At 34.5% G+C, this 57,671-nt stretch carries 60 protein-coding genes, 2 riboswitches and 1 other annotated feature (2 of these 63 only partly in view); of the genes, 18 read left to right on the top strand and 42 right to left on the bottom strand.

Going from position 1 to position 57,671, the window contains the following annotated elements; genetic code table 11:
- From MKY29_RS09375 to MKY29_RS09365, 3 genes are all read left to right on the top strand, one after another.
- Nucleotides 1–1,578: the 3' portion of a glycoside hydrolase family 13 protein gene (locus tag MKY29_RS09375; protein ID WP_340879590.1), read on the top strand. The gene continues 168 nt to the left of window position 1, outside the view; 1,578 of the gene's 1,746 nt are visible here — the last part of the coding sequence; the start codon falls outside the window, past its left edge; it ends in the stop codon at nt 1,576–1,578.
- A gap of 558 nt (nt 1,579–2,136) precedes the next feature.
- Nucleotides 2,137–3,033, top strand: coding sequence for a hypothetical protein (locus MKY29_RS09370; protein WP_340879589.1), 897 nt, complete (start codon nt 2,137–2,139; stop codon nt 3,031–3,033).
- A gap of 54 nt (nt 3,034–3,087) precedes the next feature.
- A complete protein-coding gene (locus MKY29_RS09365) occupies nt 3,088–3,279 on the top strand; it encodes a hypothetical protein (RefSeq protein WP_340879588.1) in 192 nt (63 codons plus the stop codon).
- 16 nt (nt 3,280–3,295) lie between these two features.
- On the opposite strand, the gene MKY29_RS09360 is transcribed toward MKY29_RS09365, so the two are convergent.
- From MKY29_RS09360 to MKY29_RS09330, 7 genes are all read right to left on the bottom strand, one after another.
- On the bottom strand, nt 3,296–3,481 hold the full coding sequence (locus tag MKY29_RS09360; RefSeq protein ID WP_093494832.1) for a hypothetical protein: 186 nt from the start codon (nt 3,479–3,481) through the stop codon (nt 3,296–3,298).
- Between the two features lie 178 nt (nt 3,482–3,659).
- Complete coding sequence (locus MKY29_RS09355; protein WP_340879587.1) at nt 3,660–4,616, bottom strand: tyrosine recombinase XerC; 957 nt, start codon at nt 4,614–4,616, stop codon at nt 3,660–3,662.
- Between the two features lie 626 nt (nt 4,617–5,242).
- A complete protein-coding gene (locus tag MKY29_RS09350; protein WP_241599859.1) occupies nt 5,243–6,160 on the bottom strand; it encodes an aminoglycoside phosphotransferase family protein in 918 nt (305 codons plus the stop codon).
- A 247-nt stretch (nt 6,161–6,407) separates the two neighbouring features.
- Nucleotides 6,408–7,217, bottom strand: coding sequence for a YitT family protein (locus MKY29_RS09345; RefSeq protein ID WP_241599858.1), 810 nt, complete (start codon nt 7,215–7,217; stop codon nt 6,408–6,410).
- 140 nt (nt 7,218–7,357) lie between these two features.
- The gene (locus MKY29_RS09340; protein ID WP_093494826.1) at nt 7,358–8,167 is read right to left on the bottom strand and encodes a DUF4097 family beta strand repeat-containing protein; all 810 of its coding nucleotides are present in this window, start codon (nt 8,165–8,167) and stop codon (nt 7,358–7,360) included.
- A 224-nt stretch (nt 8,168–8,391) separates the two neighbouring features.
- A complete protein-coding gene (locus MKY29_RS09335) occupies nt 8,392–8,877 on the bottom strand; it encodes a tetratricopeptide repeat protein (RefSeq protein WP_340879586.1) in 486 nt (161 codons plus the stop codon).
- Nucleotides 8,878–9,115: 238 nt separating this feature from the next.
- Nucleotides 9,116–9,997 (bottom strand): GNAT family N-acetyltransferase, encoded by an 882-nt coding sequence (locus MKY29_RS09330; protein ID WP_340879585.1) that lies wholly within the window; start codon nt 9,995–9,997, stop codon nt 9,116–9,118.
- 176 nt (nt 9,998–10,173) lie between these two features.
- Between MKY29_RS09330 and MKY29_RS09325 the strand changes: the two genes are divergently transcribed.
- Both MKY29_RS09325 and MKY29_RS09320 read left to right on the top strand, forming a co-directional pair.
- A complete protein-coding gene (locus MKY29_RS09325) occupies nt 10,174–10,743 on the top strand; it encodes a TetR/AcrR family transcriptional regulator (protein WP_093494823.1) in 570 nt (189 codons plus the stop codon).
- A 66-nt stretch (nt 10,744–10,809) separates the two neighbouring features.
- A complete protein-coding gene (locus tag MKY29_RS09320) occupies nt 10,810–12,231 on the top strand; it encodes a DHA2 family efflux MFS transporter permease subunit (protein ID WP_340879584.1) in 1,422 nt (473 codons plus the stop codon).
- 87 nt (nt 12,232–12,318) lie between these two features.
- Here the strand turns inward: MKY29_RS09320 and MKY29_RS09315 are convergent, their stop codons facing one another.
- The 3 genes from MKY29_RS09315 to MKY29_RS09305 all read right to left on the bottom strand — a co-directional run bounded on the left by MKY29_RS09315 (nt 12,319) and on the right by MKY29_RS09305 (nt 14,052).
- Nucleotides 12,319–13,134, bottom strand: coding sequence for a DUF1835 domain-containing protein (locus MKY29_RS09315; protein WP_340879583.1), 816 nt, complete (start codon nt 13,132–13,134; stop codon nt 12,319–12,321).
- A gap of 90 nt (nt 13,135–13,224) precedes the next feature.
- Nucleotides 13,225–13,752, bottom strand: coding sequence for a GyrI-like domain-containing protein (locus MKY29_RS09310; protein WP_340879582.1), 528 nt, complete (start codon nt 13,750–13,752; stop codon nt 13,225–13,227).
- 42 nt (nt 13,753–13,794) lie between these two features.
- Nucleotides 13,795–14,052: a MerR family transcriptional regulator gene (locus MKY29_RS09305; protein ID WP_340879581.1), complete on the bottom strand. Its 258-nt coding sequence runs from the start codon at nt 14,050–14,052 to the stop codon at nt 13,795–13,797.
- Nucleotides 14,053–14,153: 101 nt separating this feature from the next.
- Between MKY29_RS09305 and MKY29_RS09300 the strand changes: the two genes are divergently transcribed.
- Together MKY29_RS09300 and MKY29_RS09295 are read left to right on the top strand one after the other, a co-directional pair.
- Nucleotides 14,154–14,627, top strand: a complete 474-nt coding sequence (locus MKY29_RS09300) for a GNAT family N-acetyltransferase (protein ID WP_093494818.1) — start codon at nt 14,154–14,156, stop codon at nt 14,625–14,627.
- Nucleotides 14,628–14,657: 30 nt separating this feature from the next.
- Entirely contained in the window at nt 14,658–16,022 is a 1,365-nt protein-coding gene (locus MKY29_RS09295; RefSeq protein ID WP_340879580.1) for an MATE family efflux transporter, read from the top strand.
- A 412-nt stretch (nt 16,023–16,434) separates the two neighbouring features.
- On the opposite strand, the gene trpA is transcribed toward MKY29_RS09295, so the two are convergent.
- The 5 genes from trpA to trpD are packed head-to-tail and all read right to left on the bottom strand — an operon-like array spanning nt 16,435 to nt 20,851.
- Nucleotides 16,435–17,220 (bottom strand): tryptophan synthase subunit alpha, encoded by a 786-nt coding sequence (trpA, locus tag MKY29_RS09290; RefSeq protein ID WP_340879579.1) that lies wholly within the window; start codon nt 17,218–17,220, stop codon nt 16,435–16,437.
- Complete coding sequence (trpB, locus tag MKY29_RS09285; RefSeq protein ID WP_241599847.1) at nt 17,213–18,418, bottom strand: tryptophan synthase subunit beta; 1,206 nt, start codon at nt 18,416–18,418, stop codon at nt 17,213–17,215. The genes trpA and trpB overlap by 8 nt, the downstream gene beginning before the upstream one ends.
- A complete protein-coding gene (locus tag MKY29_RS09280; RefSeq protein ID WP_093494814.1) occupies nt 18,418–19,035 on the bottom strand; it encodes a phosphoribosylanthranilate isomerase in 618 nt (205 codons plus the stop codon). The genes trpB and MKY29_RS09280 overlap by 1 nt, the downstream gene beginning before the upstream one ends.
- On the bottom strand, nt 19,032–19,823 hold the full coding sequence (gene trpC, locus MKY29_RS09275) for an indole-3-glycerol phosphate synthase TrpC (protein ID WP_340879578.1): 792 nt from the start codon (nt 19,821–19,823) through the stop codon (nt 19,032–19,034). Before trpC ends, MKY29_RS09280 begins: the two co-directional genes overlap by 4 nt.
- Nucleotides 19,820–20,851: an anthranilate phosphoribosyltransferase gene (gene trpD, locus MKY29_RS09270; RefSeq protein WP_093494812.1), complete on the bottom strand. Its 1,032-nt coding sequence runs from the start codon at nt 20,849–20,851 to the stop codon at nt 19,820–19,822. Before trpD ends, trpC begins: the two co-directional genes overlap by 4 nt.
- Before the next feature lie 79 nt (nt 20,852–20,930).
- Nucleotides 20,931–21,146, bottom strand: a binding site (T-box leader).
- Between the two features lie 190 nt (nt 21,147–21,336).
- Between trpD and MKY29_RS09265 the strand changes: the two genes are divergently transcribed.
- Nucleotides 21,337–21,567 (top strand): PepSY domain-containing protein, encoded by a 231-nt coding sequence (locus MKY29_RS09265; RefSeq protein ID WP_340879577.1) that lies wholly within the window; start codon nt 21,337–21,339, stop codon nt 21,565–21,567.
- 220 nt (nt 21,568–21,787) lie between these two features.
- Here MKY29_RS09265 and MKY29_RS22005 read toward each other — a convergent pair whose 3' ends face one another.
- From MKY29_RS22005 to MKY29_RS09250, 4 genes are all read right to left on the bottom strand, one after another.
- The gene (locus tag MKY29_RS22005) at nt 21,788–21,892 is read right to left on the bottom strand and encodes a putative holin-like toxin (RefSeq protein WP_402848510.1); all 105 of its coding nucleotides are present in this window, start codon (nt 21,890–21,892) and stop codon (nt 21,788–21,790) included.
- 354 nt (nt 21,893–22,246) lie between these two features.
- Nucleotides 22,247–22,837 (bottom strand): histidine phosphatase family protein, encoded by a 591-nt coding sequence (locus MKY29_RS09260; protein WP_340879576.1) that lies wholly within the window; start codon nt 22,835–22,837, stop codon nt 22,247–22,249.
- A 6-nt stretch (nt 22,838–22,843) separates the two neighbouring features.
- Nucleotides 22,844–23,227 (bottom strand): GrpB family protein, encoded by a 384-nt coding sequence (locus MKY29_RS09255; protein ID WP_340879575.1) that lies wholly within the window; start codon nt 23,225–23,227, stop codon nt 22,844–22,846.
- Between the two features lie 168 nt (nt 23,228–23,395).
- Nucleotides 23,396–23,908 (bottom strand): DUF1572 family protein, encoded by a 513-nt coding sequence (locus tag MKY29_RS09250; RefSeq protein WP_340879574.1) that lies wholly within the window; start codon nt 23,906–23,908, stop codon nt 23,396–23,398.
- Nucleotides 23,909–24,101: 193 nt separating this feature from the next.
- On the opposite strand from MKY29_RS09250, the gene MKY29_RS09245 reads away from it, so the two are divergent.
- On the top strand, nt 24,102–25,343 hold the full coding sequence (locus MKY29_RS09245; protein ID WP_340879573.1) for a hypothetical protein: 1,242 nt from the start codon (nt 24,102–24,104) through the stop codon (nt 25,341–25,343).
- Nucleotides 25,344–25,887: 544 nt separating this feature from the next.
- Entirely contained in the window at nt 25,888–27,402 is a 1,515-nt protein-coding gene (locus MKY29_RS09240; protein WP_340879572.1) for a LysM peptidoglycan-binding domain-containing protein, read from the top strand.
- Between the two features lie 173 nt (nt 27,403–27,575).
- Here the strand turns inward: MKY29_RS09240 and MKY29_RS09235 are convergent, their stop codons facing one another.
- From MKY29_RS09235 to MKY29_RS09195, 9 genes are all read right to left on the bottom strand, one after another.
- Nucleotides 27,576–27,806 (bottom strand): hypothetical protein, encoded by a 231-nt coding sequence (locus tag MKY29_RS09235; protein WP_241599840.1) that lies wholly within the window; start codon nt 27,804–27,806, stop codon nt 27,576–27,578.
- Between the two features lie 21 nt (nt 27,807–27,827).
- Nucleotides 27,828–28,736 (bottom strand): homoserine O-acetyltransferase MetA, encoded by a 909-nt coding sequence (gene metA / locus MKY29_RS09230; protein WP_241599839.1) that lies wholly within the window; start codon nt 28,734–28,736, stop codon nt 27,828–27,830.
- Between the two features lie 75 nt (nt 28,737–28,811).
- A riboswitch (SAM riboswitch) is annotated at nt 28,812–28,919 on the bottom strand.
- Between the two features lie 65 nt (nt 28,920–28,984).
- A complete protein-coding gene (locus tag MKY29_RS09225) occupies nt 28,985–30,991 on the bottom strand; it encodes a methyl-accepting chemotaxis protein (RefSeq protein ID WP_340879571.1) in 2,007 nt (668 codons plus the stop codon).
- A gap of 326 nt (nt 30,992–31,317) precedes the next feature.
- Nucleotides 31,318–33,177, bottom strand: a complete 1,860-nt coding sequence (gene abc-f, locus MKY29_RS09220; protein WP_445677871.1) for a ribosomal protection-like ABC-F family protein — start codon at nt 33,175–33,177, stop codon at nt 31,318–31,320.
- Nucleotides 33,178–33,296: 119 nt separating this feature from the next.
- A complete protein-coding gene (locus MKY29_RS09215) occupies nt 33,297–33,431 on the bottom strand; it encodes an RAxF-45 family protein (RefSeq protein WP_269915700.1) in 135 nt (44 codons plus the stop codon).
- Between the two features lie 59 nt (nt 33,432–33,490).
- Nucleotides 33,491–33,727, bottom strand: coding sequence for a hypothetical protein (locus MKY29_RS09210; protein WP_093494804.1), 237 nt, complete (start codon nt 33,725–33,727; stop codon nt 33,491–33,493).
- Between the two features lie 179 nt (nt 33,728–33,906).
- A complete protein-coding gene (locus MKY29_RS09205; protein ID WP_090561379.1) occupies nt 33,907–34,299 on the bottom strand; it encodes a sporulation protein in 393 nt (130 codons plus the stop codon).
- A gap of 5 nt (nt 34,300–34,304) precedes the next feature.
- Nucleotides 34,305–35,498, bottom strand: a complete 1,194-nt coding sequence (locus tag MKY29_RS09200; protein WP_093494803.1) for an AI-2E family transporter — start codon at nt 35,496–35,498, stop codon at nt 34,305–34,307.
- A 71-nt stretch (nt 35,499–35,569) separates the two neighbouring features.
- A complete protein-coding gene (locus MKY29_RS09195) occupies nt 35,570–36,511 on the bottom strand; it encodes an LCP family protein (protein WP_093494802.1) in 942 nt (313 codons plus the stop codon).
- A gap of 144 nt (nt 36,512–36,655) precedes the next feature.
- On the opposite strand from MKY29_RS09195, the gene msrA reads away from it, so the two are divergent.
- Together msrA and MKY29_RS09185 are read left to right on the top strand one after the other, a co-directional pair.
- Entirely contained in the window at nt 36,656–37,174 is a 519-nt protein-coding gene (gene msrA, locus MKY29_RS09190; RefSeq protein ID WP_340879569.1) for a peptide-methionine (S)-S-oxide reductase MsrA, read from the top strand.
- Between the two features lie 313 nt (nt 37,175–37,487).
- Nucleotides 37,488–39,089 carry an ABC-F family ATP-binding cassette domain-containing protein gene (locus MKY29_RS09185; protein WP_093494800.1) on the top strand — a complete coding sequence of 534 codons (1,602 nt, stop codon included), beginning with the start codon at nt 37,488–37,490 and terminating at the stop codon, nt 39,087–39,089.
- Between the two features lie 150 nt (nt 39,090–39,239).
- On the opposite strand, the gene MKY29_RS09180 is transcribed toward MKY29_RS09185, so the two are convergent.
- The 4 genes from MKY29_RS09180 to MKY29_RS09165 form a co-directional block, all read right to left on the bottom strand.
- Nucleotides 39,240–39,743, bottom strand: a complete 504-nt coding sequence (locus tag MKY29_RS09180; protein ID WP_093494799.1) for a YkvA family protein — start codon at nt 39,741–39,743, stop codon at nt 39,240–39,242.
- Between the two features lie 182 nt (nt 39,744–39,925).
- The gene (locus MKY29_RS09175) at nt 39,926–40,750 is read right to left on the bottom strand and encodes an STAS domain-containing protein (RefSeq protein ID WP_340879568.1); all 825 of its coding nucleotides are present in this window, start codon (nt 40,748–40,750) and stop codon (nt 39,926–39,928) included.
- A 148-nt stretch (nt 40,751–40,898) separates the two neighbouring features.
- Nucleotides 40,899–41,099 carry a cold-shock protein gene (locus MKY29_RS09170; protein ID WP_090561394.1) on the bottom strand — a complete coding sequence of 67 codons (201 nt, stop codon included), beginning with the start codon at nt 41,097–41,099 and terminating at the stop codon, nt 40,899–40,901.
- 178 nt (nt 41,100–41,277) lie between these two features.
- Nucleotides 41,278–41,565, bottom strand: coding sequence for a DUF1033 family protein (locus MKY29_RS09165; RefSeq protein ID WP_241599834.1), 288 nt, complete (start codon nt 41,563–41,565; stop codon nt 41,278–41,280).
- A gap of 154 nt (nt 41,566–41,719) precedes the next feature.
- Here MKY29_RS09165 and MKY29_RS09160 point away from each other — a divergent pair, with 154 nt between their 5' ends.
- From MKY29_RS09160 to MKY29_RS09150, 3 genes are all read left to right on the top strand, one after another.
- Nucleotides 41,720–42,001, top strand: a complete 282-nt coding sequence (locus MKY29_RS09160; RefSeq protein WP_093494797.1) for an acylphosphatase — start codon at nt 41,720–41,722, stop codon at nt 41,999–42,001.
- A gap of 218 nt (nt 42,002–42,219) precedes the next feature.
- Nucleotides 42,220–42,897 (top strand): 5-bromo-4-chloroindolyl phosphate hydrolysis family protein, encoded by a 678-nt coding sequence (locus tag MKY29_RS09155; RefSeq protein ID WP_340879567.1) that lies wholly within the window; start codon nt 42,220–42,222, stop codon nt 42,895–42,897.
- Nucleotides 42,869–44,056 (top strand): toxic anion resistance protein, encoded by a 1,188-nt coding sequence (locus MKY29_RS09150; RefSeq protein WP_093494795.1) that lies wholly within the window; start codon nt 42,869–42,871, stop codon nt 44,054–44,056. The genes MKY29_RS09155 and MKY29_RS09150 overlap by 29 nt, the downstream gene beginning before the upstream one ends.
- Before the next feature lie 106 nt (nt 44,057–44,162).
- Here MKY29_RS09150 and MKY29_RS09145 read toward each other — a convergent pair whose 3' ends face one another.
- The 6 genes from MKY29_RS09145 to MKY29_RS09120 all read right to left on the bottom strand — a co-directional run bounded on the left by MKY29_RS09145 (nt 44,163) and on the right by MKY29_RS09120 (nt 50,092).
- Nucleotides 44,163–44,735: a GNAT family N-acetyltransferase gene (locus tag MKY29_RS09145; RefSeq protein WP_093494794.1), complete on the bottom strand. Its 573-nt coding sequence runs from the start codon at nt 44,733–44,735 to the stop codon at nt 44,163–44,165.
- Between the two features lie 154 nt (nt 44,736–44,889).
- On the bottom strand, nt 44,890–46,773 hold the full coding sequence (locus MKY29_RS09140) for a vWA domain-containing protein (protein ID WP_340879566.1): 1,884 nt from the start codon (nt 46,771–46,773) through the stop codon (nt 44,890–44,892).
- Between the two features lie 9 nt (nt 46,774–46,782).
- Entirely contained in the window at nt 46,783–47,646 is an 864-nt protein-coding gene (locus MKY29_RS09135; protein ID WP_093494792.1) for an AAA family ATPase, read from the bottom strand.
- A 53-nt stretch (nt 47,647–47,699) separates the two neighbouring features.
- Nucleotides 47,700–47,897 (bottom strand): DUF6501 family protein, encoded by a 198-nt coding sequence (locus MKY29_RS09130; protein ID WP_241599830.1) that lies wholly within the window; start codon nt 47,895–47,897, stop codon nt 47,700–47,702.
- 78 nt (nt 47,898–47,975) lie between these two features.
- Complete coding sequence (locus MKY29_RS09125) at nt 47,976–48,197, bottom strand: transcriptional regulator (protein ID WP_093494790.1); 222 nt, start codon at nt 48,195–48,197, stop codon at nt 47,976–47,978.
- Between the two features lie 47 nt (nt 48,198–48,244).
- Nucleotides 48,245–50,092, bottom strand: coding sequence for a DNA ligase D (locus tag MKY29_RS09120; RefSeq protein WP_241599829.1), 1,848 nt, complete (start codon nt 50,090–50,092; stop codon nt 48,245–48,247).
- 113 nt (nt 50,093–50,205) lie between these two features.
- Here MKY29_RS09120 and ku point away from each other — a divergent pair, with 113 nt between their 5' ends.
- Complete coding sequence (ku, locus tag MKY29_RS09115; protein ID WP_093494788.1) at nt 50,206–51,033, top strand: non-homologous end joining protein Ku; 828 nt, start codon at nt 50,206–50,208, stop codon at nt 51,031–51,033.
- A 261-nt stretch (nt 51,034–51,294) separates the two neighbouring features.
- Here the strand turns inward: ku and MKY29_RS09110 are convergent, their stop codons facing one another.
- Nucleotides 51,295–51,441 (bottom strand): hypothetical protein, encoded by a 147-nt coding sequence (locus tag MKY29_RS09110; protein WP_340879565.1) that lies wholly within the window; start codon nt 51,439–51,441, stop codon nt 51,295–51,297.
- 493 nt (nt 51,442–51,934) lie between these two features.
- Nucleotides 51,935–52,033: riboswitch (guanidine-I (ykkC/yxkD leader) on the top strand.
- A 70-nt stretch (nt 52,034–52,103) separates the two neighbouring features.
- Between MKY29_RS09110 and MKY29_RS09105 the strand changes: the two genes are divergently transcribed.
- Complete coding sequence (locus tag MKY29_RS09105; protein WP_340879564.1) at nt 52,104–52,445, top strand: DMT family transporter; 342 nt, start codon at nt 52,104–52,106, stop codon at nt 52,443–52,445.
- Nucleotides 52,445–52,759, top strand: coding sequence for a DMT family transporter (locus tag MKY29_RS09100; RefSeq protein ID WP_093494785.1), 315 nt, complete (start codon nt 52,445–52,447; stop codon nt 52,757–52,759). The genes MKY29_RS09105 and MKY29_RS09100 overlap by 1 nt, the downstream gene beginning before the upstream one ends.
- Before the next feature lie 170 nt (nt 52,760–52,929).
- Here the strand turns inward: MKY29_RS09100 and MKY29_RS09095 are convergent, their stop codons facing one another.
- From MKY29_RS09095 to MKY29_RS09085, 3 genes are all read right to left on the bottom strand, one after another.
- Nucleotides 52,930–53,376 (bottom strand): GyrI-like domain-containing protein, encoded by a 447-nt coding sequence (locus tag MKY29_RS09095; protein WP_340879563.1) that lies wholly within the window; start codon nt 53,374–53,376, stop codon nt 52,930–52,932.
- Between the two features lie 241 nt (nt 53,377–53,617).
- The gene (gene odhB, locus MKY29_RS09090; RefSeq protein WP_340879562.1) at nt 53,618–54,850 is read right to left on the bottom strand and encodes a 2-oxoglutarate dehydrogenase complex dihydrolipoyllysine-residue succinyltransferase; all 1,233 of its coding nucleotides are present in this window, start codon (nt 54,848–54,850) and stop codon (nt 53,618–53,620) included.
- 29 nt (nt 54,851–54,879) lie between these two features.
- Nucleotides 54,880–57,671, bottom strand: the 3' portion of a protein-coding gene (locus MKY29_RS09085; protein WP_340879561.1) for a 2-oxoglutarate dehydrogenase E1 component. Its footprint extends 10 nt past the window's final position; only the last 2,792 of its 2,802 coding nucleotides appear in the window; the start codon falls outside the window, past its right edge; its stop codon occupies nt 54,880–54,882.

The raw sequence follows: 57,671 nt of genomic DNA, 5'->3' as shown, positions 1-57,671 counted from the left end.
ATGCCCATGAATTTAGTTGGAAATGATGGTCTCTTTGACTATTGGGAAACAGAAGCCTTTGTTGCAACTAATAGACTAAGATATGGCTTTAAATTGGGTTCATCTACTGAAGAGGTAATTTATACTGAAAAAGGATTTTATGACAGCATACCTGAAGATAGTGACTATTATTTTTGCTTTCCCTATTTACATGAAAATGAACTATTCCAAGCTCCAAAATGGGTAAAAGATACTGTTTGGTATCAAATATTCCCCGAACGCTTTGGTAATGGTGATCCTACCATTAATCCCGAGAACACAAAAAAATGGGGTAGCGAACCTCCCGCCGTGAATAATTTCTTTGGTGGTGATTTTGCTGGTGTTACAGCTCATTTGGATCATTTAACTGATATCGGTGTAAATGGTATTTATTTTACGCCAGTGTTTAAAGCACACTCAAATCATAAATACGATACCATTGACTATATGGAGCTAGATCCGCAGTTTGGCGATGCAGCGGCTTTAAAAGAGCTAATCACACAATGTCATAAGCGCGGCATTAAAGTGATGCTTGATGCCGTATTCAATCACAGTGGTTACTATTTCCCTCCTTTCCAAGATGTCCTGAAAAATGGTGAAAACTCAGTTTATAAGGATTGGTTCCACATCCACAACTTCCCGGTTGTTGGAGGAGATAAGCCTAATTACGAAGCTTTTGGATTTGTAGAATCTATGCCAAAGTTAAATACTGCTAATCCGGAGGTGAAAAAGTATCTGCTGGATGTAGGTGCCTATTGGATTGAGGAATTTGATATTGATGGATGGCGACTTGATGTTGCAAATGAAGTAGATCAGCCTTTCTGGCGTGAGTTTAGAAAAATAGTAAAAAAAGCAAAACCAGATGTATATATTCTTGGGGAAATATGGCATGACTCAATGCCATGGCTACGAGGAGATCAGTTTGACGCTGTAATGAATTATCCGTTTAAAACGAACGTACTGAATCTCTTAGCAAATAATAGTATTAATTCACAGCAATTCGTGGAGAACATGAGTAAGGTTTACTATAGCTACCCGAAAACTGTGTTTGATTATACATTTAATCTTGTAGGCAGTCATGATACGCCTAGAATTCTTACCGAATGTGGGGATAATATTAATAAAACGAAGCAGGTATTTACAATTCTCTTAACATTCATGGGCACTCCCTGCATTTATTACGGGGACGAAATAGGTCTCACAGGTGGTCAAGATCCTGGCTGCAGAAAATGCATGGACTGGAACGAAGATAATCATGAGCTGGAGCTTAAAAACCATATCCGCATTCTAAATACGCTTCGGAAAAAAGAAAAGTTGCTAGCTAATGAAGGTTTTGTAACATTCCTACATCCTACCGAACCTAATGGTATATTTGGGTATAAGAAATATACTGCTAATAAAACTATTTTAGTCTTACTTAATCCAAACTCTAGTAACCAAAAATTTTCGCTTGAGAAAAGCGAAAATTATAATATACTTTATAGTTCTAATATCGTAATAGAAGGTACTCAAGTTAACATAGATCCAGATGGATTTGGAATCATTGAATATAACGTATAACTATTCTTTCTAGGCAAGTACTTACACTTGCCTAGAAATATTTTAAATGTAATTTAGTTTACATAATAATATTATTGATTTTATTTGTTAATCAAATCCATCTCTTAAAATATTGATGACTTCACCACTAATCGATAGCCCCTATATAAATAATCGTTATATATTAAAACAAGTGAATCAGTTTCATAAAGAATATTTTATAGGTAAATCCGAACAACTTTGACAAAGCTTCAATCTCCTCGTCACTACGAAAACATATGCTCCTGCGGTTACTCGACGCAAAGACAGTGGTCAAACAAATTTCGACCACTGCCTTTTCTGCCTCGCTTTCAGCTCGCTCTGTTACCGCTGGAGTCGCCGCCTGCCTCTCCAATCAAAGAGATCGCTTTTTAAAAAAAGAATAATATATTGCGATATTAAGTAAACATTCGTATTTTTAAATGAAACAAGTATTCATGAATTTGACTCAAACTGAATACCAATACATATATTTTATTAATAATAGATGAAAGAAGCACCAATAAATGAAATGAAAAGGGGCTGACAGAATTACACCATATGAATATGAACAAAGAAAAAAGGACGTTCTTTCAATGGATAAATTTTTTAATTCCGTACTTTTATACAGCAGGAATCACACTTATAATATCGTGGATGATTGTTGCATCTATACTAATTGGTTTCCATACATGGAAAGATAATCCCCAGGCTTTTCTTCCACAGAATGAAAGCACAAACAATAGTGGTTCTACAATTAATACAGCAGAAACAGCGTTTTCAATAATTGTTAAGCCTTTCGTTGAATCCAATTTTAATCAAATCATTTTTCGAGGCCTTTTTTTGCTTTTCATATGGTTGCTTCTATTTCTTACTGTACCTGTTGCTTTTAAACGTTTAAAAAGATTCAAGTTTTTAAATCTTGAATTTGAAGTAGATAATATCGAGCAGGCTGCTATAGAAACTGTTGAGATCAGTGGAACTAAAGCAAGACTTATGGCATATTTTACTGGGGATGATGCTTCCGGAAGAACATTAGATTTTTTGACTCAATCTACAATAGACTTTAAAGAAGTACTTGAGTATTTCCTAGCTGAAACTCAACTAGGATACAAAAATCATCCGATCAATGGGGTCTTCACGTATGAAATATACAATGGTACTGCACCTGAAAAATTATATGAGTTAGTGGAGGAATCCAAAGAATCTGGGGAATCTGCAGTTTTTAACAAAATCAATGAAGAGAATTTGTGGAAGAAAAGCTATCTTGTGTATTATTTTGCTTTTAACCATAATGAATACATTACGGTAATAGAAAGTTATTCCTATTCCTTTGATATACTAGACAAGTATTTATTTGAGCTGCTTCATAAAACGATTAGTAAAAACCTGGAGAATATTGAGTATATGGTAGCTTTAACAGACACTGAAGAAGATACAAACAATGGTGATTACTGATCTTGACTATGTATTATAAAAAATCATATATCCTAGAAAAAAGGAGTCATGAATATGGTAAGTGCCAGAAATCCGATCAATACAGATGATGTTAGAGTGCGTGCAGCAGAAAAATTAAGTCGATTTAGTGCAAAACAAAAAGATAGAAAAGCTAACATAATTACAGGTGATATTGTTAAACCGATTTACCTTAGTAAATCAGAACCATTAGTAAAACGAATGACGTGTTTCCAAAAACATAATTAGTAAATACCCGCTTTCTTCAAAGCGGGTATTTTTTTTGGTGCTTTAAACTTTTGGAGTGTTTTTTGGCTATTTCTTGCATAATGGGTGAAGATCCAACCAAATCTGCTGCATGTTTTATAGGCAGTTTTCCTAGGTTTATTTCACTAATGCTTTTAAATTTTTCTCCCTTTAAATACCTTTTATAAATTTCTGTTATTTTCAAATTTTATTGCCCCCCTCTTCCACCAGCGAAACCGTATGCGTATATTGTAGTATATTCTCTTACTTCAAAAAGTTATAAATGAAAATGAAAATTATTCATATTTCGTCTTATTTCAGCAATTTTTCTACAAGTGAAACTAAATAATTCCACTGTATTTAGTTTACATAATAATATTATGTTAACCTAATTGGTTGAAAGGATTATTTTCTATTACTCTTTCAATTTCTTTATCTTCCACATGTGTATAAATTTGTGTAGTAGATACACTAGTATGACCTAAAATATGCTGTAGACTTCTAATGTCTGCACCACTTTTATACATAAGAGTTGCAGATGTATGTCTTAACTTGTGCGGAGTTAGTTTTTCTTTATTTAAACCAGAATCCTGGTTTATTTGTTTGATAATTTTTGCTACTGTTTGCCTTGTCAGTCTAGTTCCTTTTTGTGACAGGAATAGCGCTTGATTTGTAGATGCATCTTGAATGTATTGGCGTTCTTTTTCCATATATGTATGTAGAGAAACAGTACAAGCTCTGTTTAGAAAAACGGTACGTTCTTTATCTCCTTTACCTATCACATGCAATACATTATCCTGAATGGATGTAAGGTTTAAGCTGCAAAGCTCCGAAACACGAAGACCTAGATTTAATAAGAACATGATCATGCTATAATTTCGATAGTAATGATTACTTTTTTTTATTCCTGCAATAAATATTTCTGCCTCTTTTTGATCCATATAAATCGGCTTTTTCTTACCGATTTTCGGCGTTTCCAATTCATCCGCTGGATTATCGTCCAACATTCTTCTTTTCCCTTTCAAATATTTAAAAAAGGACTTAAGTGTTGCTGCCTTCCTAGCTCGTGAAGCAGCACAATTACTACGCTGTAATTCACAGTATTCCAAAAACAAATACATATCTTCTAGAGAGATTTCTCTTATAAAATCTATCGTTACATCTTTAATAGAAATTTCATCGATTTTTGATATATCTATATCATTTTCCACTGCTATTAGAAATCTCAAAAATAAAGTGATGTCATACTCATACTCTTTTCGTGTTCGTAAAGATTTCCCCTTTATAGTCGTTAAATAGACCAAAAAATCTTTTACTACTTTTGGTAATTCTTTTTGCATTGCTTCCACCTCTTCTACTCCCATTTTATCACAAATTAAGGTTCCCAAATATGTATTTGGGAACCTTATTGAATTTTATAGTGTTTTATCGTGAAAAATCCAATTTGGCGTTAATTTACTTCCAAATATTAGGGTGCTTCAAATTCGCATTGAGAGCCTTTTAATTTTGAGTTGATGAGTTGTTGTACGAAACTTACTTCTGTGGCCGCAAAACTCTATTATAATTAGACTGTTTAGTTAATTGGGAATTTGCACTCTAAATTTATAACTTAAAACACATCTTCATTATTCCCAGACAAATTTAAACTCCTACAGTTATATCGAATAATAACAAAACAATTCATTAAACCAAATATGGCGAACAATGCTACTAAAAGTCCCTAAGAAATTTTGGATACACAAAAGGACCGAATAACTTTGAAACATTATTCGGTCCTTTTGTGTTCGGTAAATACACACCGTATTTACAAACTTATATTTCGATTACTCTATTTTATTAGTAACTCCATCCTTTAAGTACAGCAATTAATAAAATCTCAGCATATAAAAAATTGAAAAATTCATGGTTAGCCATAAAACCCATAACTTCTGCACATATTCATCCTTTCAAATGCTGAAGCATCAAGTCAAGAATCTAATAAATTTGGACTTCTGAACTCTTCAAACCATTGTGCACATAAATATGTATTTTTCCAATCAGAATTATTATCATCTATTCCCCAACAAGCATATAAAATCGACATTGCAATTGCTGCTTTTAAAAGTCGATTTTTGTCCATTTGCATTTCATCACAAAGCAGGTTAACCCTCTGTTCTAGTACCTTTTTTGGATTTGGTTTATTAAACAATTGATTAATTAAGAATGAAGTTGTATCAAAATACGGATCGCCAGTTACTCCTTTTGGATCAATTGCTATCCAACCATGAGTATCCGAGTATAAAATATTTTCATGATGTAGATCACCATGTAGAAGCTCGCTGCCTTTTGAGGAATTAGTTATTTCAATAAAATAGGTTTTAGCAAGACAAATAAAATCATCTGAAATATGTCCTTGGTTAGTTGGATTTGTTGCCTGAAAACGATCTAGTGACTCCATCCAATTGCCTATAGATGGATGGTTTGCGTTTTTTTTCACTGATCGCCTGAGAGCACTCCAAACCTTCGCAAAGTGACTGATTGAATTTAGTTCTTCTACTTTTGTAAGCATCGTGCCAGGAAGTATATGCTCAAGTAACATTGCCCCGTTTTCAGCATCTGACTTGATTATTGCTGCACATCCTTTTCCCCCATAAGTTTCAAGTGTTCTTATTTCATTACTAAAATCGTAATTTGGAATACCGATTTTCAAAATGAACGGATTATCTTCCGCATCTTTTACTTTTACGACGTAATTATAAGATAGATTATCTACAGGGGCTACAAAGGTTAAGTTCCATTTTTTTATATAGTTTTGAACAATTGAATCCAACTCTTCTAGCCATTTTTCTCCAATGGCACCAAATGCACCGACTACTTTTTGACTGAACTGATCCGTGTACTCCATGATTTCCCCACCTTTAATCCTATGTATTCTCTCTATATCTACATTTTACATTAGACAACTGTATTTTGCAGGGGACGATCTAAAAATAATTATATGCTTTGTTTATAAAGGCTAATACAGTACCTTTTGCCGGTGGAAAAACTGGCATAATTTCTGTGGTTTCATACTTGTTTTCTTTGTAGTATGATGAAAGATATTTGAATATTAAAAAGCTGATGTCTAAATAAATTATGACATCAGCTTTTTTTTAGTTCTGAGCAAAGTGTCCATCGACTTCAACAGTTTCAACAATATTTATAAATGCATGCTCATCATGCTTTCTTACAATTTGTTTAATTTGCATTGTTTCGTATCGAGTAACGACCATCATTAAAATATGTTTTTTCTCCAATGTGTAGCCACCATATCCTTCTGTAACTGTCACACCACGATAAATACTTGCTAGTAACTCTTGACGGATGGGTTCCCCAGCAGTTGTAATTATTTGCATTGTTAGTTTTTCATGATTCGTGTAAAGTGTGTCAATCGCTTTTCCAGTCAGATAGATCGATAATAATGTATACAATGCAATTTCCCAGTTAAATACGGCTCCAGAAATAAGTACGATTACACTATTCATCCCAGTAAGTAAAAGACCAACACTAAAATTACTTGAGCGAGAAATAATAATAGCTATTATATCCATTCCACCAGAAGTTCCTGAGTATTTCATAATAAGACCTATTCCAAGGCCACCTATAGCTCCACCAAATATAGCAGATAGCAATATATTATCTGAAATAGACTCCGCTGGAATTATATATAGAAAAACAGATAACGATAGTACACATACAAGCGTATTTAGCGTAATTTCTTTTCCAAGCTTGTAATACCCTAATATTAATAAAGGTACGTTCATAATAAAGTTAAGTATACCTGTGTCAAAAGGAGTTATAATTCCTAATAAAATAGCTATACCACTTATTCCACTGCTTAAAATTTCATGAGGTACTAAGAATGCATTAAATGCAAAAGCTATTACAAAGGAGCCCACAATTACAATTAGGTTTTTCAACATGACTGCTCCTTTCTTCCATAAAAAAACTCGCCCATTAAGGACGAGTTTTTCTTCTACTAGAATTTTCTCTTCGCAAATGATATAAGAAATAATTTAACAAAGATTAACGCACTCGTCAATATATTGCTTGTATTTCTTTATTAATTTCCCTTTTTCAAAGAAATTATTCCATTATCAGTATTTATACTAATCTTATTCTCTCCATTACCAAAAACGGTCTTTTCATTCGAAGAACCAAATATATCGATTCTTCCATTATCTATTTCCGCTTGTATTGTTGCATTCTTAGGTTCAGATGTTGTACGAATATCAACAAGTCCATTATTCGTTTCTAAAGTAATTGATCGATCTAGATTATCGGTAACCATTGAAATTTGACCATTATCTGACTCCGCTTGTATATCTCCGGTCACATGATGAAGATCAATCTTCCCATTGTTTGTTTTTACATTGACCATCTTACTTTCCAAATCCTCTAATACGATTTTTCCGTTATTCGACTCAATTTCGATGTTTTCAAATTGTAGTTCCTGTACGAAAATTTGACCATTGCTAGTCTGCGTTGTCAGCTCATCGTATTTTTCATCTGGAACTGATACGATAATTTTGTTGCCGGAAAAACTGAATCCAAAGTCGAAGACATTAAATAGCTTCTTTTTCATTTCTACATGAAGAGTATCACCTTCCACGTATGCATTTAATTTATTGCTTGAGCTTTTTTTACTTATAAACTCAACTTTGCCGTTAGAAGCAGATGTTCGAACTACTTCAATAGCCGTGTTGTCCCCTGTAATATCTATCCGCGAGAACTCTTCCGCTAACTCAATTTTTTCTGTATTTTTGATAAACCCACCTGCAATATTCATCCCTACGTTTATAGCTGCTCCTAAAACTACAACTATTATTGCTATAATACCAATCTTTTTTAAACTCACTACTGTAACCTCCATTTGTTTACCTCTTACATTTCATTATAAAGAAATAAATACCATTTCCTATGGTCTTGAGATGGGAAATTCTCTAAGCCTTAAGATGTATATCATTTAGGGATAAATTGACAACTAAAGCTAAAATAAATCGTATACACTTAAGAATAATAGAATTATAAATACTCAATATCCTATGCAAAGAAGTATATAAACCGTTTATGTATAAATACTTGTCACTCTCTAGCTTAGTTCCAAACGTCATCAAGATGCTTAGAGTAAAATTTTAATGCTCTTTCATATTCAAGAATTTGTTTATCTTCAGTCGTTTCCAATAGTACCTCTAATAATAATTCGGTGGCATTTGAATGGTCGCTAAGATTGTATAAAGTGATGGCATAGAAAACTTGAATAGCTTTATTATTTGGAAATAGTTCGATTCCTCGTATGAATACTCTTTTCGATTTCTCATAATCACCGAGTGCTCTGTATGTGCTCCCCAATCCTATAATGGCCCCTTCCATTTCATCATTTGGGAGGCCGAGATCTATTGCTGTTTCATAGAATGCTACTGCTTTTGTCTCCTCACCTAAAATGTCGAAGCTCCAACCACATTGGTAGAGGATGCTTGCGTTACTCGGGTATTTCTCTACTAACTTTAACAAAAGTTCGTTTGATTCATTTTTCATGCCATTATTCCTCAAAATAATCGCTTCCTCTATTTCCTTAATCATAATTGAATATCCCTCTCTATTATGGTATTTGTTATTGAATGTAGAATACTAGAATGTAAGGAGTTAAATGATGGATTTATTATATTTGAACTTTTTTTCATTTTGTTGATTACTCGTATGACTTACGGAAGACGCAAGATGTATTATCAAACCTTTGATGATGCAATGTCCGGTATCGTGCCAAGTATTATGAGATACCAAGCATGAAAAGAGTTATGAAGAACTAACTTCGAACAGACTAATTCTTTTCTATTTTATATGCAATCATTGCATGTTTTATTTGAAATCCTGATGCCTTATAAAGAGCAATTGCAGTTTTGTTATTTGCCCCCACACTTAAAGTGATCTCTTCTATTTCTTCATATGAAAATAAATGATGAAGAGCAGCTTTCATTAACTTAGTTGCTATTCCTTGCCCTCGATACTCTGATGAAACAGCAATGTATTCAATTACTCCTTCTCCGTGAAGTGGGACAGCCTCTACGTACACATATCCCTTTACATCGTTATTGTCTTGGATGATGAATAATTGATTGTCTTCACTAATTCTCGAAAGGATTTGGTTACTACTATAATAAGTATTTGGAAAGGCTAGTTTATGAAGGGCACTAAAGGACGTATGAAAGGAATTTTCATAAGTTTGGATATGTAAATTTTGTCCTTCCTTGATACTATTTCTATCTATACTTAAAATAAGATGATTCCCATTTTCCTCTCCATTTTTACTTTCAATAAATTGCCTAACTAAAGTATTTTTTTCATTAACAAAAAACTGGTACTCGTTTAGTTTGAAAGGAATGGTATCCTCTAATTCTATCCATAAATCATTTGCCAACTGAGGATAGTCGTCCTCATTCTTTATAAAGGGACCCCATACCTCTGTACTTTTATTTTCTTCATCAATGTCAAATCCTAAAGCTCCAATTATGTTGTTCTCGGAATAGGCAACGACAAATGATTTCGTTATATCGATATCAGAGAAATCAGTTGTAAGAGTATCGTAAATCTCCTTTTTATATTGTCCGCAATAACCAATATGGTAGGAATCATCACTATTTAAAACCTCTAAGAAAAAAGCTAATTCCTCCAAATGCTTAGGGGGACTTATATAGGTTGTCATAGAAATCACCTTTTCTAAATATCTTTATCAGAACATTTTATCATTTAGATAATTGTAAAGATATACACATTTGGTAAAAAGAACTACACCTTTGATAAATAACTTTTGACAAAGGAAAAATTTATCTTTATATTATTCTAATAGACCGGTTGGTATAATTTATGAGGTGATTTAAAATGTCCGCTAAAAATAATTCCAAAGATATTCTTATTGAAACTGCTTCACGGCTATTTCGGATAAAAGGCTACTATGGAGTAGGACTTAAAGACATTCTTGAGGAAAGTGGAATTCCAAAAGGATCTCTTTATCATTACTTTCCACAGGGGAAGGAACAACTAGCGATTGCAGCGATTAATCATACTAAAGAAATTGTTGTAAATGAAATTCAAGCATTGTTTGATGAATTTGAAGATCCTATCAAAGCATTTCAAACACATTTGCAACATTTATCCGAAATCATTATAAAAAGTGATAACATAGGGTTCCCCATTGGAACTATTGCTGGTGAAACCTATTCAACAAGTGAACCAATCCGAATGGCTTGTCATTTAGCATTTGAAGAATGGCAAGCAATTTATAGGAAGAAATTACTTAAATGCGGATATGACAAAGCTCAGTCAAATGACTTGGCCCTTGCGGTAAATCTAATGATTGAGGGTGCTATTCTTTTATCTTTAACAAATAAGAGTAATAGACCGCTTGAAGTTGCCAAAGAGCAAATTACATTATTATTAAGAAAAGATTAATTTAAATTCTTCAGAAAATGTATTATATGGACGGTCTATGTAGTCATTAATTGGAGGAATTTGTTCATGATTGAAAAAGCAACACAACAAGAAAAACAAGTATTTAAAACAACCCCTATCTTAATTTCGTTTTTAATTGCAGGGTTTGTCGGATTATTTAGTGAGACAGCACTGAACATGGCACTAGGAGATTTAATAGTAATATTTGATATTAGTCCACCCTCAGTCCAATGGCTAACAACTGGTTACCTCTTAACATTAGGGATATTAGTACCTATTTCAGGATTTATCATGCAGTGGTTCACTACAAGACAATTATTTATAGCTTCTCTGCTATTTTCTATTATTGGAACACTTATTGCAGCACTTGCACCAAGCTTTACTGTATTAATGCTATCACGGGTTATACAAGCAGTAGGAACAGGATTACTACTACCATTAATGTTCAATACCATTTTACTCATTTTCCCTGTTCATAAAAGAGGAGCAACAATGGGAATCATGGGATTGGTGATTATGTTTGCACCAGCAATTGGGCCGACTATTTCTGGTCTTGTGCTTGAGAAACTTACTTGGCACTGGATTTTCTGGATTTGCTTACCATTCCTTCTGCTTGCTTTATTGTTTGGAATTAAATTCGTGCAAAATGTAACAACTGTAACGAAACCTAAAATAGACATACTTTCTATTATTTTATCAACTATTGGTTTTGGTGGAATTGTGTATGGCTTTAGTAGTGCAGGAGAAAAAGGTTGGGGTAGTACTATAGTTATTGTTACTATTATTGTCGGTCTTTTCGCACTGACTTTGTTCTCTATGAGACAATTCAAAATGGAAGTTCCAATGATTGACTTACGTGTTCTAAAATATCCAATGTTTACACTAGGCTTATTAAGTGTATTTATTACCTTTATGGTAATCATGTCCTCGATGATACTATTGCCTTTATACTTACAAACAGGACTTGCATTAGCAGCATTTACGGCTGGGCTCGTACTTTTACCAGGTGGGGTCCTAAATGGTTTTATGTCTCCTTTGACTGGGCGAATATTTGACAAATATGGTCCAAGAGGTCTTGTAGCACCTGGTTTCATCATCATGATTATTATGTTGTGGATGCTATCCAATATCACTGTTGATACTTCTATTATTATGGTAATTATTATGCACTCTGTTCTATTTATCGGGGTGTCTATGGTTATGATGCCAGCTCAGACAAATGGACTTAATCAGCTTCCAAGAAACCTGTATCCTGATGGAACTGCTTTGATGAATACATTACAGCAAGTATCTGGTGCGATTGGAACGGCTGTTGCAATTACAATTATGTCAACTTCTCAGAACGCTTATTTAAAAAACGCAACCAATTTAATGGATCCGGAAACAGTTAGTATGTCATTAACTGCTGGGGTTCAAGATGCGTTTATATTTGGCTTAATCCTAGCTATTATTGGATTAATCATGTCCTTATTTATCAAAAAGGCATAAAATCTAAAATACAACCCTATTCTATGAGTTCTCTACTCAGAATGGGGTTTATTTCTATGTTTTTGCTTAGATTGTTCGGTATTACAATTATTTAATATCTTTTATTTTATACATACGCATGGATTGAAGGTCTCCCTCATAAGACAACTGTCCTAAATGAATAAGAGAACGTACACGGTATTCTATCCATGCATCCGATACCACTTGCTCCGATAAACCAACCACTTCACCTATCACACGTGTTGCATTCAAAAATTCTGTATTTTTTCGTTCACTATGTAACTTCCCCACACATTCCATTATAAACGAATCATCTCTTGTTTCTAATTCATCGATGATTTCCCCTTGCTTCCAAGACCGAACAATGCTTGTACTCTGTAGCAGTTTTTCCCCCTCCTGTTCTAAAGTTCTAGTCAATCCATCTGAAATCTGAAAAATGGAAAATTCATGAAAATGAGCTAACTGCTCTGCATTACACTCCCCGGTATGACGAATTTCATTACGCAATTCCTTACGTTCTGTATAATCTCTCATTGCTTTGTAAGTATTTACAACATTAATTTCAACTTGTTTTTCTTTTAACAAATTACAGATGATGCGAAGACCAATTTGCTCTGTAGCATTTTCACAAGTCCAAATCGTTACTTGGTCACCATGCTTTATATCCGCCAATTTTTGTAATGACTGTTGATACATTGTTTGGTTATCTTCAAAATTACCCCATACTGTGTGGTATGAATTTTCCAACCAAGTAAAATAACTTTTAATACCGCTGTTTTCATAAACATTTCTAATTGGTCCGATAGAAAAGTCTATAGGGAAACCAATTATTTTGTGATTATGTTCACTTAAAGCGTGTTTTAAGCTACCAATCGCAGAATCTCCAAAAATGAGATGAATCACACGAACACTTCCGATTCTAAGTATATTTTTTCTTTTTGTTAAATTATTTGTACATGAAATATATGAAATATGAATTCATTTCTGCTCACATTAAATCTCTTCCACTTCTACCAAGATTTGAGTGACATAATTATCACTTCCACTTACAGTGATTTCATCTAGTATATATTCCTCGTACGAATAGCTTCCAAGCTTTATTTGATGTTTATCGATAAATTTCATGATTTCTTTATAAGTTTTAGAAATATTTTTATCGTTCCCAACATGATAAGCGACTACATATAATCCTTTTGGTTTCGTGTAAAATGATATATTTTTTACATCGACCTCTGTTTTCGTGTACAAGTAAGAATAATTGTCATAATCCTCTTTCATCAGCTTCGCCCTATTTACCATGGCACCAATTGGATAACCAATATCAAGTTCATTTTTGTATAAAAAATCAATGAAATGGGAGACAGATTTTAAGAAAGATCGATCAGAACAATCCAATATAGAGTCACTTAAAAATAATAACTCCTCTTCCTGTATCTCTAGACTGATTTGTTTAAAATCTAACTTTAGTGCATTTTCCGTTAGAGCTATCTTTGTATCGATTATCTTTTGTATTTGGTTCAAATTATTTATCTTTTTTTGGATTTCCAATGACTTCACTTTTAATTACTCAATCAATTCGTCAGGGGTCTTATTGTTCAAGAATAGTTTAATTTCCTTTAAAGGCATGTCCACCTCTTTGAGGAGTTCAATAACGTTAAAAACATCAAATTGATGATAGGAATAATATCGATAACCTTTTTCGTTTTTGATTTCTGGTGAAAGAAGCCCAATTTCATCATAATGAAATAAAGTCTGTTTTTTCACGTTACATAACTTTGCGAATTCACCTGTCGTAAAATATTTACGTAAATTCTCGCTCATTTACTAATTCCCCCTTGACTGTATGGTTACCGGATACTTTAGGATGTAACTATACCATTTAAAACTATCTATTTGTACTAAAAAGAAAGGATTTGATAGTCATGAATATTTCCATTCGTGACGTAGCGCAAGATAATGTTCAAGATATATTAAAGTTAAGTGTCGGAGAGTTACAAGCTTCTTTTATAGAAACAACTGAACAATGTTTAGCAGAAGCCCGTGAATGCACTATATATAAACCAGTGGGTCTCTATTCTGACGAGTGTTTAATCGGATTTGCAATGTATGGGTTTTTCTCTGAAGAAACAGACAATGGTCGAGTATGGTTGGATCGTTTTTTAATAGATTCCAGATACCAAGGTTTTGGTTATGGAACTATTATGCTGAATGCATTAATACAGAAACTAGTCAATGAATTTTCATGTACCCAAATATATTTAAGTGTATATGAAGAAAATAAATCTGCGATTCACTTATACCAAAAATTTGATTTTCATTTCAATGGTGAATTCGATCTAAAAAATGAAAGAATTATGGTGAAAAATATAACAAACTTAAACGGACAGCTAGAATAACTCTACTCTACAAAACAACAGGTGAATAATATGAATGAAACATTAAGAAATACCCCAACTAAAAAATTATTTCTAACGTATCTAATCCCTTCCTTACTCGGAATGCTATTAATGGCAGTCAATATTTTAGTCGACGGCATTTTTGTTAGTAATGGAATAAGTCCCGAAGCCCTTGCAGGTATTAATATAGCGGTTCCTATATTCTCAATTTTACTATCTATTTCGCTCTGGATTGGGATGGGGGGAGCAACACTATTTTCCATTTCACTTGGAGAAAGTAATATTAAAGAAGCACGCTCAATCTTTTCACAATCCTTTTTCCTAGCTGTTATCATTGTCGGTGTACTTGTCATACTAAGTTTATGGAAGCAAAAAGAAATCGCTTATTTGTTTGGTGCAAGTGATGAAATTTTCCCTTATGTAAAAGATTATCTTCATATCATTCTAGTGTTTGGTGTCGTTTATGTGATTGAAAATATATTAAGTATTTTTATACGAAATGATGGAAATCCAAAACTTGCTATGCTTGGACTGGCTACTACCTCAGTTCTTAACATTGTATTTAATTATTTATTTATTTTTGTAATGGAACTTGGTGTTGAAGGTGCTGCCTATGCAACTGTTATATCAACCGCTATTGGTTTAGTCGTTTTACTACTCCATTTCACTCGAAAAAATAGTATGTTGAAATTCACTAAATTTAAATTTGAGCTAAAGACAGTTATTGAGATATTAAAGATTGGCTTGCCAAGTTTTATAGTAGAAGGTTCTGTAGCGATGACAATTATTGCGTATAATGTTACGTTTATGCATTTTGTTGGAGCAGTTGGTGTTACTTCGTATGCAGTTGTGAATTATTTACATGCCGTTTTCATCATGCTATTTATTGGGATTGGGGCGGCACTTCAACCTATTGTTAGCTTTCACTACGGTGCGAAGTTATATGATCGTCTACAGCAATTCTTGAGATTAGGTGTGATAACAGGGATTTTATTCGGTGCTTGTATATTACTAGTCGGGTTGTTGTTCGGAGATGTGATTATTTCGTTATTTGGAGTTACCTCTGAAGAAGTGTTTACTTACACGAAGACAGGCATTTCCATGTTTTTCATTGGTTATTTATTTTTAGGTTTTAATTTAGTATACGCCGAATATTACCAAGCGATTAAGAAGATTAAACTTTCTTCTATTATAATCATTGCTAGAAGTATTGTGCTTTTTTTACCACTTTTATGGTTATTACCAACCTATGTAGGAAGTGATTACATTTGGCTTGCCTTCCCACTAGCAGAAGGAATTACAGCAATTGGTTTAGTAATTGCCAGATATACACTAAAAGCCCTAGCTCCGTTTAGAGATACCTCTGCAAAAGACATGCAAGGACTCAAATCATAACAAAGTATATATATAAAATGTCTCGTGAACACTGGCATCATTGGACTGGAAAGAATGATTAATACCGCTGGTTTCTGTTTAAGCGGACGCTTTCAGCGTGGGAGAGATGAGTCTTCACCGCAGGGAGTTGCCGTCATTCACTCCAATCAGTTTGCTGTATAGTACTCCCTACAATGGGTGTGCTCAGGACAGACAAAACCCATAAAATAATCAAAAAAATGATATTGATTTTGACGAATGTCAAACCAATATCATTTAAGATTCACGCGGTTATTATATAGCAAAACATCTGTCTAAACCCTTCTAAAACGATAGATACTTGATTATAAACTTAAAGGACCGGGAGCGTTTTTTGCCCGGTTTTTCTTCGTTTATAGTAAGAACAAAATCTAGTCAAGACATTAAATCCAACTTATTTAAGCACTTTCTTAGACGCTTCAATTAGCTCGTTTATTTTTTCTAATTCAGTTCGATGAAATGCCTCGACTATCGCGCTTCCCACAATTACACCATCTGCCAGGGAACCTACTGTTCTCACTTGTTCGAGAGTTGAAATTCCGAAGCCAGCGAGGATTGGAACCGGGCTAATATCTTTCAATTGCTTTAAGTGCTTTTCTAATTGATCATCAAATCTATCCCTTACCCCCGTAATTCCATTTACTGTTACCGCATAGATGAAGCCTTCACCAGCAGCAACTATCTTTTCCATACGTTCCGGTGAGCTAGTTAGAGAAACAAGTTGGACAAGTGCGACTTCTGTTTTTATAAGTAAACTCTTCAATAATTCACTTTCCTCTAACGGTACATCTGGAACGATTAATCCCGCAATACCTAATTTATCACATACTTCTGCAAACTTTTCCAGTCCGTAATTTATCAATGGATTATAATATGTCATTAGAACAAGTGGTACACTTACCTCTTTATAGAAGGTCTCTAGTTCCTGCAGGATTGATCGAAGTGTTATGCCATCTGCAAGTGCTCGTTCACCTGCTTTCTGGATGGTAGGTCCATCTGCAACAGGATCAGAAAATGGTATACCTAGTTCGATCGCAGTAACTCCTGCTGCTTGAAGAAATAATATTTTAGACTTTAATGTCTTTAGTCCACCATCACCTGCCATTATATAAGGAACAAATGCCTTATCACCATGAGCATTTACTGATTGTATAGCATTTAAAAGTTTCGCTTTAGCCATTGTCATTCACCCCTAACGCATCACGAACGGTTTGGACATCCTTATCCCCTCGGCCAGATAAACAAATAACTAAAATTTCTTCCCGAGACATTTCTTTAGCCAGCTCCGTAGCAAAATAAATAGCGTGGGCACTTTCAAGAGCCGGTATTATTCCTTCTTTTCTCGATAATAGCAGTAAACCTTCTAAGGCTTCAGAGTCTGTAACAGAAGTATATTTCACGCGACCAATATCATGTAAGTATGAATGCTCTGGACCTACTCCAGGATAATCTAAACCGGCGGAGATAGAATGTGCTTCTTGGATAAATCCATTGTCATCCTGCAAAATGTACATATAAGAACCATGTAGAACTCCTTCTTTTCCTCCGGTAACAGCGGCTGCGTGAAGTCCGGTTGAAATACCACTTCCCCCCGCCTCTACGCCGTACAAAGTAACAACCTCATCTTCCACAAAAGGGTGGAACATGCCAATTGCATTGCTACCACCACCAACACATGCCACTACTGCATCTGGTAATTTCCCAACTTTTTCTAAAATTTGCCGTCTCGTTTCTAACCCGATCACCCGCTGAAAATCACGAACAATTTTCGGGAATGGGTGTGGTCCAAGCGCAGAACCTAGTATATAATGCGTATCTTCTACATTTGAAACCCAATATCTTAATGCCTCATTGACTGCATCTTTTAATGTGGAGGATCCCTGATCCACAGAAACAACTTTTGCACCTAATAATTCCATTCGAAATACGTTAAGTTCCTGTCTCCGCACATCCTCTTTTCCCATGAAGACAACACATTCTAAATCAAACAATGCGCATACTGTTGCGGTTGCTACCCCGTGCTGACCAGCTCCAGTTTCTGCTACTATCTTCTTTTTCCCCATACGCTTGGCTAGCAGCGCCTGACCAATAGTATTATTTATCTTGTGGGCACCAGTATGGTTTAAATCTTCTCTTTTCAGATATATTTGAGCCCCTCCAAGTTCCTTTGTAAGTCTTTCTGCAAAATATAATGGTGTTTCACGACCAACATAATCTTTTAAATAGTAATTTACTTCATCTAAAAACATTGGATCACAAATAGCGTCCTCATAGGCATTTTCAAGCTCTATCAAAGCAGTCATTAATGTTTCTGGAACATACTGACCACCAAACCTACCATATCTACCAACTCTTTGTCCCTCTGTATAATTAACCATCATTCCCCACCCCTATCTTTTACAGCATGTATAAATCCTTGAATAAGTTCTTTATCTTTGATGCCATTTCGTTCTACTCCACTAGACACATCTACCATATAAGGATTTACTCTCTCAATAGCATCTTTTACATTGCTTGGCGTCAAACCACCTGCTAGAATAATTTTTTCAGTCGGTATATCATTGACCTCCATCAGCTGCCAGTCAAATACTTCTCCACTACCGCCCTGATAATCTGTACCAGGTGCATCAAACAAATAAAACTCTGTCTCGTACTTTTTCGCCTGAAGAACATCCTCTTCATTGTGAACCGATAATGCTTTGATTGAAGGTAGATTGTTTGTCAGTATAAATTCAGGAGTTTCCTGACCGTGATATTGTATATAATCAAGCGGAACCTCTTTGAGTGCATTTATTAGTTCCTCTTTTGTTGGATTTACAAAAACTCCTATCTTCAAAACCCTAGGAGGCACTTCTTTGGCTAGCTCGTGCGCTTTTGCAACAGTTACTTTCCTCTTACTTGGTGCAAAGACAAAACCAATCGCATCAACACCAGCATTAACGGCGATTTCCACATGTTCTTTCTCCATAAGCCCGCAAATTTTCACCTTCGTCATGAGGTAATTACCTCCCTTTTAACCTGTAAGCTTCGAACAGCATTTTCAATTTCTCCACTACGCATTAACGATTCCCCCACTAGCACTGCACTAGCACCATAGCTAGCTACTTTTATAGCATCAATGGAGTTCCAAATGCCGCTCTCACTAATGAGCACACGCTCTTCTTCAAACGGAAATATTGCTGCGATTTCCGCAGTTCTAGATAAATCTACTTGAAATGTTCTAAGATCCCGGTTATTAATTCCTATTAATTTCGCATCTAGCTGCAAAGCTCGATCTAGCTCTTCAGAATCATGAACTTCCATTAAAACTTCCAAATTCTTACTTACTGCATATTTATATAAACTATTAAGCAACCCCTGTTCTAGTGCAGCTACGATAAGTAAAACAACAGACGCTCCAGCATTCTTTGCATAGTCTATTTGGATTGGATGAATGATAAAGTCTTTACAAAGTATTGGGATATCTACGGTACGAGCAACTTCTGCTAAATCATCAAATGTTCCTTGAAAAAAAGGGGTATCGGTCAATACAGAAATACAAACAGCTCCTGCATCAACATATCGTGTTGCTTTTTCACCAGGATTGATTCCTTCTGCTATCAATCCTTTTGAAGGAGAAGCTCGCTTAATCTCGGAAATTACCTGTAACGTTTTAGATTGATAAAGTGCATCAAACAACGACGGTCTGACAATAATTTCAGCTTGATCTGAAACCGGTCGAAGAAGCATCTGCTCGATTTCCCCTTTTTTAGCATCCAATATCTTATCTAAAATTGTTGTCATAATACCACCTCATGTCTTACAGATTGTTGACTAAAAGTTATAGCTGCTTCCAGCTTTTCTAATGCTTTTCCTGAATGGATAGTATCTTTGGCCAACTTAACTCCTTCTTGAATCGAGCTAACAATTCCTGAGGCAAATAAACCAATACCACTATTAAAAAGAACTGTATCTAAATAGGGACTTGTTTCACCTTTGAGAACATTGTGCAGGATTTTGGCATTTGTGTGACTATCTCCTCCTTGTATTGCAGAAATAGGAGCAGAAGCTAAACCTACATCATTTGCTGTCAGCTTAAAGGGTATTAAATCACCGTGATCTACTAAGACTAATTGATTAACACCTGCCAGAGACGCTTCATCCATCCCTCCAGCACCACAAACAACTATGGCCCTTTTTCTGCCTAAAATTCTTAATACATCTGCATATTCCATTGTGAAGTCTGAGCGATTAATCCCAGTATATTGTGTCAGTAATCTAATAGGATTAGTTAACGGTCCAACTAGATTAAAAATAGTCGGTTTTCCAATCATTTTTCGGGCAATTCCAATTTTCTTTAGTTTGGGATGTACATTTGGTGCGTAAAGAAAAGTTAATCCCTCTCGTTTAAGTAATTCTATTGATGCTACTGGGCTAATTGAGGTATGAATCCCTAACGCCTCCAGTACATCGGTGCTTCCAGCCTTACTTGAAATTTTTCGATTTCCATGTTTTGCTACTGTAACTCCTGCTGCAGCTAACACAAAGGCCGAGGTAGTGCTAATATTAAAGCTATTCAAGCCATCACCACCTGTACCGCAATTGTCCATATATTCTCCAATAGGCTCATTCAAGTTAATAGCAAAGGACTTCATAACTGTTGCAAGTGCAGCAACTTCCATGGAAGTCTCACCCTTTTTGGAAAGTACACTTAGGAAATCTACAATATATTGTACTTCCGTATCTTCCGCAAACATCGCCTTCGAAGCTACAATCATTTCCTCATACAATAAATGTTCACTCTTCTCAACTTTTTCTATAAATTCTCTCATCTCAATCTCTCCTCTGCTCTGCTCGTATCTTGCAAAATAAAAAAAGTCCTCTTCCAAGGGATTTCAGAAAAATCCCTTGGAAGAGGACGGTATTGACCGCGTTGCCACCTCTAGTTGGAGTGTAATACTCCCGCTTAAGCTCCTGTAACGTAGGAAAACGTCTGCCTCTATAACACTTAATGTGTTTCGAGGAAGCTCTCATAAGTCCATTCACATCAGTAACAAATCAGTTTTCACCAACCACTGACTCTCTATATTGTCCACTAAAGCTACTATTCTTATTCAAACAATTTCTCAGCTATACTAAGCTATTCTCTGCTCATCTGTTCTTAGGCGACGCTACTTTTAGCGTCTTCTACCTATATCCGAACATAAAAGTTAACTATTATGATAGTGGGAATACTTTTAATTGTCAAATATTTTTTATCCTTTTACTCTTTAATTGCATAACTTAGGTTATAAGCAGACAAGGAGGATTTTTAACGGTGGTAAATCCAATATATGGTCAGCGGATTACTTTAGAACAAGCAATGAGTATTGCCTTACAGAGAATATCCGGGGAAATTGTACACGTTGACTTGGATATGGAAGATGGCATTTTAGTTTACGAAGTATTCATCATGTCGCCTAACAACCAGATTTTTGAAGTAGAAATCCATGCAAGAACAGGTAATATATTAAAAGTAGAACAAGAAAATGACATTGATTATGATTGAATAAACAAACATGTAACAAAAAAAGAAGCAGTGATATGATTGGGAACAACTACTCCGTTGATTCCCTTCAGGATAGTTGGTATAATAAAGGAAATACAGGTATACAATAAAATACCGACTGGATGTTAGTAGCACCCAATCGGTAAAATAGACTGATTCCCTTCAAGGGTGTCGGCAAAGTAGATTAAGTAATCCATCCGAGCGCTAACTCACAGGTGGATTACTTTTTTCGTGTCATTGAAAAAGTCAGCGTAATCAATGCAATGATCAGTGAAGAAAAACTGATCATAATTACGAGAGATTCAAATATCGTCAAAAGCAGCACCCCCTTCTGTAACTGTCATTAAACAGAAAGGAAAAAGTGAGGTCCACCCATGAGATCATCAATCTATATACTTAATTATACCACACATACGTTCTATTTTAGGCGTTTATCGTATGAAAAGTAAGTTATTTTTGTAACTCTCTATACTAATTTTAATATTCTGTAATTTGACATTCCAAAAAATCGAGTTAAAAATCTACATATAATCCATGGGTAACCCCTTTTTCCATTAGTTGTGTTATATCTTCCTCAAGAGATATTAATCTACTACAATATTCGACTATACCTGATCTAGCAAGTTACTACCAATTTGTTCAAGATCACACTTTAAAAGTTACTTTCTATTTCATATCGTTAAAAAGTAGTATTGCTGGCACTAGTTGTTCTCGATTCCATACACAATCTTTTGACCTCTATCAACTGCTGTTCATAAAAAGAGAGTTGGTAGATGTCAGGCATTTCAAGTTCCTTCCAAAAACTAAAATCATAGACAGGGTCAAAGTAATTCATTATTAAAACCATTAGATTTCCATGTGTCCCTATTGCGACATTTTGCCCTACATATTTCTCCAAAATCTCTTTTGTTGCGTGGACACCTCTAGCTTGAGCATTAAGATTAGATTCTCCACTCGGGTGTGAAAAATCAAAATCAGACCACACTTGAAGAATTGCTTCATTGAAATTTGCTACTGGCTGTTCAGATAAGATCCGTTCCTTTAAGGCATCAATAATTTCTATTTCTTGCTCTAAGTGGAGTGCAATTCCTTCAACTGTTTGAAACGCTCGCCTATAGGGACTCGATACAACAATGTCTATATCTTCTACTATTAATAAATCAGTTACTTCTTTGGCATCTATTAATCCCTGCTCCGACAACGGTCTACCTAACTCATCAGCTGAATAATTAGAGTGCGCATGCCGAACAAAATATAAATTTGTTATCATTTCTATTCACCCCTTATTAATTCGCTTATTAAATATTCTTTTTACAAATGGTTCTTTCAAATCTGTATACAAATTTATATTAATATCCTTTAGTTTTGCACTGTTTACTTTGATCATTCGGTATTCATCTCTAGCTTTAGCGTTGGAATTTAAATAATTATGAAAGAATAGTTGGTTTATCCATAATTCATTTTCATATTCAATCATATGAATGAAATGTGTTTTTATTTCATATGTACCATCTGTAAACATAGCAAGAACTATTTCACCCGGTCTTTCTACTCTCAGTCTTAGAAATCCAATATTTTGTAGGGCTTTAAATACAGACTTATCTATATTTGCAATATCATCTACTCCCACTAATATATCTATGATTGGCTTTGCAGACATGTTAGTTATGGCAGTACTTCCTATATGCTGAATTCGGTTTCTCCAAGTCTTGTAACAACAATAATTTGTTGCTTTACTCTGTTAAACTCTTTTTTCCATTCAGCTGTTTAAGGAAATAACTTCACTTCTTTTTTTTCTAATCCTAGCTCCAGTAGAAATCCTCCAATATTAACTTTGTTTTTTGGGAATAGATAATGTGGTCCATTTCTCTTCAGTAGTTGTTTGTTTGGCAATGTATATCACTTGACCAACATGGGAGGAAGTATGAGAAAGACTTCTTATAACAGCTTCCATTACAGTATGCGGCTCATTTCTAATATAAATGGTTTGGAGCAGATGTTCCGATTTAATAGTATCAAGAGCACTCAAAAACACCTGACACCCCTCCGACCAAATTTCCATCAATTCTTCACGAGTTTCAATTGTACTTTCAAATTCTTTGTCCCGATTTCTAGTAGTTTTTTCACCATCTGTCGTCAAAAAGTCTGTCCATCGTGAAACCAGATTTCCACTCAAATGCTTAATGATTACCTCTACACTATTGGAATGATTATTTGGTGCCCAAAATAGCTTATCTTCTTCCATCTGAACAACTGCTTTTTCTGTATCCTTCATCAAATCTAAAAACTTCTTCCTAACTACTCGCATAAAATCAATGTGTATAGAAGATATATCGTTCAAAATAATCCACTCCTTTTCTTTTTATTATAAAGTAAATATTCAGAAAAACTATATATATCCTTGAATATTCAATGAACATAAATTAGATGGCCTATTCATAATTTATCAATTTCCATATTATGCAATAGAGAAAGAGAATTTGTCTTTCTACTAATTCTAGTATTCATACTAGTAAAAGAAAGGAGGAAATTGAATGGTAGAAAAAATATTTATCAATAACACATTAGCAGCATTTCAAATTACACTCTTTGTTCGTGAAGGAGAATTCCCGTACAACCAGGATGGAACCGTAACATTTACACTAGAGCCTGGTGAAACAGAGAGTGTTACCTATGGTAGCGACACAAATATATTTTTAAATGGACTAACAATCTTTACAATTTATGAAGGTGATCTTTTCAGTTCAGTAAAATTTGTAACAGCTCAAATGAGTGAGTTAGACAATCTTCTTAATACAAATGACACAATAACTATTTCACAAGTACAAACAGATTATGTATTATCTGGTTCCAATATATTTCTGGACGCGGTTAATGATGCTCAAACATTAGCAGAAATAAGGGCAGCAATTGAAGATCCTAGTTTGGGGCTAAATTTAACAGCTTATAACGCTCTTTCTGAAGCTCAGAGAGATGAAGTAGCAGGAGTATTGCTAAATACTAGACCTGTTGGGGGTTACACTTCCATTGCAAGTGTCCAAGCATCCCTAGATGCAGCAATAAATGAGCTTGTTGATCCAAACAATATTTACGTAAGTGCAGGAGCAGTTGGAGGAGATGGGAGTATTGCAAATCCTTTTGGAACTATTACCGATGGAATTGCAGCTGTTAATCCTGGAGGAACCGTGCATATTTTAAGTGGCACATATCCAATCACTTCCCAAATTTTAGTTAACAAAATGGGAATAACCTTATTAGGAGAACCTGGAACAACTCTTCTTCTTCAAGCAGATATTATAGCCTTATTAATTACTGCAACTGATACTACAATTAACGGTCTAACAATAACTAGTGATATTCCATATGCAAAGGAATTCATCCAAATTGGTGGTACAAATACAAACTTATTAAATAATACGATATTTGGTCCACCACAAGCATTGCCAATGTCAAACTGGGTTGTAAACCGGGCAGTAGTATCACAAGGCGGGATAAACATTGTCGTTGAGGGAAATACGTTTTATTCATTACGAACCGGGATATACATTAATCCAAATGTAACTGGCGAGATAGATAATAATGTAGTATATAACACAAAAGGCGCTTTCTTAGTAGACAGAGCTTTCACTACTTTTGTGGGCAACTCATGGGGTATTCCAATGAATGAGTTTGATATAGTATTATTTGCCGGTACAACTTCCGGACCACCATATGATAATCTTCAAGCTCTTAGTGCAGCTAATAATAATGCAACCATATCTGACCAACGTAGTTAATATATAGGAAAAAGTAAAAACCAACTTATTTGGAAGTTGGCTTTCAGACTGTAGAGAAACTCAATTTTTGGTGCATAGAGTTGTATACTAAAATCTGCAAGGACCACCACTTCGCTTTCCGTGGGCTTGGCTTCAGCCTCCTCGTCACGGTGAAAACATATGCTCCTGCGGTTACTCGTCGCAAAGACATTGGTCAAGTTGTTCCAACAGGAGTCTTCGTGGTGGTCCTTGCCTTATAAACAACTCCTTAAAGGTTTCCACTATAAATACTTTTATTTAGATAAAGCAACCTCTTTAAAGATATTTATTATTACTCATAGCAGTTTATAAAAATACTTTTGTCTTCAAGCTGAAAGCCAACTTATTTGGAAGTTGGCTTTTTTTGTGGGCATTTCACAGATTCCGCATGTTAATAAGCATTTCTTATTGTCGCCCATTTTGTATTGGTGAACTTACCACAAAGTACCTGTATCTATTAATTTATAAACATAGTAATATATGAAAGTTATAATACTACTTTCAAACTAGAGGAGAATGGGTTTAAGTGAAAAAAGTACTTCCTATTTTTATTATATTTGTCTTATTTCTAAGCTCTCACCCTATACAAAGTACAGCCACTGGTAGTTCACTTACAGTGGGGACTGTTCAAATAGATAACGTTAGCGTATTAAGTTTACCAAAACAAGGTTCGACTGTTATCACCACTTTAAAAAAAGGAGAAGAATTCCCTGTCCTATCTACTGCATCAGGAGACTCATCTACCGTTATAGTGCATACTGTAAGTCCTGGAAATACATTATGGAAAATTTCAAACCAATACGGGATTCCACTTAGTGCACTTCAAGAGACAAATAAGCTATCTTCAGCAGAAATTCGAATTGGACAGAAATTAATAATTCCACAAACACATACACTATATACTGTTATAAATGGTGATACTTTATGGAAGATTTCTGAAAAATTCAATGTAACTATAAATGATTTAACTAAGTTGAACAGACTACAATCTTCAAACCTAATTGTCGGTCAAAAATTAAACATTCCCGATTATTACGTACAAATTCAGTTGTTGGGTGGTAAAAAAGGCTGGGTTAATAAATCACTTTTAAAACAAACGAACCAGCAACGAATCGTAATGGGATGGAAGTATAACGGAAGTTCGCAAAATTATTCACAACAATTGAAGCACTCTAATTTAAATGTGGTGTCACCAAGATGGTATACTTTAAATAACACAGGTAATTTTGTTTTAATTACAGCTGACACAAATTATCTGAAAGATGCACATAACAAAGGCAAGAAAGTTTGGCCCCTAATTGGAAATAAATTCGACCCAGTTTTAACTGACTTGGTATTAAGTAATCCTGAAAAACGCAAAAAATTAGTGTCAACGCTTAAAAATTCTTTAGTTCAAACAAAAAGCGATGGAATAAATGTGGACTTTGAAAACATCGATCCGAAAAACAAGCAAGATTTTATCCGCTTCGTAACCGAACTTAAAAACGCTCTTCATCCACACGGAATTAAAGTATCTGTAGACGTTACTCGCGAAAACAAGGATCCTTTTTGGTCTGGCAGTATAGACCGTTATGCGTTAGGTCAGGTTGCTGACTATATCATTATGATGGGGTATGATGAGCATTGGGGAGGTAGTCCAATAGCGGGGTCTGTAGCTTCTATGCCATGGGTTCAAGAAGGTATTGAACTGTTACTGGAAGACGTACCATCTCACAAGATTATCTTGGCGGTACCTTTCTACACAAGAGAATGGATTACTAATTTAACGACAAAAAAAGTGAAAAGTATCGACCGTACAATGGGTGAGGTTGAACAAATTATCTCTTCAAAAAATCTTATAAAAGTTTGGGATCAAAATACCCAGCAAAATTATGTGGAATTTACTGCAAACGGGGATAAGCACCAAATATGGGTAGAGGATAAACAATCTATCAAACTTCGTATAGACCTTGCTAACCAATTTAACTTAGGTGGAGCAGCTGCTTGGTATATCGGCTCTGAAACACCTGATATTTGGAATATACACCATTTCAACAAATAAATGGAGTGTGAAACCCTAAAATTTAATAACAATTTTCAACCTGAGTCTATATTTAGATGAACTCAGGTTGTTTTAATTTTCCACTAAAAGTAAAAGCACCCAGTCTTTCTCTAAATTACGAGTTGACTGGAACCTTACCCTCTCATCTTCAATCCTGAATCTTATTTTTCAGATTAGGTAGTCACCCATACTTTATATATATTTAATCCATCCTGCTGAGTATTGACTCTAAATGTGTCTATCGAAGCTAATCTAAAAGCAAGAGAATAAGCAATTTTGTAGTCTGAGGTTATATATCCATCGTAAATTCTTCCGTAAATTTCATTTGCTAAAGAATCGGCCCAAACATCGGCTTCATACAATGTTTCAAAAATTATTTCTTCTCTTTTCCACCTAATATTCATAGCTACACCAACTTTGTAAAGTTATTCCCATTCATAAGGTGTTTCTTGGTAAACATAATAATTCAACCAATTGGAAAATAGCAAATGTGTATGTGACCGCCATGAGTTCATTGGCTTTTGTGATGGATCATTGTTTGGAAAATAATTTTCTGGAACATCAATCTCCACACCTTTTGATATATCTCTTTGGTATTCATCTGCAAGTGTTGTTGCATCATACTCTAAGTGACCAGTAATCATAATATGCTTTTTATCTTTAGATATTACTAGGAAAACACCTGCATCTTCCGAATTGGAAAGCAATATCAGTCGAGGGTCTTGTTTAATCTCGTCGTATAACACAGCCGTGTAACGAGATACAGGTGCATAAAATTCATCATTAAATCCTCGTACTAATTGAATGGTTGGATCGGATAACCGATGACTAAATACACCAAAACATTTTTTGGGTAGGTCGAATTTACCAATACTATAATGATGATAAAGCGCTGCCTGCGCTCCCCAACAAATATGAAGAACAGAGGTCACATGCGTTTTGGACCATTCCATTATTTCAGTCATTTCAGGCCAATAATTAACATCCTCGAATGGTAAATGCTCAATTGGAGCACCTGTAATAATCATTCCATCAAATTTTCTGTGTTTGATATCCTCAAAAGTCGTATAGAAAGTATCTAAATGAGTTTTACTAACATTTTTGGAATCATGTGTTGCCATATGTAAAAAAGTCACATTTACTTGGAGTGATGTATTCCCTAATAATCGTAACAATTGAAGTTCGGTTTTCTCCTTTTCAGGCATAAGATTCAAAATAATTATGTTTAATGGACGTATATCTTGAGTTATTGCTCGATCGGTATCCATGATAAATATTTTCTCTTTTTTAAGAAGTTCAGCTGCTGGTAATTGTTTAGGTATATTTATCGGCAAAATAGTACTCCCCCTTAAATTTAAAAACCCTCTTTTCCTTTATATAAGAAAAGAGGGTGAACGTTTTGCTCTCGATTCTTATCTTTCAAGAAATTATATCTTGTAGGAGTTAGCACCTTTCTGATAAATCAGAGGTTGCTGAAGCTTCAACGGGCCATGTCCCTCTGCTTCTCTTGATAAGAGTTATTAAATTATAATGTTCTTTATTAAAGAATATTAACATGTGTTTTCCAATAATTCAACTTCTTTTAAACTTTGAAACGATTTACTGCTTCCGCAAGTTTATCACTAAGCTCTGTTAAGGTCTCGGATGCTGCAGCAACCGACTGAATCGCTCGTAACTGCTCATCAGAAGACGCACTCACTTCTTCACAGGCTGCTGCAGTTTGTTCTGAAGTTGCAGCCATCACTTGAATAGTATCTACTACCTGATCTTTATAGTTGGAAACCTGTTCAATTTCTGCTGAAACTGCATCAATAGATGTTTGTAAACTATTCATCAATATTGATATTTCACTAAATGTTAACTCAGTATCAGTTACAACAGAACCTTGTTCGCGGAATGTTTTGATGGTGTCTGTCATTTGCTCCCCTACAATATGGGATTCACTTTGTAGCTCCGTAATAGTTTGTTTTACTTCCTCTGTGGCTTTAGCAGATTGTTCTGCAAGCTTTCGCACCTCATCCGCAACGACCGCAAAGCCCTTTCCATGCTCACCTGCACGGGCCGCTTCAATACTTGCATTCAGTGCGAGGAGATTCGTTTGTGATGAGATTTCCATAATGGTTTCCATAACACTGCCAATCGCTTTTACTCTAACTTCTAAAGTTGTAAACAATGTAGACATGGAGGTAAGATTAGACTCCCAGTTTTGGAAAGAAGTTTTCAATTCACTCATTTGGTTTTGACCATTTGTATTCATTAAATTTGCTTTAGTAGCTATATCAGTCATCGTTATTGATTTTTCGTTAATGAGATTGATTTGCTCGCTTAAGTGCACGGAACTCTCTGTTACTTCACCAGCATCTTCTGCTGATTTAGATGCACCTTCTGCAATTTCACTAACAGCTAATGACACTTGTTCCGCAGAAGCATTTGTTTCTTCAGCTACAGCACTTAAATTTTCAGAATTTGACTGCACGTTATTTGCGGACTCTTTTACAACCTGAATAATTTCATTCATACTGCTAGACATTTTGTTGAAGTTTGTAGCAAGTTGACCAATTTCGTCCTTAGACCCTATATTCGCTTGTACAGTTAAATCTCCATCAGCAATAGAATCCATTAATTTTTTTAGTTGGCCGATTGGTTTTAAAATAGCGCTAATCATGAAATATAATACGATAAATATGATTGCCTCAATGGCTAAAACAATTATTATTATCATTGTACGTATACTGTCTGCTGTTTCGTTTATCTTATTTTCCTCATAAACAGCTCCTATTTTCCAATCCAATTCTGGTAAAGTTGTAAATACAGTAATTGTATTAGTACTCTCCGTTCCGTCAGTCACATTTCCACTTTCCAAGGAACTAGATAGCATTTTTTTAACTGATGAATTCTCAGATATGTTTTCACCAAATAAAGTGGGATGAACTATAGCATTACCATCTGCATCCACAATAATTGGATAACCTTCATAACCTAACTCATTGTTTGCTAACGTTTCTGTTAATTTGGATAATAGAATATCAATGGCTAATACACCAACCACTTGGCCATCTCTAATAACAGCTTTTGCACCAGAAATTGCATATTCTCCAGTAGAAGCATCTACAAAAGGTTTAGACCAGCTGAAACTGTCTTTATTTGAAACTGCATTTAAATACCATTCCCTTGAAGTAGGATCAAAATCTGCTCCTAGGTCTGCTTCTGGGATAATTTCAATCGATTTATCAGGTAAAGCTATGTAGACTGAAGCTACAGCGTCATATAATGAAACAAATTCATTAAATTTAGTATCTAATTGTTTCTCTAATTTCTTGGCTAAAACTCCATCAGTTGCTTTAGCACTATTATGAAAATCTACAATATCATTTGAAGTTGATAATTGAATAAGCCCTTTTTCATATGTAGCTAAATAATTCTGAATTGATGTTGACATTTCTTGAACTATAACTTGGCTTTGATCAATTAAGTCTTTTTCCATCTTTTTACTAATAGTGTTCGTACTAATGGTTATTAATGGTGCCATACTTACAATAATTAGAGCCATAACAGCAATAATTATTTTCCACTTTATAGATTTACGCATTACTCATCTTCCTTCTCTATGTATTGAATATGCTCCGATATGAATATTCCATATATAAGTATATTTATACTATTATATCGGCACAATGAGAGAATATTAATGCATGAAAAATAACTTACTCTTCAAAAAAACAAATTTCGGTGAAATACCTTCTTATTTACCTTTCTATCATATTTTCTGCAGATGATGATTTCAAACATATTATTAATGAAAATAAAGGAACTAAAAATAAATCTTCCAATTTGAGATACCTGACTTGAAATCTCACAAAAGAGACCACCTTCTTAAAAGGTGGTCATAATCATTATAAGTAATTCTAATACTTCCTAACCAATCCATTCCTCCAATAAGATTTCAAGTTGTTCTTCTTTTGCTTGAATAGATTCGATAAGCTTTTCATAAATTCCCCAATCAGTTTCTATTTTTGCATTTTCTTTTAAATATGAAATTTCACTTTCCAAACAAGAAATTTCTTCATCGATTGTTCGCTCTTTTACACGTTCCCTTGTTGGTTGTTTAGTTTTAGTCTTTTTCTCTGAAACATCTTCTACTTCTCGCTTAGAATACATTTCCTCCCATTTTGTTCTAGCCCACTCATATGGTCCTTCAAATGTAGTGAGCTGGGCTTTTTCTAACCAGACAGTTTTAGGAAATAATTTATTTAAAAAATACCGATCATGTGATACGGCCAATATAGTTCCATCAAAATCAGCTAAAGCATCTTCAAGTACTTCTCTAGACTCAATATCTAAATGGTTCGTCGGTTCATCAAGAATTAGGAGATTAATATCCTGATGCATGAGCTGTGCTAACCGAAGTCTCATGCGCTCACCACCGCTTAAATCACCTATTCGCTTAAATACATCTGGTCCATAGAACATAAATTTTGCGAGAATATGTCGTGCATCTCCCTCGACCACATTTAACTCACTTCGAAATACATCAATTAGCCTAGACTTCGGATCCTGAATTTCATAATGCTGCGACAAATAACCTGCCCGGACATTACTACCTAACCGAGCTTCTCCATTGTCAATAGGTATCTCTCCACGCAGAAGATTTAATATAGTGGATTTACCAGAACCGTTTCGACCTACTATCGCAACTCGGTCCTTCCAGTATAGATTTAGCTGTGCATTTTCTAGCAATGCTTTATCTCCAAATGATTTATATACATTTTTCATCATAACTACTTCTTTTCCACTTCTAGAAGCAAATTCAAAGGAAAGCTCCATCTTTTTCGGGTCGATTAAAGGTTTTCTAACTTTTACCATTCTCTCTAGTGCCCTTTCCATATTACGTGCCTGACGAAATAACTTTGGATTTGGTGGAACCGCTTCATTTGCCCATTGTCTAAGTCGTCTTATTGCATCCTTCATTTTTTTGATCTTTTTCTGTTGTTCCTCATACTCCTGGAACTCACGCATTAATCTAGCTTCTTTCTCTAAAATAAAGGAAGAATAATCTCCATGATAAAGAGAAAGCTCACCTTCTTCTAAATCTGCAATTTTGTTTACGACCTGGTCTAAGAAATATCTGTCATGCGAAATGATTACAACAGTCCCTGAATAGTTAACCAAATATTGTTCCAACCACTCAACTGCAAATAAATCTAAATGATTCGTCGGTTCATCCAACAATAATATATCTGGATTTGACAGTAAAATTTTCCCAAGCATTATTTTTGTTTGTTCGCCACCACTTAAACTAGCAAATGATTGGTTTACGAATTGGTTCAACTGAAGTCCCTGCACTACTTTTTCAATTTCAGACTCCATTGTATAACCGCCTAAAAGTGTAAATTGTTCTTGTACTTCTCCGTATTGCTGTAGCAGGTGCTCCATCCCTTCTGAATTTAAGGTTGTCATTTGTTGCTCCATCTGAATCATTTTCTTTTGTAACTCCGTAATCTTTTGAAAAGCATAATGGAGGACATCAAGACCTGTAATATCTTCTGAAAAAGTAGGTATTTGAGCCAAATAACCAATGGATACACCTTTCTTAAAGTTGATATATCCTTCGTCAGGTTTTTCATTTCCTGCTAACAATTTGAACAATGTAGTTTTACCGCTACCGTTACGACCAACAATGGCTAACCTGTCTCCCGTTTTAATATCAAGAGATATGTTTTCGAAAATCGTATTTCCTCCAAGCATTTTTGTTATATTTTGTATTGTACATATCATTATGATCGCTTCCCTTCAATTCTTTATGAGCTAAGAAGCGCCTTTTTTTCGCAACAAAAAAAGACTGTCTAAAAAGCACAGTCTTCTCGCTACCATTTAGGATCCGAAAGAATGACTTCTTAGCTATGAACATTACTTTGAAATTGTCTAAAAATGGACAGACCTGTCCCGTTGTTAGCAATTTCATGAGTAATTGCACAAGAAGTGGATAAAAATTCCAACATAAAAAATTGTGCATTCATAGCGTTTTTCATTCTTTCTTCACCTCCGTTCGAATTAGTTAAATAAATAATAGCATAATTATTCAAACAATTCAATCGTTATTTTCATTTGGTTTTTCAAAAGATGGATCATTTATGGATTCGTCCACTTTAGGAATACCTACATCATTTTCTTCATTAACTTCTTCATTACCTGTATTTGGAATTTCTTGATCTTGGTTGTCTATTTGCGTCTCAGGGTTAGCTGGTTGATTGGAATTCCTTTGAAATCCACAGGCAGTTAGTATGAAACAAGAAATAATAAGTATCGAAAACATTCGTTTAAACATTGTTAGTTTCCTCCTAATTTAACATTAGAATGCACAACCTTCGTAACTTTATACTATAAAATTTATTCAACTATCTTTTCATGGTTTAACTTTTAGTTTAATTAAATTGATGATGTTTTTTTGCCAAGTAGATTCTCTTATAAAAAAAGAGCTCTAGCACGAGGCTAGAGCTTCATAAATCATTCTTCAATATCAAAATAAATTTCATCTTCGTCGTTATATTCAGAACCATTTTCGAATAATACTGTTGTTCTTAAAATTAGTCTTGTTACTTCCTCATTACTATCTGGAATCCATCTTTCATCTGGCATAATTTCAAAAGGTATCATTTGCATGTCCTTAGATGCAGCTGCTCCTACTAATTCAATTGAGTGCTTCGATACAATTTTAGGTGATTCACCATTTGTCAGTTTAAATACCTCTAATTTGATATTTTCTACCGATTCATCGTGTACCCCTTCTATATAAATCGTGCCCGACAGATTAATACCATGTTCAATATAAGGGTGATCGACAATCGTGTCTATCTTTATAGATTTTACTTCTATGGAAGATTCAAATTTCTTCGCCATTATTCTCAGTCCACCTTGTGATTTGTATACTCATAGTGATTTTCTATTACTGGTTCAAACTTATTATAACGCTTTTTAAACAATGTATAAAAGTGTGAAACGATTACTTTCAAAATTGCATATCCTGGAATTCCTAATATTACTCCTGGAACACCAAATAATGCACCTGATGTAATAAGAACAAAGATAATTGTAATTGGGTGAACATGTAATGATTTACCCATAATTTGTGGTGATATAAACTTCCCTTCTATTAACTGGACAATCGTCCAAACTATCGCCAACCCTACTAGCATAAGTGGTGATTTTACTAGGGCTATAATAGCAGCAGGAGTAATAGCTATCACTGGACCTAAATAAGGTACTACACTTGTAACCATCGCTATGACTCCAAGTAGAAGTGCATACGGCATACCGATAATTGTAAATCCAATAGAAATCATTATTCCAATACACATTGATACTAGTATTTGTCCTTGAATATAAGAACTAATTTGTCTATCTATACCTGTAAATACAGATTGTAAATCATCTCTCATTCTTGGAGGAAACAACTTCAGAACAAAGTGGGGTAACTTCTCGCCGTCCTTTAAAAGATAAAAAACGATAAAAGGTACAGTTACTATAGCTAAAACAAAACTAGTTAATACACCAACAATCGATGAAATCCCAGTTATAATACCGGTTACAGTATCTTGTACAAACTCTCCTATTTCAGCTGGAAGACCATTTAATACTGAAGTAACATCATTCTCAATTTGTAAATAATATTCCTGAAAAATAGATGTTCGTAAAAATTCATCTAAGTCATTGAAGAGCTGAATAAAGTAAGTAGGTAATTCTTCCACTAATTTAAAGACTTGACCCTTTAAAAAAGGAAATACTAGAAACACTAGTAATGTTATTAATCCGATTAATACTAAGAAAATAATAAGTATGCCCCATACTCGTTTAATTTTTATTTTTTCTAATAAACGTAGTATTGGTCGTAATAAGTAATACACAATAACTGCTAAGATTATAGGTAAGATTACATTACCCAGAAATACCGTCAAAGGTACAAATATAAAAGAAATCTCATCATAAATCATAATAACAAGACCGATCATCAGTAAAAGAACCAATGAAAAGATAGTATTACGTCCACCTAAAAATTTTATGTATCTAGTAGAAAAAAAAGAAGGTTTTTCTGGCTCCACTTCTATCAAACTTCCTTTCTATATATATTTATTTTACGGAGGAAAAATAAATATGGCAATCTTAAAGCAAGTTATTTTTCTAAAAACTCTGTAATTGCATTTTTGTTCTTCTCTTCGTCGAGTACAATGACTGACCCAGCATGACTATAGCGCTTAAATGAATATGTTCCTTCCACTGGAATTGTCATTTTTTCCATTTCTAACTTACCACTTACTAGTGCATCTAATACTCGTTTTGTTTTGTCAGAGCGTGAATAATCTGTTTGGATATATCCCTCTGTTGCGCCAATGAATTTAGGTAAATTTGGTATATTTTCTATGGATAATAGCTCATCTTTTAAGATTTCCATTACCAACTGTTGTCTTCCAACTCGTCCAAAGTCTCCTTCAGCATCCGAACGAAAACGAGCATAACCGAGCAATTCTTGTCCATTTAAGTTCTGTTGCCCCTTGGTTAATGTAACACCAATTTTCTCTGACATGTCCTTCTCTACATTAACTGGAACTCCATTCGGTGCAATTATGTCAACAAGGGATTCAAAGCTACTAAAATCGATTAATGCATAGTGATGAATTGGTAAATCGAACATCTCTTGCATAGTATCTTTCAATAACTGTACTTTCCCTAAATAGAAAGCTGTATTTAATTTATAGGATTTATTCCCAGGGATATCGGCATATATATCACGCATGAAAGAGATTACCTTAACATCATTATTTTGCTTATCCCAAGAAAAAATCATCATAGTATCTGTACGAGCTTTGTCTTCCCCTCTGGAATCTACACCTAAAACCAAGATGTTTTCTCGTTCACCTTGCTTAAGTACATCTCCTTTAAAGTCCATTGGTTCTTTTTTATCTGTGTCAGCTAATTTATAACCGCTAGAATATTGTGTAAATGTATAAATACCTACTCCTACAGCCAAAAATAATAAAATAACAAAAAGCATACGTCCTATTCTTGGACGTCTTTTTCTTCTACGTCTTCTAGTTTGTTGTAATTCTTCTTCCATCTTGAAATCTCCCCTTTATACCCTAATAATAACGTATTTCAGTTAAGAAAAGTTTCAGATTTTTGTACTACTACTAAACAAGTGGTAAAATCTATTTTACATAAGACAATACATCAATTAGTGAGAATAATAGGAGGAAAGATCATGGTAGAAATAGCAACTTTCGCAGGCGGATGTTTTTGGTGCATGGTAAAACCATTTGACACTTGGGACGGAATACATAAGGTAACTTCAGGATATATGGGTGGTCATCTTGATAACCCTACATACGAAGACGTAAAAAAAGGAGATTCTGGTCATCTAGAAGTGGTAGAAATACAATTTGATCCAAGCATCTTCTCCTACAAAAAGCTATTAGAAATATTTTGGCAACAAATTGATCCTACCGATGATGGCGGTCAGTTCCAAGATCGAGGAGAAAGATATCGCACTGCTATATTTATTCATTCAGATGAACAACGAGAGCTTGCGGAGCAATCGAAAGAACAACTTGCAGCAAGTGGGAAGTTCTCTAAACCTATTGTTACCGAAATTCGTGATGCTAAAACATTTTATGAGGCAGAAGAGTATCATCAAGACTATTATAAGAAAAGCCCAACTCACTATAAAGAGGATCGTGCACAATCAGGTCGAGATGAGTTTATAGAAAAAAATTGGAAATAGAATTTTAGATCTACACCAACGAAAGTACCTCCAAAATTTTGGAAGACATCGGTTAATAAAGAAGAAATAAAATTTAGACGAAAACCACTTCAAAATTGAAGTGGTTTTCATCATTGTCTTGCAGTCCTTTATTCTCGTTAGATGAAAAGTTGGATAAGGGAGACACCCCAGTCCGCTCATAAACAGATAAAACCTGTTAAATAGAGGCTTAAAGCCAGAATATTTGTCCTAACCCTCATTAACAAAGGGATTCTGTATTTTGTTTATATTTCATGTTATAATAAGTTCATTGTGAATTTTAGGAGGTACTAGCATGATTGCAGTAAGTAACGTAAGTCTTCGTTTTGGTGATCGTAAATTGTTCGAAGACGTAAATATAAAGTTTACACCAGGAAACTGTTATGGTTTGATTGGTGCAAATGGAGCTGGAAAGTCAACATTTATCAAAATCTTGTCTGGTGAAATTGAACCGCAAGAAGGTAATGTTATTATGAATCCAGATGAACGTTTAGCTATTTTAAAACAAAATCACTTCGAATACGAAGAACACACTGTTTTAGAGACAGTTATGATGGGGCATAAACGTTTATATGAAGTAATGAATGAAAAAAATGCTATCTATATGAAAGAAGACTTTTCAGATGAAGATGGTATGCGTGCAGCCGAATTAGAGGGTGAATTTGCTGATTTAAATGGATGGGAAGCTGAATCAGAAGCAGCAATACTCTTACAAGGTCTTGGTATTCCTGATGACATGCACCAAAAGAAAATGGCTGACTTAACTGGTTCAGAAAAGGTAAAAGTTCTACTATCTCAAGCGCTTTTTGGCAAACCAGATGTACTTTTACTAGATGAGCCTACTAACCATTTAGATATTAAAGCTATCCAATGGCTAGAAGACTTCCTCATTAACTTTGAAAATACTGTAATTGTTGTATCCCATGACCGTCATTTCTTGAACAAAGTATGTACACATATTGCGGATTTAGATTTCAGTAAAATTCAAGTTTACGTAGGAAACTATGATTTCTGGTATGAATCGAGTCAATTAGCTTCTAAATTAGCTTCAGATCAAAATAGTAAAAAAGAAGAAAAAATCAAAGAACTACAGGCATTTATTGCTCGATTTAGTGCCAATGCTTCTAAATCCAAACAAGCAACATCTCGTAAGAAAATGCTAGACAAAATAGAACTAGATGATATTAGACCATCATCTCGTAAATATCCATATGTAAATTTCGCGATGAAACGTGAAATCGGTAATGATGTATTACAAGTTCAAGATTTAGGTCATTCAACAGAAGACAAAAAACTATTCTCTAATTTAAGCTTCACTATGAATAAAGAAGACAAAATTATTCTTTTAGGTGATGAATTAGCGAAGTCAGCTATATTACGTATCTTAGCTGAAGAAGAAGAACCAAAAGAAGGATCAATACGTTGGGGTATTACTACAACACGTGCCTACTTCCCGCTTGATAACGCAAAATACTTTGAAGGTAGTGAGCCTTCATTAGTAGACTGGTTACGCCAATATTCTCCAGATGATGAAAGCGAAACATTCCTTCGAGGATTCCTTGGCCGTATGCTTTTCTCAGGTGAAGAAGTAAAGAAAAAGCCTTCTGTTCTTTCTGGTGGAGAAAAAGTACGTTGTATGCTTTCAAAAATGATGCTTTCGGAATCGAATGTATTATTACTAGATGAACCAACGAACCACTTAGATCTTGAATCTATTCAAGCATTGAATAATGGACTTACATTATTCAAGGGTGCTATGATATTCACATCACATGACCATCAATTCATCCAAACAATTGCAAATCGCGTAATCGAAATTCGTGATGACGGATCTATCTTAGATAAACAATTGACTTACGATGAATTCTTAGAGTGGAAAGAAACACAAAACTTATAAGATAGATGAAATAAAGAGTACAGGATTGTGACATTGTGTCATGATCCTGTACTCTTTTTTTGTAATACTTTCGTTCTATCTTAGTTAATCTCTTCTGGTATGTTGTTATAACAATTATGAAAGTAATCAAAGTAAAATTTTTTGAAAGGATTAATTTTTAACTAATCTGTCCTTTTTTGAAGTCTTAATAAATCTACCGAGTAATGACCTTGTTGGTAATTTACCTAGTAATGAATCACTTGTTTCTGAGATATTCTTCAGGACGTTCAATAATTTATCGTCCCCTGCCCAATGTTCTTCAATCACTTCTGGTTTAAATTTATTTAATAACATGTTGACTACAAAAGTAGCTACAATTATATCGTCTATAAACCCACCTGGTCCAACTAATCCTTCAGGTAATACATCTAAAGGAGTGATGAAATACAAAATCCCACTACCAACGAGTGTTTTACTTTTGGCATCTAATCGTTCATCAAACATCGACTTCACTAATAAATGAAATAAATCCGGCGCAAACAGAAGATATGGAGTAAACTTCCCTGCTTTCCCCGATTTACTTTCTACATAATCTGTGATCTTAGAACGTAATTTTATATAGAAGTCTTGCTGCTCCTCATAAGTTGGTAGCTCTTTCTTGAGTTCTACATTCATCGCCATATCCCCTTTCTCTTTTCACTATACCAAAAAAAAGACAATTTGAAACATTATAAGCATTTCTTAAACTACTCAAAAATTTTATACAAGGGCTAAGAGAACTTATAAGTTAGGAAATAGATAACTCCGAAAAATTATTAAAAGGTGATTCGTATCTATTTTTACGAACCACCTATTCTTTACTTAATTAAGTATTGGTTTAATGCTTGTTGCAGAGTTGCATAGGTTTTTGTTTCTTGATCAAACTTAATACCTAATTGAATCATTTGTCTAACAACATCCGGTCTTAAACCAGTAATAACTGTATCACAGCCCATCATCGAAGTACCATAAATAATTTTCATTAAATGATCTATTACCTCTATTTCCATTTTCGATATTCCCGATAAATCCATTATTAATGTTTGAATGTGTAAACGACCAATCTCGTTTAGTATTTTTCCCTCCATTATATTTGTTCTATAAGTATCCACTGATCCGATTAAAGGTAAGATACATATAGTTGGCGTAATCGGTATTATCGGAACCGAAAGCGCTTCCACTTCTTTTCGTTGTGAGGAAATAAGGGCATCTTTATATGTTGAGTAGTTAATAAAGAATTCATTTAAAAAGTAATCTATTTGATTATTAATTTGTTTTTCTAACTCAAAAAAGTCGTCGATAGCAATTAGTTGTACTTCATTGCTATATTTTTGAATAAAAGCCCACATCGTTCTCCTAATCGCTTGAATCCACTCCAACTTAAACGATAATGTTAAGGAAAATGTAGCCCATGCAATACCCTCTTGCCTTGAAAATGCACTAAGTTTATCCTGCTCATTTCCATCAATAATAAGATGAATAAGATTATGAGCATTATTGATCAGATCGATATCTCCAACTTTTAATATATCATCGATTTTCTCTCTAACATTCACAGCTTGGTTCAATAAATACTCTTCAAAATTTTGTTTGTTTGCCTGCAAATATTCTTTCAATTTATGATCAAGTAATGCCTCATCCAAAATTATTCCCCCTATGAAATAATAAACTAAGCTCTTTATACCCTCGGTGAAAATAATTAAACCTACTAATATTTAATCTATCTGAGTATGTATAAAACTATAAAATGTGAAAAAGAAGCACACCCTAACGGTGTACTTCTCTGTACTCTTATAGTTTTGTAACGTTTGCAGCTTGAGGTCCGCGGTTACCTTCAACTACTTCAAATTCAACTTTTTGTCCTTCTTCAAGTGATTTGAAGCCTTCTCCTTGAATTGCTGAGAAGTGTACGAATACGTCGTTTTCACCCTCTACTTCGATAAAACCAAAACCTTTTTCTGCGTTAAACCATTTAACTGTGCCTTGTTTCATTCTATTACCTCCAAAAAATTAATCAATACGTGAAAAAAATTCACATATTCCATGAAGTACCGATCTCACATCGATCACTTCATAGGATATGTGAATAATTAATACGGTATTTTTCACTTAAATTGTTAATTAAATTATATCAGTTGCTAGAATTTAGTCAATGAATATTTTCGCAATTCTAAATAGTTTGTTGCGTTTCATTCCATATTAGTCCATGGTATATTTGTAAATCATCGTCACAAGAATCACAAAAACATACCTCTTTTTCTGACCAAAAAGCCCAGTATTTCTCATCCTTATTTGTTTCTTTTGGAAACATCTCCCGCAATTCCACGAGTTTACTATCTAAAAAGGATTTTGCCTCTGCTTCATTTTCAAAAACATGCTTTTCTACGATATACTGTTCCCAACCTTCAAAAAGCCACCAGGGCTCGTAGTCTGCCTTCATGTAAATTACTTCATACATTTTCATCGCCTCTAACATTTTTTATTAACTCATATTTTACTTCTCCAATATAAAATGTCTACTTAAACGGCTTAGGAATTTATAAATTGAAAATTCCTACTTTTTCAGTTAAGTTATAGATACCATTATTATTTACAAGTTAGGAGACTTAGTTATGAAAAAGCGAGCTTTTATTCAAATGCACGGGGATGTGGATGGAGTAGGTTTTCGATTTCTAGTGAAACAAAAAGCTCAATCACTTGGATTAAAAGGTAGCTGCAAACAGACAAACGACAAACTTATCGTTATTGATATAGAAGGCGATTCAGAACAGTTAGAAGAGTTTTTAGAATATATTCAAAAAGGTGTTTCACCTTTATCTCAAACAAATGCATTTAGTATTGAATTCTATGATGATTTAAAAGGTTATACCACAATGGAGTCAGATATCGTTTAAATCTTTATGTTAATGAAACCTTCTTCTGGTTGAATCGTATATAATAGTATAGAAAAAGTGAAACTTCAATCGATGGGGTTTTTCAAACCCACTGATTGTCAGTTGAGCCATTCAGGCTTTTACGGGCAGTTCTCTCCCACTAATGCTTGGTACTTTGGCCCAAAACTTTAAGTGGGATAATTATTGCCCGTTAATACGGGATAAAAGGAGGTAACATCATGAGTGAAGTAATTCAAACCTTCATACGCCATTGCTTAAATATACCGATCATGATAACTTCTTGGTTTGTTTTCTTTTTTTCAATCGAAAGTGGATTTTTTTGGAGTTCCGCTTTAGCTATAGGTGTATATATTGTCACTAATTTTGCGATAAAGAAAATACAACAAAGAAGAATTATGAAAAAACATCAAATGACCCTTTCTGAGTATTTCCATATCCAACAGCAATTAAAAGAAGCAAATAAAAAGATAAAAGCGCTAAATAGTCAATATTTGAAGGTACGTTCTATTAGTTCGTTTAAACAATTATTTGAGATGAATCGATTAGCGAAACGAATTATATCACTTGTTAAATCTAATCCGAAGAAATTTTATAAGGCAGAAAATTTCTTTTATGCACATTTAGATTCGGCTGTAGAACTAACCTCAAAATATACGCTACTAGTTTCACAACCGGTGAAAAACAAGGATATGAAGTTAGCATTACAAGATACAAGAGATACATTAGAATCAATTAGTACAGTCATGGAAGATGATTTAAACAATGTACTTGCCTCTGATGTAGAGCACCTTAAGATGGAATTAGACTTTGCAAAATTATCCGTTAAAACAAAGGAAAAACCTTTATATTTAGAAGGAGAATCAGAAGATGAGCGAAAAGTTATCGAATACAAGTGAAGATATATTAATGGACGAATTATTATCTAGTCCATTTAATTTGGATACTACTAAAACACAAGCAGCTTCTACAGAAACAGAAGCTACTCCAACTAAATTGATAGATCGATTAACAGAAGCGGAACAACAAAAGGCTCGACAATTAGCAGAGCAGATTCCTGCTGGTGACTATGAAGCCATTCTAACTTATGGTGCTAATGCACAGTCGGAGCTTACACGGTTTTCTCACCAAATGTTAGATCATGTTCAAAAGAAGGATATAGGGCCTGTTGGAGATATTTTAAGTGATTTAATGAAAAAATTATCTGAGATTAATCCAGAGGAGCTATCCACCGAGAAAAAGTCGGGTATTAAAAAATTGTTTAGTCGTGTCAATCGCTCCGTTCAAGAACTAATGACTAAGTATCAGAAACTTAGTACACAAGTAGACCGTATTGGTATTCAATTGGAGCATTCCAAACGGGGACTTGTTGAGGATGTTCAAATGCTCAATAAACTCTACGATCAAAATAAAACTTATTTCCAGGCATTAAACGTCTACATTGCTGCAGCAGAATTAAAGCGAGATGATATAGTAAACGTCACTATTCCAGAGTTAAGGCGTAAAGCAGAGCTATCTAATGATCAAATGGCATTTCAAGAAGTAAATGACATGGCTCAATTTGTAGACCGATTAGAAAAGAGAGTTTATGATTTGCAGTTATCTCGACAAATAACAATTCAAAGTGCACCACAAATACGTATGATCCAACAAACAAACCAAACACTTGCCGAAAAAATACAGTCATCTATTATGACATCTATCCCACTTTGGAAAAATCAAATCGCTATAGCTTTAACTTTAAATCGGCAGCAAAAAGCTGTTGCTGCACAAAAACAAGTAACTCAAACAACGAATGACCTATTACTTAAAAACTCTGAGATGCTAAAAGTTAATAGCATTGAAACCGCAAAAGAAAATGAACGAGGTATTGTAGAAATCGATACATTGAAAAAAACTCAGGAAAACTTATTACAAACAATTGAAGAAACTATGCGTATACAAGCAGATGGACGCGTAAAACGTAAAGCGGCAGAAATAGAAATTGGTCGTATGGAAGAAGAATTGAAACAACGTCTTCTTCTTATAGCTGACCAGTCTAAAAACCGCTCTTCCTAATATATGAAGCGCCGTTGATTTGATAACACATATACCACAAATAAAAAGAATTCATTTTAAAATCATCTTGATTTTAAATGAATTCTTTTTTATGTCGCAATAATCTTCAGAATGACTTTAACATGTTTTTCTTACTCTCTTCATTAAAAACTATTACTTCATGGGAAGCATCATAGGAATCACCATAAAAATCCTCATCTTTATACGTGTGGATATTTTCGTACGTCCATTTCATTGCTTCATAAATTGCATACTCATCTTCATCTGATGGCGACCAATATAAAATTTCCAAAATAGTATTTTCACCTGTTGCAAGAGAACGTCTTGAATAACCAATACGGGTAGCATGTTTGAATTCTTCACGTGCATAAAATCTTAGACGTTTTTCTGAATCCGAATCTTCGTAGTTAATAGGCTCTACTTCCAATAGAATTACCTTATTTTTTTCTTTTAATTGATTCAATAATTTCCGTCCAAGGCCTTCTCCCCGAGCTTCCTTAGAAACAAATAAATAATCCACAAAGACAAAGTTCTCAAATTCAACGTACATTAATACATGCTTTGGCCCCTCATCTTTTATATAAACATTTCCCTTTTCAGCTAAAAGTGTTTCCATATGATCTCTTGATTTCATCTCATCGACCGGAAAGTATTGATTGAGCTTTTCATACCAATTCATTCGGAACATTTCTCCTTCCAAAATTGTATTTTGCTCGGTTTTTTTATTTTTTTAGAGAAACAAAATTGCCGAGAAAAATCCTCGATTATATTTATTCCCTATTTTCCGGGTCATAAACATACTAAGCTCTCTCTAACAGTAATTCACTATTTTCTTAGGAACCTTGCACAACAAGATGGAGCATTTTGCGTAGTAATCTAAGTGTTTCCTCGGAAAACTTTTCTAAGGAAGAAGCAGTTGCTGATTTCTTGCCAAAAATTAAGCGAAACAAATTCAATTGCTCCTCTGTAGCCTCATGATCATTTAAAAATAGATGTAAAACGTTTATACCAAGCTGCTCTTGCTCTAACACTGCTTCTGCGGTATCCATAATACCATTCTGGGCATAACCAAATGCAGAGGGTTCCCCATCCGAAAATACAAGCAGGAACTTATGATTCTCTGCTCTATTCTCTAATCGTTTCCCCAGCCATCTTATTGCAAAGCCATCTCTGTTATCTTCATGGGCAATCATGGAAAGAATGTCTAAACCGTTATCCATTTGACCATCCTCTAACTTATGAATCCATTCAAATGCGTTTGGTTGGGAAGTTTCCGTTGCTTCATAGGCATCTTCATAATGAAGTACAATTTCATGCGTAATTTTCAGCTCTCTTAATACATCATGAAAAAGTAAAACTGCCTTTTTAGTTTCATCCATTTTGTCTTGCATAGAAGCAGATCCGTCTACTAACAAACCAAATACGGCATTTAACTGGATACTCGGAGCATCTTTTTTATAAAAAGGTTTAGGTCTTTCATCTGTCCAAAGAGGCGTCAATTTTGTAGATAATCTCCCTTTTGTAAGGTTTGTACGCTTATCTATTCGCTTTTGATCTAAACGTTTTTTCATTTCTTGCACAAAAGCCTTTAGAAATGGTGCATGCTCCTGACGATACTTGTATAGTAGATTCTTATTGTCAGAAGCGTCAGTGATTGCAATACGCTGTTCCTTATAAACGACGTTTATATGTTCTTTACCGAAAGACTTACCAGCTTTTTTCAAATCACTGGATTGATCATTAGAGGATTGATCCACCTGTCCTACCTTACTATTTCCGCTAGATTGGCCTTTACCAGTCATCGTAATCTCATGACCTTCTTGTCCTTCCTCAGCCTCAATGGCTTGTTCTGCTTTTCCATCTCTTCCATGCTCAAGTTCATATTGAAGGTGGACTCCATTCTCCTGCTCATTTTCCCGATGCCAAGATCTAAATATCTCTTCAATCGTATCTTTCTTATCTTCTTCACCGAGTTCAGCGTTTTTTACGCCTCTATGATAATGAAAATCCTTTGGTGGTAAACTGGTGTAAGAAATAATTGCGTAATATTGCAGTAAGCTATCCTCTTTCACATATTCGTTTAAAAGAAAATACAGCTGAAAAACTAAATCAATAGACTGCTGAGTTGTTTTAGATTCATATACTTTTTGAATAATATTATTTGCTAGCTTAAACGAATCTGGTCCTTGTACATACATCGTGCCCTCATATAGGGAAATATATAAATAACTGATAAAAGCATCTGCTAAGAAACCTTTCTGTATATTTACACGTAGCTGCTGTTTATGAAAATCCAAATATGTTTTTATGCGAGTTTTAAATGTTTTTTGCGTACCAACTCTTTTTTCCTGAACCACTTCAACCAGTCGAAATTCTTCTATACAAAATAATAACTGATCCATGAATTTTGATAGTTCAGTTGGTTTTTCTTCTAGAAAATCCTGCCATATTAGCACATCAAAAAACTTCCAAAATCCTTCTGACATCAGAAAAATATCGGACAATCTACCTTCATGCATCACTTGTTCATCCCGATGTCTCCAAAACACACTTATAGAAATAGTTTGATCCACAGGTTGAAATTCGATTAGTTTTCGTTCATTTATTGCTAATAACGTATTTTTTGTTAAAGCTTTTGCAACATTTTCATAATGCATTAGCTGTCTTGCATCAATAGTTTCATTATTGAACTGTATAAACCTGTCAACTGAATCCATTTATTTCCCTCACTTTATCCAAGAAGAAGCCAATGCTAACACAAGTTGTTTTTCTTGGTCATCCTCTAGCTTTTCAGCGATAGCATAAGTTATAGCCCTTATTGGATCCATATATAACGCCAATTCTGTTGCATATAGCAAACTTCTAATAGATGCCGCTTCCTCTGAAAGCAAGCCTTGTTTTACTTGTTCCATCAAATCATCTGCTAGGTTTAACATAAGAGTATGTAATGTCTTCGGTGCTGTTGGGAACATCTCCTGCCATAGTTTTTCAAGATGCTCACCAGAAATATAAGGAACGGAAAAGGTTACGAAACGATTTTTTAGTGCTTCATTCATGGGTGTTGTGCCGATATAACCTTCATTGATCGCAGAAATCACCGAAAAATCAGGATGTGCCTTTATAACTTCTCCAGTAAAAGGGTTTGTTAGCATGCGTCTATAATCGAGCACACTATGCAATATAGGAAGAGTCTCTGATTTAGCCATATTGATCTCATCGATATATAAAATATGTCCTTTTTTCATCGCTTCAACTACAGGACCATCAACAAAATCAATTTCACTCACACCATCATTAGTTACGATTGTTTTAAATCCTAGTAAAGCCTCCGCATCTAAATCCACCGAACAGTTTATACTTTGGATCGGCTGAGTAAAGAAGGCTGAAACTGTTTCAGCAAGCTTTGTTTTACCTGCACCGGTTGGACCTTTTAGCAAAACTGGCTTTTTTAAAGAAACAGCGATAAGCACGTCCTCTAGTAAATGTTCTTCTGGCGAAAGATATCCACCAGCTCCAATAAGTGCTCTGTCTTGTTCAATATGTACTCTATTTAATCTCTTCTGTTGTTCTACCTTTACGATGTCTACCATATTCTACTCTTGTCTCCTTATGAAAAAAAACCGATGAGTTCACATCGGTTTTTTTATTGAAAATATTCTTTGTAGTAGCCGCCAACTTTTCCTGAGTTGTCAATAACAAATATAAATTCATCTGTTTCATTTTTAACTTCATATGTTTTTCCAACGGTAAGTACATTACTCACAAGAAATTTTTTAGCATCTGTATGAGAACACGTCACTGTTTTGATAGTTGGCTTTGTAGCCCAATTAGTATGTATCATATAACCACTTCCTTTATAACTAGTATACGGTTCAGGAGAACTTTTTTCAATTAATCATTGAACGAAAAGAGGAGAAAATTATATAGTTCCTCTTTCCGGTTTTATTATGGGAACAATTGCTAGCACATTATCAATTCTAAATGTTCGTTTCGCATGCTGTTTAAAACAGTATGCATGGAATAAATCTCCTTGTACTTTTAATAACCTAATTTTACGCTTACTTATTTCACCAACTTTTGAGATATACATCATATCGACAATCCAACCGCGATTTAAATATTTAACCAAATCATTTCCCACAATTGTTCCCTCCTTTTTACAGTGTATGCGAACGTACGTTTTTTCATCTACGATTTCTGCTTATTTTTTACAAGTTCTTTTAATTGGTTTAATACAATCGCAAATCTTTCATTTTCCGTTTCCACTCGGAAATTTTGAAAAGGATTTCCTTCATATTTTATACGATCTAACACATGTGGAATCAAAAATTCATCTGGTCTCAAGGACTCTCTAACCTCCTCCCATTTCAATGGAGTCGCAATAAGTCCCAAATTATTCCCTCTTGGTGAAAATGGAGAAATGATAGTTTTTCCTTCTTTATGTTGAACATAATCCAAATACAATTTATTCCCACGGTTCTTTTTCAACCTTTCAGTAGTGAACCATTTTGGTTCCTGCTCCACTAAAAACTCTGATATAAACTTAGTGAAAATACCAGTTTCTTCATATGAAAAACTATCCTCCTCTAGTGGAACATATATCTGAATTCCTTTTCCACCAGAGGTTTTCACATAGGATTTAAGCTGAAATTGATCAAATATAACTTTCATCTGTTGAGCAGCTTCCACTGCTAATGAGAACTCATGAACCGAGGGTGGATCCAAGTCAAATACAATCTCTGTAGGATTAGTCGTATTTACAGTTTGAAAAGGAACATGAAATTCTAATGCAAGCTGGTTTCCTAACCAAAGTAAGGTATCTAAATCATTACATAAAATATATTTAATATCTTCTATTTGCTTTGTCATAACAAAATCCGGAACATAATCTGGACTATTTTTCTGATAGAAGCTTTCACCTGCTACACCATGCGGAAAACGAATTACAGTAAGAAGCCTATCCTTTAAAAAAGGTAAAATATATGGCGATATGCGTTGTAGATATAAAAGGTAATCATCTTTTAGTATTCCCGCATCTGGCCATATAGGTTTATCAGGATGTGTTATTTTAGTAGATGATGGTAAAGGATATAACTGCTTTTGCATTTGTTGCCAATTACAATCCTGTATAGGTTTATTCAGATTAAACGAATGGAATCTTGGTTCTCTTAACTTTTTACCATCAAAATCAATACAGGCAATTTCTATGCAAATAGACGGTTCTAACTCCCAAATATTATTGGATAGTTTTGTTCCATTCGTTTGAAATAATTCTGTTAAGGTACTTAACTCCATTTCGGATAGTCCGTGACGAAACGTAGCGATTTCAACTAATGAGTCCTCTTGATAAAGTGCACCATGAAAAAATCCATTATTTTTATCGTACTTAGTTAAAATGACACTAATAAATCTCCAGTTTTTAATTTTCAACCATTTTTTAGTGCGTTCCGCGCTATTCCATGTACTGCTTTTTTGTTTAGCGATTAAGCCTTCCCCATTATTTGAGACTATTGTATTCCACAATAATGTATTTTCCTCATAAACATCAATCATCTGTAGCTTATTTATATCTTGATAATTTATAGATATAGGCAACTGAACTTTGTTAAACAGTCGACCCATCTGTTGCTTTCGCTTTATCAATGAAAGTTTAGTTAAATCCTTACCTTTATATTTGAGTAAATCAAACACAATATAATGACAAGCAAATATTTCTGCATTATTCTTAATGGTCTCGAAATTTTGCATTCTTCCTCTAGTTTGCACCTTTGAAAAGTCACTTTGAAAGTTATTTATTAAACATACTATTTCCCCATCCATTGTTAGTGGTAAAAAAGATTTGATTTTATTATAAATTTCATTACAGAATTTAATAATCTCTGGAAACATATCGTTTAGCAATTTTCCGTTTCTGCTTTTAAGTAAAGGCTCATTATCCCATTCCAAAATGCATCGAAATCCATCATATTTCGCTTCGTACAGCCAATCATTTCCTACAGGAATTTCTGTCGAAGCTGTTAAAAGCATGGGCATCATTTATATTCCTACCTCCACAGTTTTTTCTTAGTTTTCATATTTAATCTACTTTTGATACATAAAAGACGTTAAAGATTGCATAGTAAGAAGAAAATGAAAAAGTGGTGAGCATAATGCATACAGTATGGAAAGGAAGTATCAGCTTTGGTTTAGTTAATATCCCCATTAAGCTACATGCAGCAACAGAAAATAAGGATATTAAATTACGTCAACTCCACAAGGATTGCCATACCCCAATTAGCTATGAAAAGGTTTGTGAAGGCTGCAAACAAGAAGTGAAGAATGAGGATATCGTCAAGGCATATGAATACTCTAAAAACAAATTTGTAATTTTAGATGCAGAGGAATTGGAAAAACTGAAAAAAGAAAATGAGGATAAGGCTGTAGAAATAATTGACTTCGTAAAATTAGAAGAAATAGACCCTATTTACTTTGAACGAAGTTATTTTATGGCTCCTGATAGTGGTGGTGGAAAAGCATATTCACTTTTAAGAGAAGCACTCCATGAATCGGGTAAAATTGGTGTAGCTAAAATTATGATTCGTTCGAAAGAGCAACTAGCAATCGTACGAGTATACAAGGAAACTTTAATCATGGAAACAATACATTTTCCCGATGAAGTCCGTAATACTGCAGATGTACCTAATATTCCCTCTGAACAAACTGTAGTAAAAAAAGAACTGGATACAGCACTAATGCTTGTAGAACAATTGACCACAGTGTTTGAACCGGAAAAATACACAGATGAATACAGAACTGCTTTGATGGAGCTAATAGAAGAGAAAAAGGCTGGAAATAATGTAGTAATGACAAGCGAAAAACAAACAGAATTACCTTCAAATGTGACAGATCTTATGTCTGCACTACAAGCTTCTCTTGACAATACAAAAAAGAAAAAACCTACAACAAGAAAAAGAGCTCCGAAAGCTAAAACCTCTTGATGAATCTGAGGACCTTTGTACAGAATTTTTTTATATATTTTTAAATAGAATTCAAAAACGCAAAAATGCTTAAATTAGCATTCTTGCGTTTTCAACTTTCTATGTTGTAAGTTAAGAATCGACAGCTAAATAGTTGTACTTTTTGATTAATCACAAATGGGCATCATAATAAGTGTCGCTTCATGTAAACAAACTCTTGCAATAATATGTTAGAATTTTTCTATAGCTTTAGTGCAATCAGATCATCAGACCTTGTTTCTTTTATACTAAGAATTCAATTCCATGTTCTAGATTTGTAGTATAGAGAAGTGTATTGGTAAAACCATACATCGTATTATGTTCAACTACAAGATATTCATCAAGATGAATAGTACCGAATAATTTTTTCCATTTGAGTTTCTTTTCCATCTTTTTTGTCTCTTCATTGTCTCTATCCTTTTTGATTGTGTACAACTCGTATCGTTATTGAACTAAACCGGCTCGTTTGAATAGGGGAATACTTTCTTAATTTCATACTAATATTAACATAATTATCCAGCACAAGATTATTAAGGGAAACCCATTCCTACATTCATTAACAATTTAAATACAACTGTATGCAACGTTTAGAAATACTCTTTAAGTATCTAAAATAAAAGGGAATTTCCCTGATTAAAATGACGATATGAAGATATCCGTGATAGTTACTCTTGTCGTTAAAGATACATAAGTCCTAAGTTAATTTCTTTTTTAGTAATAGGTAATATTAGAGATAATGGTTGGCTACATAATAATCCTTCAATTGATATTCTCAACTTTTCTTCATAAAATAAATAAGGGTTGTTTTGGGGACATATATGCTATTGTTAAATTTAATTGACTTAATTTTAAAAGTGTGTATAATACAAGGTAATTGCATAGGTAAAATGTTTTCTAGGGTTCCGCTACAGTCAATGTTGGTCTGGTCCGAGAGAAAACTCACGGCTATGCTGTGTCACGGAAGGATAAAAGCCTGGGAGAAACTGTTTTTACAGTTATCTCTTAGGCTTTTTTTCTTTTTTGAGAAACTATAAAATTGGAGGTGTATTTTAATGAATACTGAATGGACTAAAGTATATATTGCTGCTTTATTTGAAGTATTATGGGTGATTGGTCTAAAACATGCTGATGACTTTTGGACTTGGACTGGAACAATTATTGCTATATTCATCAGTTTTTATGTAATGATCATGGCAGGACGAAAACTTCCTGTGGGTACTGTATATGCTGTTTTTGTTGGATTAGGAACTGCGGGGACTGTTTTTTCTGAAATTTTATTCCTTGGTGAACCTTTTAGAATGGAGAAGATACTTTTAATTCTACTTTTATTGGTAGGAGTAATTGGTTTGAAATTAGTTACAAAGGACAAAGTTCAGAAAGGGGATGAAACTTAATGGCATGGATTTCTTTAATTTTAGCGGGAGTGTTTGAAATGTTTGGTGTAATAATGATAAATAGATTGCATCAGGATCCTAAATGGCAATCAATAATTTTATTAATTTTGGGGTTTGGAGCTAGTTTTATTTTTCTTGCTTATTCAATGAAAACACTACCAATGGGAACAGCCTATGCAATTTGGACAGGAATTGGTGCGTCTGGTGGAGCAATTCTAGGTATGGTTTTATATGATGAATCAAAAGACTGGAGAAGACTTGTTTTTATAGGTATGGTTTTAAGTGCAGCAATAGGTCTAAAACTTGTATCATAGGATATTTTATGATGAAGATAATTTATTTTTATTTTATTACAAATTATCTTCATTATTATTCTATGAATCGTGAAGCTAGTATAAAAGGTACTTAATTAAAAACTCATAGTTAATAGCAATATTACAGTAAAGAATAAAAGACAGATGTTTTGACAGCTTAGAGAATGGAATCAAGAGAAGATTGGTAAGTAAATCTGTACCTCTTCCTCTCCCTCTTCGATCGGATGATATGTCTCTACAATATAACTTTCAAAGTTTTGTGTATGACCTTGCTCTTCTGCCCACCTCAATAACTGAGAATGTAGATTACCGATATTTGATATTTTCCCTCTAGTTGAGACATAATCGTGAGCAATTTCAATAAAATCCATTCCAATAGGAACTTCTTTTAAAGAATCTTTCACTTTCAATCCCACATAATATTCGCCCTCATGGTGATCACTACCCCTTTTTGGTTCAAATAGAGCAATTTCAATTCCTAGATGATTTTGTATTTCGTCAGACCGACTTATTAATTGCTTTGCAAGTTTTGGGACTTCTATACTCAAGTTCTCAAATGCCCCTCTGCCTTTAATGCCTACCACTTTAAATTCAACCTTAACACTTTTAAACTCCATCGTAACCCCTCCAAATAACCTAATATATTTGTGCCATACTAAATAGATATCTCTTATTATTCTACTCAAATATATAGAAATCCTTCTTTTGGATTTCTTATTTAACTAGTAATTTTGGAACTTTTTAAAGTATTGGAAATATAGGTGGTAGATTAAAACTAGAACTGATTTTTGTATTAATCCAAGAACAAATATCTCTATAGAAAAAGACTCCCATTTGGGAGTCTTTTTTTTATAGATATTATGATTCTAATAATAGATCTTCTGGATTTTCAAGTAACTCTTTAACTGTTTTCAGGAATCCAACAGAATCTTTACCATCGATTACACGGTGGTCATACGATAATGCTACGTACATCATTGGACGGATTTCAATTTCATTTCCAATAGCAACTGGGCGTTTTTGGATTGTATGCATTCCTAAAATACCCACTTGTGTACCATTTAGAATTGGTGTTGACATTAGTGATCCGAAAACCCCACCGTTAGTGATAGTGAAAGAACCGCCAGACATATCTGATAGAGCTAATTTGTTATCACGAGCTTTTTTAGCTAGTTCCCCGATATTAGCTTCGATTTCTGAGAAGTTTTTACGATCTGCATCACGAACAATCGGTACTACAAGACCACCTTCTGTAGAAACAGCAATACCAATATCATAGAAATTATTTTTTACAATGTCAGTTCCGTCAATTTGAGAATTAACGTATGGATATTTTTTAAGTGCAGCAACTACCGCTTTAGTAAAGAAAGACATAAATCCTAGACGAACATCGTGATCCTCAAAGAATTTATCTTTTTTACGTGAACGCAATGCCATAACATTTGTCATATCAATTTCATTGAAAGTTGTAAGCATAGCAGTATTTTGTCTTACTTCTAATAAACGTGATGCAATAGTTTGACGACGACGAGACATTTTTTCTCGAGTTGTTCGGCCGTCATCTTCTTTTGTAGCACTTGCTGCTGATGGAGGTGCTGCTTTTGTAGTAGTTGGTGCAGAACCATGAGCTGAAACATCTTGTACACGAACGCGACCCATTGGATCTACTGGTGAAATTTCACTTAAATTAATGCCTTTTTCACGAGCTAATTTACGCGCTGCAGGACTAGCAATAGTGCGGTCTTGCTCATTTGTAGTTTCCTCAGCAACTGGTGTTTTAGGTGCTTCAGTAGCTTTTACCTCTTCTTTTGCCTCAGACTGTGCAGCAGGTGCAGGTGCTGATGCAGTTGAACCTGAACCAGCTCCTACTACTGCGATTACTTGCCCTACTTGTACTGTATCTCCTTCAGCAGCTAGAAGTTCACTTACTACTCCAGCTTCTTCAGAAATAACTTCTACATTAACTTTATCTGTTTCAAGTTCTACGATGAACTCACCTTTTTCAACTGTATCACCCGGTTGTTTTAACCACTGTGCAATGGTACCCTCTGTAATCGATTCTGCTAACTCTGGAACAATAATTTCTGCCACTTCAATTTCCTCCTCTTATCTTTCCTAACTTATAAGCTCTTTAATGTTTCTTCAATTATCCGCGTTTGTTCGACTTTATAAGTATCGCCGTCACCTTCAGCAGGGCTTGCTCTATGCACTCGACCAACATAAGTAATTTCTTGATCTTTTGCTATTTCTAATAAATATGGTAGAGCAAAGTTCCAAGAGCCCATGTTTTGTGTTTCTTCTTGAGCCCATACAAGTTGCTTCACATTCGGATAACGAGACACAATTTCCTGTATTTTTTCTTGTGGGAATGGATACAGTTGTTCAACACGTACAATATGAACATATTCAAAATCTGCTCCATCTTTTACTTTGTCTGCCAAGTCTATTGCAAGTTTACCACTAACAAAAACAATTTTCTCTACTTTTTCCACTTGTTCACCTAAACCTGGTTGCTCAATAATTGTTTCAAATTGACCTGTAGTCAATTCAGACACATCCGCTCCAACTAAAGGATGACGTAATAATGACTTTGGTGAAACAATTATTAATGGACGAATTGCTTCATCTTTAAGCATTTTTGCTTGTCTGCGTAAAATATGGAAATAGTTAGCAGCACTTGATAGATTGGCTACAGTCCAGTTATTTTCAGCAGCTAGTTGTAAATAACGTTCTAAACGTGCACTAGAGTGTTCGGACCCTTGGCCTTCTGCTCCATGTGGCAATAGCATTACTAAACCAGATTTAAGCCCCCATTTAGCGCGTGCCGAACTGATAAAGTTATCAAACATTACTTGAGCCATATTAGCGAAGTCACCGTATTGTGCTTCCCAAATAGTTAGTGAGTTATTATCTTCTAAATTATAGCCAAATTCATACCCTAGAATAGCCGCTTCTGTAAGAGGACTATTGTGCACAACGAATGATGCTTTCCCATCACTTATGGAATGAATTGGTGTTAATTCAGCTCCAGTTTTTTCATCATGGAGTACTAAATGTCTATGTGAGAATGTCCCACGTTGAGCATCTTGACCAGATAAGCGAATAGAATTACCATCTTGTAAGATTGTTGCAAATGCTAGTGTTTCTGCATGGCCCCAGTCAACTTTCCCCTTACCTTTAAATGGTTCTTCACGGCGCTTTAATATTTTTGCTAATTTTTTGAATGCGTTAAAATCAGAAGGCCAAGTAAGCAACTCTTCATTAATTTTAGCAAGCTTACTTTCTTCAACACCTGTTTGAAGTTCTGGAATACCATCTAAAACTACCTGAGGTACTACAATTTCATGAGCCGTTGATTGTGGAAGTTCTTTAACACGATCATAAGCTTGTTGCATTCCAGCGAAAACCGATTCATCCAACGTTTTAACTTCTGAAGAATCCATTAAACTTTCTTCCACTAACTGCTGTCCATATAATTCACGAACAGTTGGATGCTTATGAATAGAATGATACATAGCAGGATTTGTTACTAGCGGCTCATCCATTTCGTTATGACCATAGCGACGATAACCTAATAAGTCAATTACAATATCTTTTCCAAATTTTTGGCGATATTCATGAGCAAACTTAGCAACTCCAACTACTGCTTCAGGATCATCAGCATTCACATGCACTACAGGTACTTCATATCCTTTTGCTGGATCAGAAGAATAGTTAGTAGAGCGTGAATCATAATGTTCTGTGGTAAAACCAATCATATTATTCGCAATTATATGGATAGAACCACCAGTTTGATATCCACGAACTCTGCTATAATTCAAAACTTCAGTTACTACCCCTTGCCCTGGGAATGCAGCGTCACCATGCACTAGTATAGCAAAAGCAGCATTTTTATCTTGAACAGGGTAACCAGCAGCATCAGTTGTTTCTTGTGCGGCACGTGTTTGACCTGTAACAATTGGACTAACCACTTCAAGATGTGAAGGATTATAAGCAAGTTTTACTGTTAAACCAGATTGCGAGCGGTAACTTGCTCCTTTATGGTATTTAACATCCCCGAACCAGCCCTCAGAAAGTTCCAATGAACCATCTTTTGGTAAAAAAGAGTCAGTAGGTACATGGGCAAATTCCGCAAACATCATTTCATATGGTTTGTTAAGAACATGAGTTAACACATTTAAACGACCACGATGTGCCATACCAATATTTACTTGCTTAGTTTTTGTTCTATCTGATTGACGAACTAACTCATCCATTAATAATACTAAAGAATCTAATCCTTCAATTGAGAAGCGTTTTGCTCCTACAAATGTTCGATGAATGAATTTCTCGAATCCTTCAACTTGTGTTAAACGTTTAAGTAATTGTTTTTTGTCTTCAGTTGAAATTTTTTCTTTCACATTGCCTTTTTCTATCTTCTCTTGTAACCAAGCACGTTCATCTGAGTTAACAATATGAGCAATTTCAAATGCAATCTTATCAGAATACATTGAACGTAAATGTTCAATTGCTTGTAATCCATTCATAATATTTGCTGGTGCATTGCGGATTAGGAACGATACAGGTATTTCTCTCAAATCTTGCTCAGTTAAACCATAAGTACCTAGATTCATCTTAGAATCTTCTTTTGGTCCATCATTTAATGGATAAATATTAGCAGTTAAGTGACCATGAGTGCGAATTGCATCTGCAAGCTGAATTGCGTTAATCACTTTCTCGAAATTATTCGGCTCGACTGCTGGTGTATCAGAGTTATTAGATGAAGCAGAAGCCGGAATCTTAGGTGCACCGTATTGCTGAAATAACTGTACTAATTCAGGATCTACATCGTCAGGAGACTGTAAAAACACATCATACTGCTCCATCACATAACCAAGGTTCGGACCAGAAAAAGCTGACCAAGGTGTTTGAT

This window comes from Psychrobacillus sp. FSL K6-2365, from assembly GCF_038003165.1.
GTDB lineage: Bacteria > Bacillota > Bacilli > Bacillales_A > Planococcaceae > Psychrobacillus > Psychrobacillus psychrodurans.
The sequence above is the reverse complement of the archived record's forward strand: the minus strand, read 5'-3'. Positions and strand labels throughout refer to the sequence as shown.

Excerpts from the sequence above, each read along its gene's own strand:
- MKY29_RS09370 (WP_340879589.1), top strand. The coding sequence starts at position 2,137 with ATGAATATGAACAAAGAAAAAAGGACGTTCTTTCAATGGATAAATTTT.
- MKY29_RS09365 (WP_340879588.1), top strand. The coding sequence starts at position 3,088 with ATGGTAAGTGCCAGAAATCCGATCAATACAGATGATGTTAGAGTGCGT.
- MKY29_RS09355 (WP_340879587.1), bottom strand. The coding sequence starts at position 4,616 with ATGCAAAAAGAATTACCAAAAGTAGTAAAAGATTTTTTGGTCTATTTA.
- MKY29_RS09350 (WP_241599859.1), bottom strand. The coding sequence starts at position 6,160 with ATGGAGTACACGGATCAGTTCAGTCAAAAAGTAGTCGGTGCATTTGGT.
- MKY29_RS09345 (WP_241599858.1), bottom strand. The coding sequence starts at position 7,217 with ATGTTGAAAAACCTAATTGTAATTGTGGGCTCCTTTGTAATAGCTTTT.
- MKY29_RS09340 (WP_093494826.1), bottom strand. The coding sequence starts at position 8,167 with ATGGAGGTTACAGTAGTGAGTTTAAAAAAGATTGGTATTATAGCAATA.
- MKY29_RS09335 (WP_340879586.1), bottom strand. The coding sequence starts at position 8,877 with ATGATTAAGGAAATAGAGGAAGCGATTATTTTGAGGAATAATGGCATG.
- MKY29_RS09330 (WP_340879585.1), bottom strand. The coding sequence starts at position 9,997 with ATGACAACCTATATAAGTCCCCCTAAGCATTTGGAGGAATTAGCTTTT.
- MKY29_RS09325 (WP_093494823.1), top strand. The coding sequence starts at position 10,174 with ATGTCCGCTAAAAATAATTCCAAAGATATTCTTATTGAAACTGCTTCA.
- MKY29_RS09320 (WP_340879584.1), top strand. The coding sequence starts at position 10,810 with ATGATTGAAAAAGCAACACAACAAGAAAAACAAGTATTTAAAACAACC.
- MKY29_RS09305 (WP_340879581.1), bottom strand. The coding sequence starts at position 14,052 with ATGAGCGAGAATTTACGTAAATATTTTACGACAGGTGAATTCGCAAAG.
- MKY29_RS09300 (WP_093494818.1), top strand. The coding sequence starts at position 14,154 with ATGAATATTTCCATTCGTGACGTAGCGCAAGATAATGTTCAAGATATA.
- MKY29_RS09295 (WP_340879580.1), top strand. The coding sequence starts at position 14,658 with ATGAATGAAACATTAAGAAATACCCCAACTAAAAAATTATTTCTAACG.
- trpA (WP_340879579.1), bottom strand. The coding sequence starts at position 17,220 with ATGGCTAAAGCGAAACTTTTAAATGCTATACAATCAGTAAATGCTCAT.
- trpB (WP_241599847.1), bottom strand. The coding sequence starts at position 18,418 with ATGGTTAATTATACAGAGGGACAAAGAGTTGGTAGATATGGTAGGTTT.
- MKY29_RS09280 (WP_093494814.1), bottom strand. The coding sequence starts at position 19,035 with ATGACGAAGGTGAAAATTTGCGGGCTTATGGAGAAAGAACATGTGGAA.
- trpC (WP_340879578.1), bottom strand. The coding sequence starts at position 19,823 with ATGACAACAATTTTAGATAAGATATTGGATGCTAAAAAAGGGGAAATC.
- trpD (WP_093494812.1), bottom strand. The coding sequence starts at position 20,851 with ATGAGAGAATTTATAGAAAAAGTTGAGAAGAGTGAACATTTATTGTAT.
- MKY29_RS09260 (WP_340879576.1), bottom strand. The coding sequence starts at position 22,837 with ATGATAACAAATTTATATTTTGTTCGGCATGCGCACTCTAATTATTCA.
- MKY29_RS09255 (WP_340879575.1), bottom strand. The coding sequence starts at position 23,227 with ATGTCTGCAAAGCCAATCATAGATATATTAGTGGGAGTAGATGATATT.
- MKY29_RS09245 (WP_340879573.1), top strand. The coding sequence starts at position 24,102 with ATGGTAGAAAAAATATTTATCAATAACACATTAGCAGCATTTCAAATT.
- MKY29_RS09235 (WP_241599840.1), bottom strand. The coding sequence starts at position 27,806 with ATGAATATTAGGTGGAAAAGAGAAGAAATAATTTTTGAAACATTGTAT.
- MKY29_RS09225 (WP_340879571.1), bottom strand. The coding sequence starts at position 30,991 with ATGCGTAAATCTATAAAGTGGAAAATAATTATTGCTGTTATGGCTCTA.
- abc-f (WP_445677871.1), bottom strand. The coding sequence starts at position 33,177 with ATGATATGTACAATACAAAATATAACAAAAATGCTTGGAGGAAATACG.
- MKY29_RS09215 (WP_269915700.1), bottom strand. The coding sequence starts at position 33,431 with ATGAAAAACGCTATGAATGCACAATTTTTTATGTTGGAATTTTTATCC.
- MKY29_RS09210 (WP_093494804.1), bottom strand. The coding sequence starts at position 33,727 with ATGTTTAAACGAATGTTTTCGATACTTATTATTTCTTGTTTCATACTA.
- MKY29_RS09205 (WP_090561379.1), bottom strand. The coding sequence starts at position 34,299 with ATGGCGAAGAAATTTGAATCTTCCATAGAAGTAAAATCTATAAAGATA.
- MKY29_RS09195 (WP_093494802.1), bottom strand. The coding sequence starts at position 36,511 with ATGGAAGAAGAATTACAACAAACTAGAAGACGTAGAAGAAAAAGACGT.
- msrA (WP_340879569.1), top strand. The coding sequence starts at position 36,656 with ATGGTAGAAATAGCAACTTTCGCAGGCGGATGTTTTTGGTGCATGGTA.
- MKY29_RS09185 (WP_093494800.1), top strand. The coding sequence starts at position 37,488 with ATGATTGCAGTAAGTAACGTAAGTCTTCGTTTTGGTGATCGTAAATTG.
- MKY29_RS09180 (WP_093494799.1), bottom strand. The coding sequence starts at position 39,743 with ATGAATGTAGAACTCAAGAAAGAGCTACCAACTTATGAGGAGCAGCAA.
- MKY29_RS09170 (WP_090561394.1), bottom strand. The coding sequence starts at position 41,099 with ATGAAACAAGGCACAGTTAAATGGTTTAACGCAGAAAAAGGTTTTGGT.
- MKY29_RS09165 (WP_241599834.1), bottom strand. The coding sequence starts at position 41,565 with ATGTATGAAGTAATTTACATGAAGGCAGACTACGAGCCCTGGTGGCTT.
- MKY29_RS09160 (WP_093494797.1), top strand. The coding sequence starts at position 41,720 with ATGAAAAAGCGAGCTTTTATTCAAATGCACGGGGATGTGGATGGAGTA.
- MKY29_RS09155 (WP_340879567.1), top strand. The coding sequence starts at position 42,220 with ATGAGTGAAGTAATTCAAACCTTCATACGCCATTGCTTAAATATACCG.
- MKY29_RS09150 (WP_093494795.1), top strand. The coding sequence starts at position 42,869 with ATGAGCGAAAAGTTATCGAATACAAGTGAAGATATATTAATGGACGAA.
- MKY29_RS09145 (WP_093494794.1), bottom strand. The coding sequence starts at position 44,735 with ATGAATTGGTATGAAAAGCTCAATCAATACTTTCCGGTCGATGAGATG.
- MKY29_RS09140 (WP_340879566.1), bottom strand. The coding sequence starts at position 46,773 with ATGGATTCAGTTGACAGGTTTATACAGTTCAATAATGAAACTATTGAT.
- MKY29_RS09135 (WP_093494792.1), bottom strand. The coding sequence starts at position 47,646 with ATGGTAGACATCGTAAAGGTAGAACAACAGAAGAGATTAAATAGAGTA.
- MKY29_RS09130 (WP_241599830.1), bottom strand. The coding sequence starts at position 47,897 with ATGATACATACTAATTGGGCTACAAAGCCAACTATCAAAACAGTGACG.
- MKY29_RS09120 (WP_241599829.1), bottom strand. The coding sequence starts at position 50,092 with ATGATGCCCATGCTTTTAACAGCTTCGACAGAAATTCCTGTAGGAAAT.
- ku (WP_093494788.1), top strand. The coding sequence starts at position 50,206 with ATGCATACAGTATGGAAAGGAAGTATCAGCTTTGGTTTAGTTAATATC.
- MKY29_RS09110 (WP_340879565.1), bottom strand. The coding sequence starts at position 51,441 with ATGGAAAAGAAACTCAAATGGAAAAAATTATTCGGTACTATTCATCTT.
- MKY29_RS09105 (WP_340879564.1), top strand. The coding sequence starts at position 52,104 with ATGAATACTGAATGGACTAAAGTATATATTGCTGCTTTATTTGAAGTA.
- MKY29_RS09100 (WP_093494785.1), top strand. The coding sequence starts at position 52,445 with ATGGCATGGATTTCTTTAATTTTAGCGGGAGTGTTTGAAATGTTTGGT.
- MKY29_RS09095 (WP_340879563.1), bottom strand. The coding sequence starts at position 53,376 with ATGGAGTTTAAAAGTGTTAAGGTTGAATTTAAAGTGGTAGGCATTAAA.